General features: G+C 68.9%; 50 protein-coding genes and 1 pseudogene (1 of these 51 running past the window's edge). 16 read left to right on the plus strand and 35 right to left on the minus strand.

Features of this window, described 5'->3' with window-relative positions:
- The 7 genes and pseudogenes from FOZ76_RS27050 to FOZ76_RS27080 form a co-directional block, all read right to left on the minus strand.
- Positions 1-485, minus strand: a pseudogene (locus FOZ76_RS27050) (hypothetical protein); the annotation flags it as partial.
- A gap of 282 nt (positions 486-767) precedes the next feature.
- Positions 768-2,123 (minus strand): LLM class flavin-dependent oxidoreductase, encoded by a 1,356-nt coding sequence (locus FOZ76_RS27055; protein WP_143951415.1) that lies wholly within the window; start codon positions 2,121-2,123, stop codon positions 768-770.
- Between the two features lie 19 nt (positions 2,124-2,142).
- On the minus strand, positions 2,143-2,994 hold the full coding sequence (locus tag FOZ76_RS27060) for an ABC transporter ATP-binding protein (RefSeq protein WP_246129801.1): 852 nt from the start codon (positions 2,992-2,994) through the stop codon (positions 2,143-2,145).
- A 107-nt stretch (positions 2,995-3,101) separates the two neighbouring features.
- Positions 3,102-3,905, minus strand: a complete 804-nt coding sequence (locus FOZ76_RS27065; protein ID WP_143951417.1) for an ABC transporter permease — start codon at positions 3,903-3,905, stop codon at positions 3,102-3,104.
- Between the two features lie 44 nt (positions 3,906-3,949).
- Positions 3,950-4,792, minus strand: a complete 843-nt coding sequence (locus tag FOZ76_RS27070; protein WP_143951418.1) for an ABC transporter permease — start codon at positions 4,790-4,792, stop codon at positions 3,950-3,952.
- Positions 4,793-4,806: 14 nt separating this feature from the next.
- Complete coding sequence (locus FOZ76_RS27075) at positions 4,807-5,910, minus strand: ABC transporter substrate-binding protein (RefSeq protein WP_143951419.1); 1,104 nt, start codon at positions 5,908-5,910, stop codon at positions 4,807-4,809.
- Between the two features lie 13 nt (positions 5,911-5,923).
- Positions 5,924-7,435: an amidohydrolase family protein gene (locus FOZ76_RS27080; protein ID WP_143951420.1), complete on the minus strand. Its 1,512-nt coding sequence runs from the start codon at positions 7,433-7,435 to the stop codon at positions 5,924-5,926.
- A 257-nt stretch (positions 7,436-7,692) separates the two neighbouring features.
- Between FOZ76_RS27080 and ssuE the strand changes: the two genes are divergently transcribed.
- The 5 genes from ssuE (at position 7,693) to FOZ76_RS27105 (ending at position 11,565) form a co-directional block, all read left to right on the plus strand.
- Complete coding sequence (ssuE, locus tag FOZ76_RS27085; RefSeq protein ID WP_143951421.1) at positions 7,693-8,319, plus strand: NADPH-dependent FMN reductase; 627 nt, start codon at positions 7,693-7,695, stop codon at positions 8,317-8,319.
- Between the two features lie 87 nt (positions 8,320-8,406).
- Complete coding sequence (locus FOZ76_RS27090; RefSeq protein WP_143951422.1) at positions 8,407-8,622, plus strand: TOBE domain-containing protein; 216 nt, start codon at positions 8,407-8,409, stop codon at positions 8,620-8,622.
- Between the two features lie 101 nt (positions 8,623-8,723).
- Complete coding sequence (gene ybiB / locus FOZ76_RS27095; protein WP_143951423.1) at positions 8,724-9,674, plus strand: DNA-binding protein YbiB; 951 nt, start codon at positions 8,724-8,726, stop codon at positions 9,672-9,674.
- A gap of 155 nt (positions 9,675-9,829) precedes the next feature.
- Positions 9,830-10,975 carry a zinc-binding dehydrogenase gene (locus tag FOZ76_RS27100; RefSeq protein WP_143951424.1) on the plus strand — a complete coding sequence of 382 codons (1,146 nt, stop codon included), beginning with the start codon at positions 9,830-9,832 and terminating at the stop codon, positions 10,973-10,975.
- 125 nt (positions 10,976-11,100) lie between these two features.
- Positions 11,101-11,565: a DUF3597 domain-containing protein gene (locus tag FOZ76_RS27105; protein ID WP_143951425.1), complete on the plus strand. Its 465-nt coding sequence runs from the start codon at positions 11,101-11,103 to the stop codon at positions 11,563-11,565.
- A gap of 64 nt (positions 11,566-11,629) precedes the next feature.
- On the opposite strand, the gene FOZ76_RS27110 is transcribed toward FOZ76_RS27105, so the two are convergent.
- From FOZ76_RS27110 to FOZ76_RS27175, 14 genes are all read right to left on the minus strand, one after another.
- A complete protein-coding gene (locus tag FOZ76_RS27110) occupies positions 11,630-13,030 on the minus strand; it encodes a YncE family protein (protein ID WP_143951426.1) in 1,401 nt (466 codons plus the stop codon).
- A gap of 118 nt (positions 13,031-13,148) precedes the next feature.
- The gene (locus tag FOZ76_RS27115) at positions 13,149-17,084 is read right to left on the minus strand and encodes a non-ribosomal peptide synthetase (protein ID WP_143951427.1); all 3,936 of its coding nucleotides are present in this window, start codon (positions 17,082-17,084) and stop codon (positions 13,149-13,151) included.
- Between the two features lie 9 nt (positions 17,085-17,093).
- Positions 17,094-17,363, minus strand: a complete 270-nt coding sequence (locus FOZ76_RS27120; RefSeq protein ID WP_143951428.1) for a phosphopantetheine-binding protein — start codon at positions 17,361-17,363, stop codon at positions 17,094-17,096.
- Positions 17,360-19,009: a (2,3-dihydroxybenzoyl)adenylate synthase gene (locus FOZ76_RS27125; RefSeq protein WP_143951429.1), complete on the minus strand. Its 1,650-nt coding sequence runs from the start codon at positions 19,007-19,009 to the stop codon at positions 17,360-17,362. Before FOZ76_RS27125 ends, FOZ76_RS27120 begins: the two co-directional genes overlap by 4 nt.
- 5 nt (positions 19,010-19,014) lie before the next feature.
- Positions 19,015-19,722 carry a 4'-phosphopantetheinyl transferase family protein gene (locus FOZ76_RS27130; protein WP_143951430.1) on the minus strand — a complete coding sequence of 236 codons (708 nt, stop codon included), beginning with the start codon at positions 19,720-19,722 and terminating at the stop codon, positions 19,015-19,017.
- Complete coding sequence (locus FOZ76_RS27135) at positions 19,723-20,475, minus strand: ABC transporter ATP-binding protein (RefSeq protein WP_246129803.1); 753 nt, start codon at positions 20,473-20,475, stop codon at positions 19,723-19,725. It abuts the gene before it with no gap.
- A complete protein-coding gene (locus tag FOZ76_RS27140) occupies positions 20,472-21,278 on the minus strand; it encodes an ABC transporter ATP-binding protein (RefSeq protein ID WP_143951431.1) in 807 nt (268 codons plus the stop codon). The genes FOZ76_RS27135 and FOZ76_RS27140 overlap by 4 nt, the downstream gene beginning before the upstream one ends.
- Positions 21,275-22,264, minus strand: a complete 990-nt coding sequence (locus FOZ76_RS27145) for a branched-chain amino acid ABC transporter permease (protein WP_143951432.1) — start codon at positions 22,262-22,264, stop codon at positions 21,275-21,277. Before FOZ76_RS27145 ends, FOZ76_RS27140 begins: the two co-directional genes overlap by 4 nt.
- Positions 22,261-23,130: a branched-chain amino acid ABC transporter permease gene (locus tag FOZ76_RS27150; RefSeq protein ID WP_143951433.1), complete on the minus strand. Its 870-nt coding sequence runs from the start codon at positions 23,128-23,130 to the stop codon at positions 22,261-22,263. Before FOZ76_RS27150 ends, FOZ76_RS27145 begins: the two co-directional genes overlap by 4 nt.
- 52 nt (positions 23,131-23,182) lie before the next feature.
- Complete coding sequence (locus FOZ76_RS27155; protein WP_143951434.1) at positions 23,183-24,400, minus strand: ABC transporter substrate-binding protein; 1,218 nt, start codon at positions 24,398-24,400, stop codon at positions 23,183-23,185.
- Positions 24,401-24,511: 111 nt separating this feature from the next.
- A complete protein-coding gene (locus FOZ76_RS27160) occupies positions 24,512-25,333 on the minus strand; it encodes an alpha/beta hydrolase (protein ID WP_143951435.1) in 822 nt (273 codons plus the stop codon).
- 16 nt (positions 25,334-25,349) lie between these two features.
- Entirely contained in the window at positions 25,350-26,519 is a 1,170-nt protein-coding gene (locus FOZ76_RS27165; protein ID WP_143951436.1) for an ABC transporter substrate-binding protein, read from the minus strand.
- 76 nt (positions 26,520-26,595) lie between these two features.
- Complete coding sequence (locus FOZ76_RS27170) at positions 26,596-27,381, minus strand: ABC transporter ATP-binding protein (RefSeq protein WP_143951437.1); 786 nt, start codon at positions 27,379-27,381, stop codon at positions 26,596-26,598.
- 21 nt (positions 27,382-27,402) lie between these two features.
- Positions 27,403-28,407, minus strand: coding sequence for a FecCD family ABC transporter permease (locus FOZ76_RS27175; protein WP_246129808.1), 1,005 nt, complete (start codon positions 28,405-28,407; stop codon positions 27,403-27,405).
- Between the two features lie 318 nt (positions 28,408-28,725).
- Between FOZ76_RS27175 and FOZ76_RS27180 the strand changes: the two genes are divergently transcribed.
- On the plus strand, positions 28,726-29,556 hold the full coding sequence (locus FOZ76_RS27180; RefSeq protein WP_170235654.1) for an alpha/beta hydrolase: 831 nt from the start codon (positions 28,726-28,728) through the stop codon (positions 29,554-29,556).
- Positions 29,557-29,620: 64 nt separating this feature from the next.
- On the opposite strand, the gene FOZ76_RS27185 is transcribed toward FOZ76_RS27180, so the two are convergent.
- The 3 genes from FOZ76_RS27185 to FOZ76_RS27195 form a co-directional block, all read right to left on the minus strand.
- Positions 29,621-30,235, minus strand: a complete 615-nt coding sequence (locus tag FOZ76_RS27185) for a flavin reductase family protein (RefSeq protein WP_143951439.1) — start codon at positions 30,233-30,235, stop codon at positions 29,621-29,623.
- Between the two features lie 116 nt (positions 30,236-30,351).
- The gene (locus FOZ76_RS27190) at positions 30,352-31,431 is read right to left on the minus strand and encodes an extracellular catalytic domain type 1 short-chain-length polyhydroxyalkanoate depolymerase (protein ID WP_170235655.1); all 1,080 of its coding nucleotides are present in this window, start codon (positions 31,429-31,431) and stop codon (positions 30,352-30,354) included.
- 246 nt (positions 31,432-31,677) lie between these two features.
- Entirely contained in the window at positions 31,678-32,136 is a 459-nt protein-coding gene (locus FOZ76_RS27195) for a MarR family winged helix-turn-helix transcriptional regulator (RefSeq protein ID WP_143951441.1), read from the minus strand.
- 87 nt (positions 32,137-32,223) lie between these two features.
- On the opposite strand from FOZ76_RS27195, the gene FOZ76_RS27200 reads away from it, so the two are divergent.
- The 3 genes from FOZ76_RS27200 (at position 32,224) to FOZ76_RS27210 (ending at position 33,691) form a co-directional block, all read left to right on the plus strand.
- Entirely contained in the window at positions 32,224-32,577 is a 354-nt protein-coding gene (locus FOZ76_RS27200) for a DUF1428 domain-containing protein (protein WP_143951442.1), read from the plus strand.
- Positions 32,578-32,612: 35 nt separating this feature from the next.
- Positions 32,613-33,089, plus strand: a complete 477-nt coding sequence (locus FOZ76_RS27205; protein ID WP_143951443.1) for a VOC family protein — start codon at positions 32,613-32,615, stop codon at positions 33,087-33,089.
- A 170-nt stretch (positions 33,090-33,259) separates the two neighbouring features.
- Complete coding sequence (locus tag FOZ76_RS27210) at positions 33,260-33,691, plus strand: SEL1-like repeat protein (protein ID WP_143951444.1); 432 nt, start codon at positions 33,260-33,262, stop codon at positions 33,689-33,691.
- A 30-nt stretch (positions 33,692-33,721) separates the two neighbouring features.
- On the opposite strand, the gene FOZ76_RS27215 is transcribed toward FOZ76_RS27210, so the two are convergent.
- A complete protein-coding gene (locus tag FOZ76_RS27215) occupies positions 33,722-34,618 on the minus strand; it encodes a LysR family transcriptional regulator (protein WP_143951445.1) in 897 nt (298 codons plus the stop codon).
- Positions 34,619-34,790: 172 nt separating this feature from the next.
- On the opposite strand from FOZ76_RS27215, the gene mtlD reads away from it, so the two are divergent.
- On the plus strand, positions 34,791-36,995 hold the full coding sequence (gene mtlD, locus FOZ76_RS27220) for a bifunctional mannitol-1-phosphate dehydrogenase/phosphatase (protein ID WP_143951446.1): 2,205 nt from the start codon (positions 34,791-34,793) through the stop codon (positions 36,993-36,995).
- A gap of 54 nt (positions 36,996-37,049) precedes the next feature.
- Here the strand turns inward: mtlD and gyrB are convergent, their stop codons facing one another.
- The 3 genes from gyrB to dnaA form a co-directional block, all read right to left on the minus strand.
- The gene (gene gyrB, locus FOZ76_RS27225) at positions 37,050-39,497 is read right to left on the minus strand and encodes a DNA topoisomerase (ATP-hydrolyzing) subunit B (RefSeq protein ID WP_143951447.1); all 2,448 of its coding nucleotides are present in this window, start codon (positions 39,495-39,497) and stop codon (positions 37,050-37,052) included.
- Positions 39,498-39,613: 116 nt separating this feature from the next.
- Positions 39,614-40,723, minus strand: a complete 1,110-nt coding sequence (dnaN, locus tag FOZ76_RS27230; RefSeq protein ID WP_143951448.1) for a DNA polymerase III subunit beta — start codon at positions 40,721-40,723, stop codon at positions 39,614-39,616.
- Between the two features lie 2 nt (positions 40,724-40,725).
- Positions 40,726-42,147 (minus strand): chromosomal replication initiator protein DnaA, encoded by a 1,422-nt coding sequence (gene dnaA / locus FOZ76_RS27235; RefSeq protein WP_143951449.1) that lies wholly within the window; start codon positions 42,145-42,147, stop codon positions 40,726-40,728.
- Positions 42,148-42,557: 410 nt separating this feature from the next.
- On the opposite strand from dnaA, the gene FOZ76_RS27240 reads away from it, so the two are divergent.
- From FOZ76_RS27240 to FOZ76_RS27255, 4 genes are all read left to right on the plus strand, one after another.
- Complete coding sequence (locus FOZ76_RS27240) at positions 42,558-43,568, plus strand: Bug family tripartite tricarboxylate transporter substrate binding protein (RefSeq protein WP_246129804.1); 1,011 nt, start codon at positions 42,558-42,560, stop codon at positions 43,566-43,568.
- A gap of 26 nt (positions 43,569-43,594) precedes the next feature.
- Positions 43,595-44,188, plus strand: coding sequence for an amino acid synthesis family protein (locus FOZ76_RS27245; RefSeq protein ID WP_143951450.1), 594 nt, complete (start codon positions 43,595-43,597; stop codon positions 44,186-44,188).
- Positions 44,175-45,089 (plus strand): alpha/beta fold hydrolase, encoded by a 915-nt coding sequence (locus tag FOZ76_RS27250; RefSeq protein WP_246129805.1) that lies wholly within the window; start codon positions 44,175-44,177, stop codon positions 45,087-45,089. The genes FOZ76_RS27245 and FOZ76_RS27250 overlap by 14 nt, the downstream gene beginning before the upstream one ends.
- A gap of 148 nt (positions 45,090-45,237) precedes the next feature.
- The gene (locus tag FOZ76_RS27255; RefSeq protein WP_143951451.1) at positions 45,238-45,921 is read left to right on the plus strand and encodes a GntR family transcriptional regulator; all 684 of its coding nucleotides are present in this window, start codon (positions 45,238-45,240) and stop codon (positions 45,919-45,921) included.
- A gap of 127 nt (positions 45,922-46,048) precedes the next feature.
- Here FOZ76_RS27255 and folD read toward each other — a convergent pair whose 3' ends face one another.
- The 6 genes from folD to FOZ76_RS27285 are packed head-to-tail and all read right to left on the minus strand — an operon-like array spanning position 46,049 to position 52,779.
- The gene (gene folD / locus FOZ76_RS27260; protein ID WP_143951452.1) at positions 46,049-46,921 is read right to left on the minus strand and encodes a bifunctional methylenetetrahydrofolate dehydrogenase/methenyltetrahydrofolate cyclohydrolase FolD; all 873 of its coding nucleotides are present in this window, start codon (positions 46,919-46,921) and stop codon (positions 46,049-46,051) included.
- A 4-nt stretch (positions 46,922-46,925) separates the two neighbouring features.
- On the minus strand, positions 46,926-47,786 hold the full coding sequence (gene purU, locus FOZ76_RS27265) for a formyltetrahydrofolate deformylase (RefSeq protein WP_143951453.1): 861 nt from the start codon (positions 47,784-47,786) through the stop codon (positions 46,926-46,928).
- Positions 47,783-48,322: an aminomethyltransferase family protein gene (locus tag FOZ76_RS27270; RefSeq protein WP_143951454.1), complete on the minus strand. Its 540-nt coding sequence runs from the start codon at positions 48,320-48,322 to the stop codon at positions 47,783-47,785. The genes purU and FOZ76_RS27270 overlap by 4 nt, the downstream gene beginning before the upstream one ends.
- Positions 48,312-51,248, minus strand: coding sequence for a 2Fe-2S iron-sulfur cluster-binding protein (locus FOZ76_RS27275; protein ID WP_143951455.1), 2,937 nt, complete (start codon positions 51,246-51,248; stop codon positions 48,312-48,314). Before FOZ76_RS27275 ends, FOZ76_RS27270 begins: the two co-directional genes overlap by 11 nt.
- Entirely contained in the window at positions 51,241-51,516 is a 276-nt protein-coding gene (locus FOZ76_RS27280; protein WP_143951456.1) for a sarcosine oxidase subunit delta, read from the minus strand. Before FOZ76_RS27280 ends, FOZ76_RS27275 begins: the two co-directional genes overlap by 8 nt.
- 6 nt (positions 51,517-51,522) lie before the next feature.
- Positions 51,523-52,779, minus strand: coding sequence for a sarcosine oxidase subunit beta family protein (locus FOZ76_RS27285; protein WP_143951457.1), 1,257 nt, complete (start codon positions 52,777-52,779; stop codon positions 51,523-51,525).
- A 286-nt stretch (positions 52,780-53,065) separates the two neighbouring features.
- Between FOZ76_RS27285 and FOZ76_RS27290 the strand changes: the two genes are divergently transcribed.
- Positions 53,066-54,046 (plus strand): Glu/Leu/Phe/Val family dehydrogenase, encoded by a 981-nt coding sequence (locus FOZ76_RS27290; RefSeq protein WP_246129806.1) that lies wholly within the window; start codon positions 53,066-53,068, stop codon positions 54,044-54,046.
- 17 nt (positions 54,047-54,063) lie between these two features.
- A complete protein-coding gene (locus tag FOZ76_RS27295; RefSeq protein WP_170235656.1) occupies positions 54,064-54,678 on the plus strand; it encodes a TetR/AcrR family transcriptional regulator in 615 nt (204 codons plus the stop codon).
- 44 nt (positions 54,679-54,722) lie between these two features.
- Here the strand turns inward: FOZ76_RS27295 and FOZ76_RS27300 are convergent, their stop codons facing one another.
- Positions 54,723-55,490: the 3' portion of a Bug family tripartite tricarboxylate transporter substrate binding protein gene (locus FOZ76_RS27300; protein WP_143951460.1), read on the minus strand. It continues 210 nt past the right edge of the window; only the last 768 of its 978 coding nucleotides appear in the window; its start codon lies beyond the right edge, outside the window; it ends in the stop codon at positions 54,723-54,725.

Here is a 55,490-nt window from a genome sequence, read left to right on the forward strand (position 1 = left end):
ATGCCGGCGCTGCCGGCCACCGCCTGCAGCGGCGCGTCGCGAAACGCCAGTGTGGGCGCATGCGCGGCCGAGCGGGTGAGCACGGCGACGTGGATCACCTGGCGATCGTGCCGGCCATAGCGGTCCCACAGCCGGCAGTGATAGGTGTACATGCGCTTGAGAAAGGCCGCATCCGGGCGGGCCTGGACTTCGACGTGGATCAGCAGGTGCGCGCTGGCGCCCTCGCGCAGGCGCACCTGGACCAGCGTGTCCACGTGGCGCCGGCCCCGGCGCAGCGCGCCGGCCAGGCGCTGCAGCTCCTTGTCGAGGAACACCACCGGCACCGACCAGTCGATAAGGGCATGCACCGCCGGCCAGAACAGGGCCAGGCAGGGCTGGAGATACGCTTCGAGTGCATCCTTCCAGCGCCCGTCGTGGTCGGCCTCGGGGGCCGCGTGCGGGTAGGGTCCGGGCAGCGGATCGCCTGGCGGCAAGGCAGCGGGCATATCGTCTCCTGGGAAGACGACAGCCTACGGCCGGAAACACTCCCGTGCCGCACAAGTGCGGCGGATGGCACGCAGTGGTTTTTTTTGCCGCCGCCGCCGGGCCGCCCCAAGGCAAAAAGCGCCCCCCTTGGGGGGCAGCGAGCCGAAGGCGCAGCGTGGGGGCCTTTTTCGCGGGCTTGACGGCCGGCCTGTTCGGCTCACCCCGAGAGAACCGCACGCTTGCCGCTGTGCGGGCGGCGCTGCCACCCGGGGGCGTCAGCGCCTAGGGGGGAGCTTCCCCTCTCAGGCGGCCGCGACCAGGCGCCGCCTGCCTGTTGCGGCCGGATGGACGGGGATCTTCAACCCCAGGTTCTCGCGCAGCGTGCGACCTTCGTACTCGGTGCGGAACAGCCCGCGCCGGCGCAGCTCCGGCACCACGCCGGCGATGAACTCGTCCAGCCCGCCGGGCAGCCAGGGCGACATGATGTTGAAACCGTCCGCGCTGCCGTTCTCGAACCATTCGTGCAACTGGTCCGCGATGGATTTGGGCGTGCCGACGACCTGCTGGTGGCCGCGCGCGCCGCAGATGCGCAGATAGAGTTCGCGGATGCTGAGCTCGCCCCGGCCCGCGAGGCCGACGAGCAGTTCGCGCCGGCTCCTGCCGCCGTTCGTCTCGCCCAGCTCCGGCAACGGGCCGTCGACCGGATAGCCGCGCAGATCGTGCCCGATCATGTTGGAGAGCAGGGCCACGCCGACCTGCGGCTGCACGAGTTCCTGCAGCCGGCCGAACTTCTCGTCGGCCTCGTCCTGGCTCGCGCCCACCACCGGAAAGATGCCCGGCATGATCTTGACGTCCTCCGGATGACGGCCGTGCCGGATCGCGCGTTCCTTGATGTCGGTGTAGAAAGCCTGCGCTTCGGCCACGGTCTGGTGCGCGACGAAGATGACTTCGGCCGTGCGACCGGCCAGTTCGCGGCCGGCCTCCGAGGCGCCGGCCTGGACGACCACCGGGCGGCCCTGCGGCGAGCGTCCGACATTGAGCGGGCCTTGTACCGAGAAATGCTTGCCGTGGTGGTACAGCACGTGCAGCTTGTCGATGTCGTAGTACAGGCCGGCCTGCTTATCGCGCAGGTAGGCATCGTCTTCCCAGGAATCCCAGAGGCCGAGCACGACGTCGTGGAACTCGCCCGCCCGCTCGTAGCGCTCGGCGTGCGCCAGGTGCCGCTCCTGGTTGAAGTTGCGCGCCTCGGCGTCGGTGCTGGACGTGACCAGGTTCCAGCCGGCGCGCCCGCCGCTGATCAGGTCGAGCGAGGCGAATTTGCGCGCGAGGTTGTAGGGCTCGTTGAACGAGGTCGAGGCGGTCGCGATGAGGCCGATGCGCTCGGTCAGCGCGGCCAGCCCGGCGAGCGTGGTGATCGGTTCGAGGTGGTCGGCGCGCGCCGTGCGGGCGAGAAAGGTGCGATCGTCGCTGCGCACGCCGGCACTGTCGGCGAAGAACACGGCGTCGAACTTCGCCGCCTCGGCCTTGCGCGCCAGCTCGGCGTAGTGCCGGAAGTTGGTGCCGGCGTCGGCCTGTGCGTCGGGGTGGCGCCACGCGGCAATGTGGTGGCCGGTCTGCATCAGGAAGGCACCGAGCTTGATCTGTCGGCGTTGGCTCATCGAAGGTCTCCAAGGGGTGTCACCAGGCCATGCGCACGTCGGCAAGGCCCAGGGGGATGCGGGCATGTACCGGCGCGCGTGCGGTGTCGGACCCGGCCACGGCCGGGTCCAGGAAGTCGCTCATCACGTCATCGCGCAGGGCGATGAAGCGTGGATCGCTGCGGTTGCGCGGATGAGGCAGGTCGACGTCGACGATGCGCCGGATGCGGCCCGGATGGGGCTGCATGACCACGACCTCGTCGCCCAGGAACACGGCTTCCTCCACATCGTGGGTGACCAGGAGCATGGTGATGCCCTCGCGCTCCCAGATGCGCTGCAGTTCGATCTGCAGGCGCGAGCGGGTGAGCGCGTCCAGTGCGCCGAAGGGCTCATCGAGCAGGAGCACGCGCGGGCGGTTGACCAGGCCGCGCGCAATCGCCACGCGCTGCGCCATGCCGCCGGAGATCTGGTGCGGGTACGAGGCCTCGAAGCCCTGCAGCCCGACCAGCGCGATGTGCTCGGCGACCAGTTCGCGCTTCTCGGCCTTGGTGAGCGGTGCGTTACGCAGGCCGACTTCGACGTTCTGCGCGACCGTGAGCCAGGGAAACAGCCGATGGTCCTGGAACACGATGCCCCGTTCAGGGCCGGTGCCGTGCAGGCGGCGGCCATCGAGCCGGATCTCGCCTTCGTAGGCGTCGTCCAATCCGAGGACCAGACGCAGCAGCGTGGATTTGCCGCAGCCGCTCGCGCCCACGATGCTGACGAAGCGGCCGGCCGGGATGTCGAGGTCGATGCCGGCCAGCACCTGGAGGACCCCGCCTTCGGCCTGTTCGCTGGCGAAGTGCTTGGAGACGTCCGAGATGCGCAGGGCGTTGGATGGCGTGTCTGTCACAGTGACTTCCTTGTCGATGAAAAGCTGGCGGGCGGATGCAGCGCCGGCATCCGCGAGAGCCGGGTCTGCAGGGCCTGCGTGGGCGCGCCAGCGTTGCGCGTTCGCGTTCATAGCCGCCCGCTCCAGCGTGCGATGCGGCGTTCGAAGACGCGGGCGCTGGCGTTCATCAGCCAGCCGACCAGGCCGATCACGAACATGCCGACGATGACCAGGTCCATGCGGAAGTGCTCGCTGCCCTCGATCAGCAGGTTGCCCACGCCCTGGCCCGCGACGAGCAGGTACTCCGCGCCGATCGTGGCCAGCCAGGAATAGATCAGGGCGAGATAGATGCCGGTGAAGATCGACGGCACGGCCGCCGGCAGGACCACGTGCACGATGGTCTGCCACCGCGTGTAGCCGAAGGCCCGCGCCACTTCCAGGAAGGCGGCCGGCACGCGGCGGATGCCGTCGCAGGTATTGACCACCACCGGCACGAGCGCCGCGAGCGACAGGAACACCACCTTTGCCGTGTCGCCCAGCCCGAACCACACCGAGATGAGCGGAATCCAGGCGAACAGCGAGATCTGCTTGAAGGTGTTGAAGCTCGGCCCGACCAGGCGGTTGAAGACGGGCAGAAAGCCGAGCAGGCCGCCCAGCACCAGGCCGGACACCGTGCCGATCGCAAAGCCCGTGAGTTCGCGCGCGAGGCTGGCGCCGAGCGCGCTCCACAGGTGGCCGCTGGCGATCTCGTGCCAGGCGGTCTGCAGCACCTGCCCCGGCGAGACGAGCAGGGCCGAGTCGAGCAGCTTGAAGTGGGCAGCCCAGGCCCATAGGGCGATCGCGACCGCGGGCAGGACCAGGCCGCGCCAGCGGCGCGACCGGGCCGGGCGCGGCACCACCGAGGGCACCGCGGGAGAAGCCAAGGCATTCATGAACATTCCTTCGGGTGGGGCGCCGCGCTGCGGCGCGTGCGCGCTCAGACGGCGCCGACGGCGGCCGCGCGGCCACGGCCGATCAGGCGTGATTCGGCAAGGTCGAGCAGCTTGTCGATGGCGTAGCCGATCGCACCGACCACCACCACCGCCGCCATGACGAGATCGAGCTGGAATAGCTGGCGGCCGTAGACGATCAGATAGCCCAGGCCTTCGCTGGAGGCGACCAGTTCGACGACGACCAGCGAGAGCCACGCCTTGGTGAAACCCAGGCGCAGCCCGGTGAAGATCGTGGGCGCCGCGAGCGGCAGGCGCACCTCGAAGAGTTCCTGGCGCGGGGTGTAGCCGAACGCGCGCGCCGCCTCGCGATAGCTCACGGGCACGTCGCGCAGGCCCTGCAGCGTGTTGAGCGTGACCGGGACCAGCGCCGCCTTGGCGATCAGGATGTACTTGAGCGGCTCGCCGATACCGAAGACGAGCAGCACGAAGGGCATCCAGCCCAGCACCGGGATCTGCACCAGCGCGTTGAAGGTCGGCAGAACGTAGGTCTCCACGGTGCGCGAGCAGGCCATCGCCCAGCCCAGCAGCAGGCCGAGTGCGCTGCCCACGGCGAAGCCGAGCACGACGCGGCGCAGGCTCGCCTCGACGTTGAGCCAGAGTTCGCCGCTGGTGGCGAGCTCGGCCAGCGTCTCGTACACGAACTGCGGGCTGGGCAGCACCTGCGGCGAGATCCAGCCCTGGCTCGCGCCGGTCTGCCAGAGCCAGAGCAGGCCCACGGGCAGCAGCCAGGGCGCGAGCCCATAGGCCAGTCGGCCGAGCGCGGCCCTGGGGAGGACCGCGTCCCGGCGGACGGCCGGCAACGCGGGGGAGGCGGGCGATGAGGACATCCGGGCCTCCGGGCTCAGGAACGGGCCACGCTGGCCGCGCTGGCGCTGCCATCGGCGGCGTAGGCGGACCAGCGCTGCGCCAGGCCGTTCGCCGCCAGGCTCTGCTGCAGAAACCGCGGTTCGAACCAGTCGTCGACCGACACTTCGCGCCGGATCAGCTTGAGCGCCAGCGCATCCTGCACCACACCGTGATAGCGGGCCCGCACGAACTCGTCGATCAGCGGCGAATTGCGCACGTCGAGCTGCTGGTTCTCGAACTCCGCGACGTAGGAGGCATGCGGCACGCCGCTGCGCGCCCAGAGTTCGAACAGGGCCTCGCGGTTGGCCTCGTCCGAGGCCCAGTCGGCGGCGCGCACGAAGACGTCCACCGCCCGCTGCACGGTGTCGGGGTGCTCGTCGATGAAGTCCTGGCGGGCGAGCACGTGGGCCTGGCGCGTGAACCGCGGGTCCTGGCCCTGCGTGGAATAGACGATCTTGGCCAGGCCCTGGTCGCGCAGTTTGAACCACTCCTGGCCGCCGAATGCGGCCTCCACCCCCTTGGACGCGATGGCGGCCTGCGCGCTGCCGGTGTCCAGATTGACGCCCTTGATGTCGCGCTCGGTCAGGCCGTGAGCGGCGAGCACGTTGATTGCCACCAGATGGCCGTTGGTGCCGCGGAATATCGATACCGTGCGGCCCTTCAGGTCCGCCACCGAGCGGATGTCCGAGTCGGGCGGCGTGACCAGGTACAGGTTGTTGCGCGTGCCGCTGGCGAGCAGGATACGGGTCTTCAGGCCGTTGGCGCGGCCCACCACGGCCGGCAGGTCGCCCTGGTAGGCGAGGTCGATCTGCCGGTTGGACAGCGCTTCGTTGACGGCCGGGCCGGCGCCCTTGAAGAACAGCCATTGCACCTTGGTGCCGGTGGGTTCCAGGGCTTCTTCGAGCCAGCGGTTCAGGCGCGCCACGGAACCCGGCGAGCCGCCCCAGGTGATCGGGTTGCCGCCGCCGGCGGTGGCTACGCCAATGCGCACCGCAGGCGGTGTGTCCGCCGTCGCACGGCGGGAGAAGGCGGCCACGGCGATGCCCGCGGCCAGGGAGCCGAGCACGCGGCGGCGAACGGGATTGTGCGGATTGGACATCGTGTTCTCCGGTTCAGCCGCGTTGCGCGGCGATGCGCTCGACGGCGGTGCCCTTGAAGAAGTCGGCGTTGGCTTGTGTATAGAAGCGGTAGGGGTTGTCGAACACCAGGGCCTTGAAGTCCGCCGCGCCGATCACCCCTTGCTCGACCAGATCCCAGCTTTCGGCAAGAGGTTCGGTGAGGTCGGGCACGTCCCAATGGCCGACGTCGGACGACCAGATCGCGTTGATCTTCGTGCCGAGTGGGTTGACCTTGTCGTTGAAGGCCGCCGCCACGGTGCGGTCGTCGGCTTCCGAGCCGAAATAGAAGCTGTCCACCCAGCGCGCCTTGATGTCCTCGACGCGCTCGATGCCGGCAAGGGCGAAGTCGTCGATTTCATCCTCGTTCGGTTCGCGGCTGTGCGGCAGCGCCGAGATTCCCAAGCTGTCCACGAGCAGCGTGTCGCGGTTGACCGGCCGGCCGTCGGTGAGCTCACCGCCGTAGCGGCGGAACAGGTCCTCGAGCAGGTCCAGGTCGGCGTTGGCCGGGTTGTATTGCTGGACGGCCACGCGATTGCGTTTCTCCCAGCGATCGACCAGGTGGGCGTAGACATGCACGCCCCAATCCGCACCGCCTTCGAGCAGCGCCACGCGAAGCTGCGGAAAGCGCCGCGTCACCCCGCCGAAGAAGAGGGCCTTGGCGAAGGCCTGCGAACCGTCGGCGAAGTGGCCGATGTGGTTGTACATGTAGTTGCTGATCGACTGCCGGCCGGTCCAGCCCTGGCTGCCGTAGTGCGTGGTCACCGGCACGCCCAGTTCGACGACCTTCTGCCAAAACGGGTCGTAGTCGTACTCGCTGTCGATGCCGTAGAAGTCGGTGTAGTGCGCATAGCGGGCAACCAGCGGGTGCTCGGCGGGCGGATACTTTTCCGCCACGGCGGGAATCGGTCGCTTGACGCCGCCGGCGATGTTGATGACCTTCAGGCCGAGCGTCTTGACCGCGAACTCGAGTTCCTCGATGCCTTCCTGGGGCGTGTTCAGGGGAATGCCCGCGACCGGCGTCAGACGGTCGGCATACTTGCGGTAGACGTCGGCGTGGTAGTGGTTGATGGCGCGGTGCAGGGGCTGGCGATACTCGTTGCCCGCGCCCAGGGGCGCGAGCACATCGTTGGGAAACAGGACCGAGTAGTCGGCGCCTTGTTCCTCCAGTCGCTCGGCGAGCAGTTCGGGCAGCGTGTAGGTGGCCAGGTCCAGCGTATTGCGTGTCACCCGAGCCCACCAGGGCGAGCGCATGGTGCGATGGTGCCGGCGTTCCGCCGGGGTCTGGGCGTACCAGTCGCGACCCTCGCCGTTGCGCGTCGCGAAGCGCGAGCCCAGCGCCTTGCGCAGCGCATCCACCAGGCGGCTGCCGCCGTAGTGCTGGATGTAGTCTTCCAGCGCCGGCGCGTAGTCGTTGACGTGCACGTCGGTGTCGATCACGGGATGGTTCAGGCCGGCCTTGACGGCGGCGGAACGCGAGGCATGCAGGCGGGAAAGGCGGTCGTTCATGGTGGCTCCTGGTTGCGGAAAGGCCGCGGACAGGCGGCCTGTCGACGCACTCTAAGGAGGCCGATACCTGCCGTGAACGATATCTTGGCTATTTCCAAATCCGTGATATGGATATGTAGGTACAAGTTTTCACGAGACCGGGCGTGCGGCCGGTGCCGACATTGCCGGCGGTGATAAGAACAGCACCAGCCTGTCGTTGGTGGCGGATGGCCGCGGGCATAGGATGAGCGGCATCGAACATCCATGTCATGCGATCCATGCGCTCAGCCCAGCCGTCCCCGCCTCCCCGCCCGTTCGTCCTCGCTCTGGCCGGCAGCGCATCCTCACGCAGCCGATCCACCGTCATGCTGCGATGTGCCGCCAACTTGCTGCGCGAGCGCGGTGTGGCCGTCCAGGAAGTCGGTTTGCACGACTTTCCGCCGAGCGACCTGATCGAGGCGGTCCATGATGAGGGCAGCGCAGCGCGCTGGCTGCGCGATCTGGTCGCGCGGGCCGGTGGGCTGGTCGTCGCCTCGCCGGTCTACCAGGCTTCGTTCTCGGCCGCGCTCAAGGCCATGCTGGACCTGCTGCCGGAGCGCGCGCTGCAGGGCAAGGCCGTTCTGCCGCTGGGGTCGGCCGGCAGCACCGCACATCTGCTCGCGCTCGAATACAGCCTGAACCCCGTGCTGTCCGCGCTCGGCGCGCGTCACATCCTGGCGGGCGTCTACGCCGCCGGCGAGGACGTGACCTGGAACGCCGAGGGCGACGCGGTGCTGGGCGATCGCCTGGGCACCAGGCTGAACGCCTGCGTCGAGCGACTGCTCGAATTCGTCGTCCCGGTGCGCGCGCCGCTGCGCGCGGCCGACATCGGCCATCTGCTCGTGTCCGCCCGCTTCGGCGTGTGACTACCGATCAAAAGCAAAGCGCAAACCTCGTCCACCTCGGCGGCGCAACCCCTGCCCGATCAATCCCCACCTCTGCCTGGAGTCCGCATGTCCATTTCTTCCATCAACGCACGCAACCAGTTCCGCGGGCGCATCAAGGAGATCATCGAAGGCCCGGTCGTCTCGGAGGTCGATATCGAGACCCCCGCCGGCCTGGTGACGTCGGTGATCACTACCCGCTCGGTGCACGACCTGGAACTGCGCGTGGGCTCCGAGGTGATCGCTTTCGTAAAGGCGACCGAGGTGTCGGTCGCCAAGCTCTGAACCGGGGGGGCGTCTGCGGCGCAGGCGAGACTGCGCCGCAGTGTGGCGCGCGTGAGCGGGGTTTACACTGCCAGTACCTCGTTCCTCGCCCGCGATCCGCCATGTCCACGACTTTCGAACCCTTGCGCTGCGCGCCTTTCATCAAGGAGATCGGCCGTGGCGTGAAGGGCGCGCGCAGCCTGTCCATCGACCAGACGCATGCGCTCTACGCGGCCGTGCTCGATGGGCGCGTGTCCGATCTGGAGCTGGGCGCGATCCTGCTCGCCTACCGCATCAAGGGCGAGAGCGCCGACGAGCTCGATGGCATGCTGCGCGCGCTGCACGAACGCCTGCAGCCGGTCGCCATGCCGGCCGGCCGCGCCGGCGTGTGCATCCCGACCTATAACGGCGCGCGCAAGCTGCCCAACTTGGTGCCGTTGCTGGCCTTTCTGCTCGCTGCCGAGGGCGTGTCCGTCCTGCTGCATGGAGTGCGGCAGGACCCGGGCCGAGTCGCGACCGCCGAGGTGCTGGGCGCGATGGGGGTGGCGCCGGCGGAATCGTCCGCTCAGGCCGAAGGCGAGCTGGCCGGGCGCGGCGTGGCCTTTCTTCCCATCGATGTGCTCGCGCCCGTGATGGCGCGCCAGTTGGCGCTGCGCGCGACGCTGGGCGTGCGCAACTCGGCGCACACGCTGGTCAAGCTGATGCAGGCGGCCGACCCGGGCACGCTACGGCTGGTGAACTACACGCACCCACCGTACCGCGATACGCTGACCGACTACTTCGGGCGGGCGCACGCCGCGCCCGGCGCCGGCGTACTGCTTGCGCGCGGCACGGAAGGCGAAGCGGTGGCCGACGCCAACCTGGTGCGCGAGACGGGGTGGCTACGCGACGGCGTGGCCACCCCGCTGATCGTGCCGGACCCGGCCGCACCGCGCGTGCCGGCCGAGCTGCCCGCCTCGCGCGAGGCCGAGCCCACCGCCGCCTGGATCCGGCGCGCGCTGGCGGGCGAAGTCCCCGTTCCGGCGCCCATTCTGCGTCAGCGCGACGCCATTCTGTCTGTGCTGGGCGGGTAGGAAGCGCGGTGCCGTCCCGGTCTTCACTGCACCGGGCAAAGCTCGCAGCCCAAGCGCAAGCCGTTCCATCCTGGCGCGATCGGCAAGCGTGCGCCCGTATACTGCCCGCAGGCCCGGAGATCCGGGATGCCGATAGAACCGAGGAGACCTCCATCATGCCCGCTGCACTGCCCGATACCCAATTGCAACTGCGCTCGCTCGTCACCCCCGAAGGCGAGCTGCAGATTTCGCTCGTCCGCGTACCGGTACCCGCGCCAGCCAGCAACGAAGTGCTGGTGCGCATGCAGGCGACGCCGATCAATCCGTCGGACATGGGGCTGCTGCTCGCCGGCGTAGACCCGGCCACGCTGGTGGCGGCCGGCAGCGACAAGGAGCCGATGGTGAAAGGGCAGGTGCCGGCCGCCGCGATGCCTGGTTTCAAGGCGCGGCTGGGCGCATCCCTGGCCGTCGGCAACGAGGGCGCCGGCGTGGTGGTGGCTGCGGGCGAATCGCCCGAGGCCCAGGCGCTGCTCGGCAAGACGGTTGCGATCCTGGGCGGTGCCATGTACCAGCAATATCGCAGCATGCGGGCGCAGGCCTGCCTGGTGCTCGAGGACGGCACCCGGCCGTCCGAGGCCGCGTCGTGCTTCGTCAATCCGCTCACCGCCTTGTCCATGGTCGAGACCATGCGCCTGGAAGGGCATACGGCGCTGGTGCACACGGCGGCGGCGTCCAACCTCGGCCAGATGCTCAACCGGATCTGCCTGGCCGATGGCATCGGCCTGGTGTGCATCGTGCGCAAGCCGGAGCAGGCGGCGCTGCTGCGCGAGCAGGGTGCGAAGTGGGTGGTCGATTCGAGCGCGCCGGACTTCGCCGAGAAGCTGGTCGACGCCATCGCCGGGACCGGCGCAACGCTGGCCTTCGATGCGATCGGCGGCGGACGCCTGCCGGGCCAGATCCTCGCGGCGATGGAGACGGTGCTGAATCGCAGCGCCACGGAATACAGCCGCTACGGTTCGCCGGTGCACAAGCAGGTGTACCTGTACGGCAACCTGGACCGCGGCCCCACCGTGATCGAGCGCGGCTTCGGCATGGCCTGGGGCGTGGGCGGCTGGCTGCTCACGCCGTTCCTGCAGCGTATCGGCCTGGAGGCCACGCAGCGCCTGCGCGCGCGGGTGGCGGCCGAACTGCGCACGACCTTCGCCAGCCGCTACACCGATGAGATTTCGCTGGCCGACGCCCTGAAGCCCGAGGTCATCGCGCGCTACGGCAAGGCCGCGACCGGCAGCAAGTTCCTCATCAATCCCACCTTGGACGCCTGAGCACCGGCCCGCCTGGACAGGCGGCCGGCGGTTCGAGCGCAGGGGCCCATCCTGCCCATGGAGCGACATTTGCTAGTGGACTCGTTCACGGGGTGTCCGACCCCGATAAACAGGAAGGAGCCCATATGAGTCTGTTCTCCAACATCGTCAACAAGATCTTCGGCCGTGCCAAGGCGTCGCCCGCCCCCGATGCGCAGGCCGGCGGCGCACCGGCGAGCGGCGGCGCGCCCGGCGCCGCACCTGCCAGCCCGGCGCCGGGTGCCGGGCCGGCAGCGCCGCAGGCCGGGACGGCGCCGGCTGCCGCACCCGCGGCTGCGCCTGCGCCTGCGCAGCCGGTGGATGTCGAGGCCGTGCTCAATGAAGCGGCTGCCCAGAACCCGCAGAAGCTGAACTGGCGCACATCCATCGTGGACCTGCTCAAGCTGCTCGATCTGGACAGCAGCCTGACGGCACGCAAGGACCTTGCCAAGGAGCTGAACTACACCGGAGACCCCAACGATTCGGCGGCCATGAACATCTGGCTGCACAAGCAGGTGATGCGCAAGCTCGCCGAGAACGGCGGCAAGGTGCCCGCCGATCTGAAGGACTAGAGGAACCGGGCCAGTCGACACGTGCTGGCCCGCACGGCCCCGCCAGCCGGCGGGGCCGTGTGCATCACTTGGCGGTGATGCGGCTGATGCGGTCGCCCTTCGGGTCGTCCGAGCCGCGGCTCTTGTTGAGCAGGTAGGCATTGCCCTTGCCGTCCACGCTGACGTGGTTGGGGAAGGTGCCGCCGTCCAGATTGGCCACGATCTTGCCGTCGGTGTCGAGCACTGTCACCGTGCCCGCGCCGCGGTTGGCCGCGTAGACCAGGTTCTTGACGGGGTCGAACGTCACGTTGAGCGCACCGGCGCCCACCGGCGTGTCGGCCAGCACCCGGCCGTCGGACAGATCCACGACCACGACGTTGTCGGTGCCCTGCGCGGCGACGAAGGCGCGCTGGCTCTTGGGGTCGACGGCGATGCCGGCGCCGGAAACCGCGCCCGGCACGGGGATGACCTTTTCGAGCGTGTCGGTCTTCACGTCGATGACCGCGATCTCGGCGGTGTTCATGGCCACCGTGTAGAGCTTGCCGTTCTGCGCATCCAGCGCCAGGCTCATCGGGCCGAACTTCTCGCCGCGCTTGCCGGACTTGACCTCGATGCCGGGCAGGGCGGCGAGCTTGGCGGTGTCGAACACGCTGATCTCGTCCTGCATGGGCGAGGACACATAAGCCTTGTGCACGCCCGGCACGACGACCACGTCGCGCGAATGCGGCACTGCGTCCGCATCGAACTGCTTGACCAGCGAGAGATCGGCCTGGCTGTACACCGCCACCGTGCTGTCGCGGGTGTTGGTGACCCACACGTTGCCGTTCTCGTCGTCCACGCCGACGCCATAGACGGCGTACACCCGGTTGTCGTCGCGGCCGGGCACCTGGGCGGGCGTGATGGCCGCCTCGACCTTCAGAGTCTGCGGATCGATCTTGACGAGCTGGGACTGGGTCACCGGCGGGCGGCCGACAGCCGAGGTCGCAAACAGCTTGCCCGTCTTGGCGCTGTAGTCGCTCTGGTAGACGCCCGGCACCAGCTTCTCGCTCTGCACGGTGTAGCGGTCCGCGCCGCTGAGCGGTACGACCGGCGAGACCTTCAGATCGAAGGTGGTGGCCGCGGGCGGGTTGGCGACCTCGACGGCGATGCCGTAGCGTGCCGCCGCCGCGCTCTTGGGCACGGCGACCTTAGCTTCGAAGCCGCCCTTGTCGTCGACCACGTACGGGCTGTCGTTCAGCTTTTCACCACCGTAGCTGAGCGTGACGCGCTGGCCGGGCTGGAAGCCGCGGCCGGTGATCGTGGCTTCCTCGCCGGGCACGACCAGGCCGCTGGCCATGACGCGACCGCCGAAGTCCTTGGCCGGCGCCTGGTCGAACGCGGCGGCGTACGCCGAGCCGACGGAGAGCGTCAGGGCCGCCAGAGCGAACGCTGCCCGGCGGCAAGCGCCGAAGCGGACAGTAGGGCGTGACGACTGGATGGGGTTCATGTTCGATTCCTGTCGAGAAAGTGTGATGGGTGTGGCCGCGCAGCCGGATGGTTGCACGGCGTCGGACAGCAGAACGGCCGGGGCCATGTCGGCCCCGGCTCGTGCAGAAAAACCGGTCTCATCGTCCGCCCTCGGCATCCGCTGCGAGCAGCGCGGCATTGAGGATCGGGGAGATGGCTGCGGTGGCCTGCGCGCCCGTGAGCTGGGCGTGCAGCGCCTGTACGTCGTGTGCGTCGAGCATGCCCACGTAGGGACTCCATTGCGCCGGCGTCAGGTTCTCGCCCACGTGATCGAGCGCGGCGCGAAAGTACAGCACGCGCCCGTCGTAGCGCTGGTGGCTGTGCGTGCGCACCAGCCGGTTGGTGCCGGCCACCGTGCGGATCACCCCGTCCAGGCGCTCGGGCGGCAGTTCGCCCAGCGGATGGCCACTGCGCCGCAGAAAGCCGATCACGCCGTCATGGTTCAGCGCGACGTCGGGCAGCAGGGCCGGATCGTGGCCGGCGATGTGCAGCAGCGCCTTGTAGAAGGCCTCGGGCGGCGGCTCGGGCTGGCCGCGCCAGACGTCGGCCGGATAGGCGTCGAGCAGGGCCAGCACGCCGACACGGGCGCCGCGACGGCGCAGTTCCACCGCCATGGCCTGGGCGATGATGCCGCCGACCGACCAGCCGAGCAGATGATAGGGCCCTTGCGGCTGGGTCTGCAGGAGCAGGTCGACGTATTCGGCGGCCATGCTGGCCAGGCTGGCGGGCAGGGCCGCCTGGCGCGCCGGTTCCAGCGCGGGCGCCTGCAGGCCGTATACGTTGCGCGCCGGCGCCACGGCCCGCGCGAGGTTGCCGTAGCACCAGGACAGGCCGCCGGCCGGGTGCACGCAGAACAGCGCCGGCAGTGCGTTGTCGGTCCGGCGCAGCGCAATCCGGGGGCCGAAGCCCGCGTTGTCCTGCGCCGCCGGGCCGTCGTCCCGTTCGCCTGGCTGGGCGTCCAGGTAGGCCGCCAGGGCGGCCACGGTGGCGTGTTCGAAGACGGCGCCCAGCGTGCACTGGCGGCCGAGTTCCTGGCGGATCGCGAGGGCGAGCTGGGCGGCGAGCAGCGAATGGCCGCCCAGGGCGAAGAAGTCGTCGTCGGCGCCGACCGGGGCCGGCGTTTGCAGGATGCGCGCGAACAGGGCGGCGACTTCCATCTCGCGGTCGGTCTCGGGGACGCGTCCCGCGGCGTGCAGATGGGCGGGCGTGGGCAGCGCCTTGCGGTCGAGCTTGCCGTTGGCGGTTACCGGCAGCGCCGCGAGCCACACGTAGGCGCCCGGCTGCATGACGGCGGGCAGGTGGGCGGCGGCATGCGCGCGGACCGCGGTTTCGTCAGCCGGCGCGTCCGGGCGCGCCACCAGATACGCCACCAGGCGCGCCTGCGTCGCCTCGCCGTGGACCAGCACCGCTGCCGAATCGACGCCGGGCGCGTGCGCGAGCACGCTCTCGATCTCGCCCAGTTCGATCCGCTGGCCGCGAATCTTCACTTGATGATCGGAGCGGCCGAGAAAGACCAGCGCGCCGTCCTCGCGGCGGCGCGCGAGGTCGCCGGTGGCGTACATGCGCGCGCCGGGCGCGCCGAAGGGGTCGGTGATGAAGCGCTGCGCGGTCAGTTCCGGCTGGCCCAGGTAGCCGATGGCAAGCTGGCGGCCCGCAATGTAGAGGTGGCCCGCCACGCCCGGCGGCACCGGCCGCAGGCGTTCGTCGAGCACGTACATGGCGGTGTTCCAGACCGGCATGCCGATCGGCACGGGGTCCGAGGCGTCGTCGCGGCCGGCCGGCCACCAGGTCACGTCCACCGCGGCCTCGGTCGGGCCGTAAAGATTGTGCAGCTCGGCCGACAGCGTCGTATGGAAGCGCTCGCGCAGGGCCGCGGGCAGGGCTTCGCCGCTGCAGAACACGCGGCGCAGGGCCAGGCCGCGCGCCGCCGGCTCGGCCAGGAAGGCGGCCAGCATCGACGGCACGAAGTGCAGGGTGCTGACGCGCTCCTCGACCAGGAGGCGCGCCAGCCACGCCGGATCGCGGTGCGCTTCGGGCGGCGCGACCACCAGGGTGGCGCCGCACAGCAGCGGCAGGAAGAACTCCCAGACCGAGACATCGAAGGTGCTCGGCGTCTTCTGCAGGATGCGTTCGCTGGCGTCGATGCCGTAGTGCTCGCGCATCCAGAGCAGCCGGTTGACGATGGCGTCGTGGGCGATGACGACGCCCTTGGGCGTGCCGGTCGATCCCGAGGTGAACAGGACGTAGGCCGGGTCGTCCGGCGTGGGCGCCTGGCCCAGGTCCCAGGCCGGCGCGGGGCCGTCGGTGGCGAGCGTCGCGACGTCCTGGGGCAGGGCGGCGCGCCCCGCGGCGTCGGCGATCACGGCGCGCGGCGTGGCCTGGCCGACCAGGCTGCCCAGGCGCGCCGGCGGATGCTGGATGTCCAGCGGCAGGTAGGCCGCACCCGCGCGCAGCACGGCGACGAGGGCGATCACCATCTCGGGCGAACGCTGCATGGCGATGGCCACGCGCTCGCCCCGGCGCACGCTGGCTGCCTGCAGCCGCGCGGCGAGTTCGCGGCTGCAGCGTTCCAGCTCGGCGTAGGTGATGTCGCGCCCGCCCTGCGTCAGCGCCACCGCCTCGGGGCAGCGGTGCATGGTCTCTTCGATCAGGGCCGCCAGGGTGGTGCGCGGTACGGCATGGGCCGTGTCGTTGACATCGACGAGCCAGCGCTGCCGCTCGCTGGGCGTGAGTGTGGGCACGCCAGCCAGGTCGTCCGCGTGCAGGGCGCCGGCGAGAAAGTGCGCCAGGCGCGACAGATGGGCGCCGACCACGCCCTCGGGATAGAGCGCTGGGTTGGCCTCGACCGAGAGCAGGATGCCGCTGGCCGGCGTGCCGCGGAAGGTGAGCGTGAGGTCCTCGACCGGGCCCGCGCACAGCACGTGCAGCTCGGTGCGCAGGCCGGGCAGCGTCGCCACGGCCTCGAAGGGCAGCACGTTGACCAGCGGCCCGTACAGGCGCCGGGTGCCGCCGAGCAGGCCGAGATCGCGGCGCAGTTGCTCGCTGCGGTATCGCCCATGGCGCCGCGCCTGGCGCAGGGTGCGCGCGGCTTCGCCGAGCAGCGCATCGGCCGGCGTGTCCTCGTCGATGCGCAGGCGCAGCGGCACGACGTTCATCACCATGGCCGGCACGCGCGCCGTGCGATTGCCGAGGCGGCCCATGTAGGGCACGCCGAGCACGGCTTCGGGCTGGCCCGTGTGCCGGCACAGGTAGGCGCCGCACAGCGTGGTGAGAATGTCGGGCCAGGCGACATCGGTACGGGCCTGGACCGCGTCCAGCGCCTGCCCGATCTCGGCCGGCAGGCGCACGCTGGCGTACAGCGCGCGGTGCTCGCTCAGCGGCACGCCCTCGGCCAGGCTGGTCACGGTCGGCAGGTCGGCGAAGGCCTTCTGCCAGTACGCCTGGTCGCGCACGCGCTGCTCGCTCTGCCGGTACGCCGCGTCCTCGCCGAGCGCGTCGGCATACGGCGCGAGCGCGTCGCCCGCGTCCACCGCCTCGCCGGTGGCATAGGCATAGAGACGTGCCGCGCGTGCGTCGACCAGGGCGATGCCGTAGCCGTCGATGAAGACGTGATGGACGCGCTGATACCAGAAGTAGCGCTGTTCGCCCACGCGGTACAGCACGTGCCGGGCGCAGGCGTCCAGCACCGGGTCGCGAGCTATGCCCAGATCCTGCCGCATGTCGGCGAGCGCCGCGCTCTCGGGCTGCGCCAGATGGCGCAGATCGACCAGGGCGAGCCGTGGCCGCAGGCCCTCGTCGAGCACCTGGCGCGGCCCGTCCGCCGTCTCCACCACCCGGCAGGCCAGCGCGTCGGCCTCGGCAAGGGCGGCGTCGACCGCGTCGCGGAACAAGTCCGCGCGCAGCGGCCCGTCGATCACGGTGTAGTGGCCGATGTTGAAGATCGGGTTGGCGGGGTCCAGCCGCTGGGCATACCAGAGGCCGAGCTGGGCCTCGGTGAGCGGCGCGCCGATGGGCGTAGAGAGCGGGTGCTGCATGGCGTGCGATCAGTCCTGGGCGTTGCCTGCCTGGCCGACGCTGCGGGCGATCACCTGCCACCAGTGGGCCAGGGTGGGCTCGCTCGCCAGCTCGGAGAATTCGATGCTGGCGCCGGCCTCGCGCCAGCGCGTGACCAGCGCCATGGCGCGGATGGAATCCAGCCCCAGGTCGATGAGATTGTCGGTATCGCCGATCTCGGCGGGGTCTTCGTGCAGCAGGCGGGCGACGTCCGCGCGCAGGCGGGCGAGGCTCCAGGTGTTCTCGATGGGGCCGTTCATGCTTGTGTGTCCTTGTTGTTCTGCTCGTCGAGCTGGGCGCGCAACTGGGCGCGCAGTTCCTTGCGGCTGATCTTCAGCGCGGCGGTCGAAGAAAAGGCGTCGACGAAGACGATCTGGTCCGGCACCTTGAACTCGGCCAGCCCGCGCGAGCGTATCCACTGCTTGAGCGCGACGGCCCTGGGCTTCTCGCCCTTGGGCACGATGAAGGCGCAGCTACGTTCGCCCAGGTATTCGTCGGGCACCGACACCACCGCCGCGTCGAAGACCTGCGGGTGGGCGACCAGGTGATCCTCGATCTCCTCGGCCGAGATCTTCTCGCCGGCGCGATTGATGTGATCGTTGGCGCGGCCCTGCACCACGAGGTAGCCGCCCGGCAGGCGCTTGACGATGTCGCCGGTGCGGTAATAGCCGTCCTCGGTGAACGAGCGGGCGTTGGCCGAGGGGTTGTTGTAGTAGCCGAGGATAGTGTAGGGGCCCCGGGTGAGCAGGTTGCCGGGCTCGCCTTCGGGGACTGGATTGCCCTGGTCGTCGACGATCAGCACCTCGTCGTCCGGGCTGATCGGGCGGCCCTGGGTGTTGACGATGATGTCCTCCGGATCGTCCAGGCGCGTGTAGTTGACCAGGCCCTCGGCCATGCCGAACACCTGCTGCAGCGTCACGCCCAGCGTCGGCCTAACGCGCCGGGCGATCTCCGGCGTGAGCTTGGCGCCGCCCACCTGGATGGTACGCAGCGTGTGCAGCTTGTGCGGGGTGGACTTGCTCGCCTCCAGCCAGACCAGCAGCAGCGGCGGTACCAGGCTGACCATGTTCACGCCCTCGCGCTCGATGAGCGGGAAGGCCGCTTCCGGACTGGGCGAGGCGCTCAGCACCACGCGCGCGCCCACGTAGAGCGCGCCCAGAAAGCCGGGCGAACTCATCGGGAAGTTGTGCGCCATCGGCAGCGCGGCCATGAACACCGTGTCCTCGGTCAGGCCGCAGATACGGTCGCTCTCGCGCAGGGTGTAGATGTAGGCATCGTGTGTGCGCGGGATCAGCTTGGACAGGCCGGTGCTGCCGCCCGAGATCTGCAGGAACGCCACATCGGAAGAGGCGGGTTCCACCGGCTGCGTGGCGCTGTCGCGGCCGGCGGCCTCGAGCGCGGCGAGTGTGCCAAAGCCGGTTTCGCCCGCGTCGCCCACGACGACCACGTGCTCGACGCCCGGCTCGCGCTCGCGCAGTTCGGCCGCCAGGCCTCGGTAGTCGAAGTTGTCGTAGCGATCGACCGTGACGTAGGCGCGCGCGCCGCCGGTGCCGGCGAAGTGCGCAATCTCGGTAATGCGGTGGGCGGGCAGGGCGTAGAGCGGCAGCAGCCCGGCGCGGAACAGGCCGAAGATCACCGAGACGAACTCGGGGATGTTGGGCAGATGCACGATCACCCGGTCGCCGGGGACGAGGCCCAGGTCGAGCAGGCCGCGCGCAATGGCGTCGGCGCGCGCGTCCAGCTCGCCATAGCTCCAGCGTTGCCCGCCGCCTACGACGGCAATGCGCTCGGGGTGCAGACGGGCGCGCTCGCGCAGCACGGCGCCGAAGGTCTCACCGCGCCAGTAGCCCTTGGCGCGATAGCGTTCGGCGAGTTCGGCGGGCCAGGTCTGTACAGGTTTTTCCATGGCGTTCATCCAATACAGGAATCTGAAGAGAGGCCGGCGGCCGCGATACTGCGCACGTCCAGCCGGCGGGGTTCGAGCATCTCGGCCTGGCCGCGCACGGCGGCGGCGATCCAGCAGTCGTCGTCCAGCGCCTGGCTGGCCACGCGATAGCTCGCATGATCGGTGTTCGCGTCGAGGGCCTCGACGGGCTGCAAGCGCGGGCTGGCGCATGGCACGGCGAACGCCTGCCAGTCGCCGCCCAGGCCTTCGCCGCTGGCCTTGAGCACGGCTTCCTTGGCGGTCCAGACCGACAGGAAGCCAGCGGGCGTGCCGGCGCGATGCGCTTCCTCGGGGCGGAACCAGCGCGCGGCGATGTCGCGGTGGTCCGGCGGGCAGCCGCACTCCACGTCCACCCCGACCGCGTGGCCGGCCACGGCGACGGCCACCCAGGCGCCGCTGTGCGAGACGTTGAAGTGCACGCCGGCGTCATGCCAGGCGCCCGCCAGGTGGGGCTTGCCCAGGCGGGTGCGCTCGAACCGCGGTTCGAGCGGGGCGCAGCCCAGCCGGGCGGCCAGCAGGTGGCGCAAGGCCGCATAGGCCACGATGCCGTGGCGCTGGTCGTCGGGCCGGCGCCGACGCAACACCCGTGCGCGCTCGTGCGGCAGCAGAGCGGCCGTCAGACCCTGCAGGACGTCGGCGTCCAGATCCGTGCGCAGGAGATGGACAATAAGCATCTAGATTCCCAGCAGCCGGTGCACGGCGTCGTGGTCACGCCGCAGGCGCTCGGGCGCGCCGGCGTAGGCCACGCGGCCCTGGGCGAGCACCACCGTGTGTGTAGCCACGTCGAGCGCCAGGCCGAGATTCTGCTCGACCAGCAGCAGCGTGGTGCCGCGTTCGGCCAGGGTGCGCAGCGCCGGCGCCAGCACGGATTGCACCAGCATGGGCGCGAGCCCTTCGCTGGGCTCGTCCAGTGCGATCACCTCGGCCTGGGTGAGCAGCGCGCGCCCGACGGCGAGCATCTGGCGCTCGCCGCCGCTCAGCATGCCGCTCGCGGCGTTGCGTCGTTCGTGCAGGCGCGGAAAGAGCGCATACACATCGTCGAGCGACCACAGGCGGCGGCTGCGCGGTGTGAGCGTGGCCAGCCGCAGGTTCTCCTGCACGGCGAGCGAGGCGAACACGCCGCGCCCCTGCGGCACCAGGGCCAGCCCGGCGCGCGCGATGCGATGCGTCGGCCAGCCGTTGACGCGCCGGCCGTGCACCAGGATGTCGCCGTGCACGTCGGGGCCGAGATTGAAGAGGGCGTTGAGCAGGGTCGTCTTGCCGGCGCCGTTGCGGCCCAGCACGGCGAGCACATCGCCCGCCTTCAGTTCGAGGTCGACGCCGCGCAGCACGGCGCCGCCGCCGTAGCCCGCATGGACATTGCGCAGGCTGACGACAGCGTTCGCGGTGCCGGGCTGGGCGGCGAGGGCGGCAGCGTTCGGCATCATGCGGCCTGCGCCTGCAGTAGGTCCAGATCCCCGGCTTGCGCGCCGAGATAGGCCGCGCGCACGGCGTCGTGCCGGCGCACCCGCGCCGGCGTATCGAGGGCGATGAGCTGTCCGAGGTCGAGCACGGCGATACGCTCGCACAGGCGGAACACGATGTCCACATCGTGCGAGATCAGCACCATGGCGAAACGTCCGCGCTGCTCGGCAAGCAGCGCTGCGAGCTGTTCCGATTCACCGGCCGACAGGCCCGCGGTGGGCTCGTCGAGCAGCAGCACGCGGGGCTCCTGGGCCAGACCCACGAGCACGTCGACCAGGCGCTGCTGGCCGTAGGACAACGCCGCCAGCGGTTGCTCGCCCAGGCCGGCCAGCGGCGAGCGCGCGAGCCAGTCGTCCGCGCGGGCCTCGGCCTCGTGCAGGGCGGCGCGGCCGCGCCACCAGCGGTAGCCGGTGCCCGCTCGAGCCAGCACGGCCAGGGCGAGATTGCGCCGCACGTTCATGCTGCCGAAGAGCAGGCTCTTCTGGAAGGTGCGTACCAGGCCGAGGCGGGCACGCTGGGCGACGTCCAGCCCGCTGGCGTCGCGGCCCAGATAGCGCACCGCGCCGCCGCTGGGCGCGAGAAAGCCGGAGATGAGATTGAAGAGCGTGGTCTTGCCCGCGCCGTTCGGCCCGATCAGGCCCAGGCATTCACCCGCGCGCACGTCGAGCGACACACCGCGGATCACGTCCACTTCGCCGAAGCGCTTGTCGACTGCGTCGAGCTGCAGCACGGGCTGCGCCTCGGCGCCTGGCAGAGGCCGGTTCATTGCGGTGCCCTCCCGTTCTCGGCAGGGTGTGCGTCGCCGTTGGACCGCCGGCGCTCGCGCCAGAGATGGGCGATGCCGTGCGGCATGAACACCACGGTGGCCACGAAGATGACGCCGATCACCAGTTGCCAGCGGTCGGTGTGCGAGCTGACGTAGGTCTGCACGAAGAGGTAGACGGCAGCCCCGACGAAACCGCCCGTCCGGGAGCCGATGCCGCCGATCACCGCCATGATGATGAATGCCGCCGACATGCTCCAGTGCACGGTGTTGGGGCCGACATATTGATTCAGGAAGGGGTAGACCGCGCCTGCCAGCCCGGCCACGCCGCCGGCCAGGATGAAGGCCGAGACGCGCAGGCGGCCGGCGCTCCAGCCCAGGGCGTCCACGCGCAGCGGCTGGTCGCGCCAGGCCGCGAGCGCGAGGCCGATCGGCGCGCGCGCATACGAGCGCAGCAGCCACCAGCCCACCATTGCCGTGCCCGCGGCCACCAGGTACAGCGCGGTCGCGCTGGCCAGCGGCTGGCCGGCAACGCTCAGGCGGGGAAAGCCGCGCAGGCCGTCCGCGCCGCCGGTCACGTCGTGCCAGCGGAACGCGACCTCCCAGACCATCTGGCCCAGCACCAGGGTGAGCACGAGGAAGAACAGGCCGCTGGTGCGCAGCGTGGCCGCGCCCATGAGCGCGCCGAGCAGCATGCCGCTGGCGGCGCCCAGCGGCAGCACCCAGACCAGTTCCGCATGGCCGAGCCGGCCGGCGACCACCGCCACGACGTATGCCGCCGCGCCGAAGATCGCGCCATGGCCGAGCGAGGCCATGCCCCCCGTGCCCATCAGCAGGTTCAGGCTGCACACGGCGGTGCCGATCAAGAGGATCTCGGCGGCGAAGCGGACCAGGAAGGCGCCGCCCAGCCACGGCAGCGCCACGGCCAGCGCGAGCAGGGCGGCCAGTGCCAGACGGTGGGCGGGCGAGGGCGCGCGAAGAACCGTCATACGGTTCTCTCCCGGGAGGCCAGCAGGCCGGTCGGGCGGGCGATGAGCAGGCCCGCCATGACGGCCAGGGTGAGCAGATTGGAAAGCTCGGGCAGCCAGACCCGCGCGAAGGTGCTCACGAAGCCCAGCAGCAGGGCGCCGGCCACGACGCCGCGGAAGTTGCCCAGGCCGCCGATCACCACGACCAGCAGGGCGAGCAGCAGCACTTCTTCGTCGAGCCCGGGATAGGCCGACAGCATGCCGGCCCCGAGCGCGCCGCCCAGGCCGCCGAGCGCGGCAGCCAGCGCCATGCCCACCGTCAGCATCCTGCGGGTGTCGATGCCCAGCGTCTCGACGATGCCGCGGTCGGCGACGCAGGCGCGCAGGGCCGCGCCCCAGAGCGTGCGGTCCAGGGACCACCAGAGCACGGCGGCGAGCGCCAGGCCGCAGGCGATGATGACCAGCCGGTAGAGCGGAAAGGGCAGGCCGGCGACGAAGACCACGCCGCGCAGGAATTCCGGCAGCGCCGGCGACAGGGTTTCGGCGCCGAAGCCCCAGCGCATCAGGTCGGCGAACACCACCGAGATGCCGTAGGTGAGGAGCACCTGCATCAGGTGCGCCCGCGCATAGAAGCGCGCGAACACCAGCCGGTCCAGGATCAGCCCGACCGCGCCCGTGAGCACGAAGGCCGCCGGCAGGGCGAGCCACCACGGCGCGCCGCCAGCCAGCCAGGTGATGGCGATGTAGCCGCCCAGCAGGAAGAACGAGCCGTGGGCCAGGTTGACGAAGCTCATCAGGCTCAGCACCAGCGAGAGCCCGAGCCCGGTGAGCAGCAGCAGGACGGAGAACGACAGCGCGTTGAGGGTTTGGATCAGGTAGTAGGACACAATCAATGCAAGGACCGCGGGGCGAGGGCGGGGACGCCGGCTGGCATGCCCGTCATTTCCCCGGGCCCGGGTCCTGGATCGCAGGGTAGGTGTGGATCACGGTGTTCAGCGGGTTGCCCTGGGCATCGGCGCGCACCTCGTTGACGTAGATGTCGAGGATCGCCTGATTGTTGCGCGGATCGAAGCGCATCGGCCCGAACGCCGTCGCCACGGGCGCGTCCAGCAGCCGCTTGCGCATGTCTTCCTTGCGGGCCACGTCGCCGTCCACGGCCTCCAGTGCGGCGCGGATCACCTGCCCGGTGGCGTAGCCCGAGGTGCTGGCCTCGCCCGGCAGGCGGTTGCGCGCCTGGCGATAGGCCGCGACGAAGTCGGCCGAGGCCGGCGCCAGCGGCGACTGGTGGAAGGTGTTGATCCCGCCGATGCCGGCCGCGCCGACGGCGGGCAGCACGTCCTCCTGGTCGAACAGCGCGCCCGGGCCGATCAGCCGGATCTTGTCCTGCAGGCGGAACTCGCGCATCTGCTGCAGAAAGCGCACGGCGTCGGCCCCGGGCAGGAAGGAATAGATGAAGGCCGGGCTTTCGGCGGCGATGTTCATGAGCAGCGGCGCGAAGTCGGCCGTGCCCAGCGGCGTCCAGAGCTGGCGGCCGAGCTTGCCGCCCTGCGCCCGGTAGGCGTCGGCGAAGTCGGCGACGTACTCGCGGCCGGCCGCGTAGTCCGAAGCCAGGGTGATGCCGCCCTGCTTGTCGATGTGTTCGCAGGCCCAGAGGCCGGCCGGATGGCCCAGCATCCAGCTCGTCTTGGTCGGCCGGAAGATGACCGGGCTGGCTGCCTCGCGGGCGAGCGCGTTGGCTGCCGCATTGGACACGAAAGTGGGCGTGCCCGCATCGGTCACGATGTCGCGGATCGCCAGGGCGACCGCGGCGCTGATGATGCCGCAAATGATGTCCACGCGGTCCTGGCCGATCAGCTTGCGCACCTTGCGCACGGCCTCGTCCGGCTTGCCCTGGTCGTCCTCGACCAGGAGTTCGACCGGCCGACCGCCCATCTGCCCGCCCGCCTCGGCGACCAGCATCTGCAGCCCGGCGCGCATGCTCTCGCCGAGCGAGGCGAAGGGGCCGGTCAGCGAGGTGACGAGGGCGATGCGCACGGGCGCCGCGGCACGGGCGCGCCAGGGCAGGAGCGCACCCGCGGCGCTGGCGGCGCCGGCCAGCAGCAGGCTGCGGCGTGCGGACGAGGGAGAAGCGATCTCGGACTGTGTGAGGAGGGTCATGGCGGCAGGCGACTCAGCAGTGCGCCCAGGGTGTTGTCGGGCGGGCATCGGTATGGCCGCCGGTAAAAAGCTAAATGATACACATGCGCATTTGCGTACCGGGTTATACCACTAATGACGACAGTGGTATCGGCCCTCGGCGGCGAAGGCGAGCGCGCGGCGCGCACAGGCGTCGAGCAGGCTCGCATGCGTGCCCCCCGGCACCGCCTCGAAGCTGGCGCAGAGCCCGGGGATAGTCTGCAGCCGCGCCGCCAGAGCCTGGGCCTGTCCGAGCGTGGGTACGCCGCCGGTGCGGCTGTGGGGTGTGCCGTCCGCGCCCACCGCGCGCGCATGGCGGGCTTCGTGCTCGCCGGCCATCACCAGCACGCGGGCCGGCCGGGCAGGGGCGGCGCGGGTGCCGGCCGCGCGGGCGAGCTGCGTCACCTCGTCCAGGATCGCACCGTCGTACCACCACACCGAAGGGCTCGCCGCGAGGTAGCCGGCATAGGCCTGCGGCGCCCGGCACAGCGCATGGAGCACGCACAGCCCGCCGTACGAATGGCCCGCCAGCGTTTCGCGGGTGCGATCGACGCCGGCGGCCGCGTGCACGGCCGGCCGCACGACGGCGTCGATCCAGTCCAGCAGGGCGTCGGCGCCGCCCGCGCGCCATGCCGGGACGCGGGGGTCGCGCAGCGCCGGGCGCCCCGGGATGGCGGGCGTGTAGTCGTAGGCTCGCGCCGCCTTCAGGGATTCGGGGTCCAGGTCGTAGCCGATCGCCGCCACCACCACGTCTGCCGCGGTGCCGGCCAGCGCGTCGCGCGCCGCATCGCCATCGAGGATGTAGAGCACGGGATGGCCCGCCGCAGGCGGCGCGCCGGACGGCACCCGCAAATGGACGCGTCGCGCGCCCTGCGGGCCGCGGTCGGCCAGGGCGAGTTCGCTAAAGCCGGTCATGGCGCGGGCCGCGGGCTCAGCCTGGCGCGCTGCCTGCGCGCTGGCCGGGCTCGTCCAGGTCGATCATGAACGTGCCGCGCATGGGCACGGCGAGAAAGCGCTGGTTGATTTCGTCCAGCGTGCGCGCGGGGTCGATGTCGGCGTTGCCGGCGGGGTCGATCCAGCGCGCGAGCGCCTCGATGAAGACGACGTGCAGCGGCGAATCGTTGAACGCGTGCCAGATCGCGTGGGCGTTGCCCTCGCGCACCGCGGGCAGGGCGCCGAGCCCCTGGGTGGCGATGACCCGGCGCAGGCTGGCACGCGCCTCGTCCGGCGCGACGCCGGTGCCGATCGCCAGGCCCGAGCCGGTACGCCGCTGCGCGCCGGTGCCGGTGGCCACGTAGACCACCGGGTTGCGGCTGTTGATGTATTCCAGGCTCAACTGGCCGGTCGAGGCCCGGATCGTGTCCGCGCCGATGTTGTGCCCGCCGGCGAAGGTGATCATGTCGTTGAAGGTGCCCGAGCCCGGCGAGTTGCAGCAGTCGGTGCTGCCCGCGTGCGCGTGCACGAGCACGGGCGGGCGTTCCTTGCGCTGGCCCGCCGCTCGCGCCACGCGCGCCATGTGTTCCTCGTAGAAGGCGATGAACTGCTCGGCCTGCTCTTCGCGTCCCAGCGCGCGGCCGAGCAGGCGCATGCTCGGCACCGTGTTCTTCAGCGGATCGACGAAGAAGTCGATGATGACCACCGGCACGCCCGCCGCGGCGAAGCGCTGCAGCATGGCCGACTCCTGCGGTGCGGCGCCGGGCCGCAGGCCGGCGAAGGCGGCGGTCAGCACCACCAGGTCGGGGCGCTGTGCGAGCGTGTTCTCGACCGAGAACGTGTCCGGCGTGTGACGCCCGACCACCGGCACCCGGGCGAGAGCGGGAAATGCCTCGAGATATTCCGCGTATTCGCTGGAGAAGGACGACTTCAGCTCGTCGGACCAGCCGGCCAGCACGCTGACCGGGTCCGGATGGATCAGGGCGAGCACGGGCAGGTGCCGCGCCTGCGCCAGCACGACCCGCTGGGCCGGTGCGGCAAGCGTGACCTCGCGGCCGAGCACGTCCTTCAGAACGATGGGAGACTGGGCGGCCAGGGTGGCCGCCGGCGCCACGAACCCTGCGATGAGCAGGCAGGTCGCGGCGAACAGAGCGCGTAGGCGGGACATGGGAGGCTATGACTGATAATCGTTTTTATTCTAGACGCGCATTCTGTCCCGGGCAAACCGCGCGCCGCCGCGCCGTTCAGGCGACATCGCGGTGCAGGCCGTCGATCACCACCTGCAGATAGCCCCGCGAGCACGCTTCGACGCGGCCGTCCACGCCGTACACGGCGGCCAGGGTCTGCGAGGTGACCACCTGCGCCGGGCTGCCTTCGGCCAGCAGTGCGCCGCTGCGGATCATCAGCGCGTGGTCGGTATGGCGCAGCGCGATGTTCAGATCGTGCAGCACGATCACCGTGATGAGATCGTTCTCGCGGGTTTCCTGCGCAAGCAGATCCATGACGTGGAACTGGTAGTTCAGGTCCAGCGCCGAGAGCGGCTCGTCGAGCAGGAGCAGCCGGGGCCGGCGGATCAGCGCCTGGGCCAGGCCGACGAGCTGCTTCTGCCCGCCCGACAGCTCGTCGATGAAACGCATGGCGAGATGGCCCACGCCCAGCCGATCGAGCAGCGCCTGCACCTCGGCGATGCCGACTTCGCCGCGGCCGGCGCCGGCCACGGAGGCGTTGGCGGCCACCAGCACGGATTCGAACACGCGCAGGTGCACCGCGGCAGGCAGCGATTGCGGCAGGTAGACGACCTTGCGCGCGCGCAGCTCGAAGCTCGCCCGCGTGAGGTCTTCACCGTCCAGCACCACGCGGCCCTCGGCGATCCGGGTCAGCCCGGCCAGCGCCTTGAGCAGGGTGGACTTGCCGCTGCCGTTGGGACCGAGCAGGCTCGTCACCGTACCTTCGCGCAGCCCGGCCACGGACAGATCGGGAATGACACGCCGGCTGCCATAGGCCACGGCCAGGTGCTGGATCTCAAGCATGCTCAGCTCCGTGGGGGCGCCTCAAGGCATTCTGCGGCGCAGCACCACCGCGAGAAAGAACGGGATACCGACCAGCGACGTCACGATGCCCACCGGCACGATGATGCCCGGCACGATGTTCTTCGAGGCGATCGAGGCGAGCGACAGAATCACCCCGCCGACCAGGGCGCTGCCCGGCAGGTAGAAGCGGTGGTCTTCGCCGAACAGGCGGCGCGCGATGTGCGGCGCGACCAGCCCGATGAAGCCGATGGTGCCCACGAAGGAAACGGCCAGCGCCGAGAGCAGGCTGATGCGCAGCAGGGAGGTCAGGCGCACGCGGCGCACGTCGATGCCGAAGCTGGCGGCGCGGTCCTCGCCCAGGCGCATCGCCGTGAGGCGCCAGGCGTCGCGCATCGCCAGCGGCAGGATCACCGCGAAGAGCAGCAGCAGCATGCCGACCTTGGGCCAGGTCGCGCGCGACAGGCTGCCCATGGTCCAGAACACCAGGCCCTGCAGCGCGTCGGCGGTGGCGACGAACTGCACCAGCGAGACCAGCGCATTGAAGGAGAACACCAGGGCGATGCCGAAGAGCACCACGCCCGAGGTATTCATGCCGCCCCAGCGCGCCACTACGTCCAGCAGCAGCGCGGCCATGACCGACCAGACGAAGGCGCTGGCGGCGATGGTCCAGGCGGCCGGCACGCCCGGGATCGTGAAATCGAGCACGATCACCAGCGAAGCGCCGAACGCGGCGGCCGACGACAAGCCCAGCGTGAACGGGCTGGCGAGCGGATTGTTCAGAATCGTTTGCATCTCGGCGCCGGCCAGCCCCAGGGCCAGGCCGACCGCCATCGCCATCAGCGCGTAGGGCAGGCGAATGTCCCAGACGATGACCTTGGTGGTCGGGTCGGCATCGGCCGGCGCCACCAGGGTCTGCCAGAGTTCGCCCAGCGTCAGCCCCGCCGGCCCCAGCGTGAAATCCACCAGCATGGCGCCCACGATGACTGCGGCGAGCGCGGCGACCAGCGCCCAGCGGCGGCGCAGGATGGCTGCGTAGGCCTGCGCGGTGTCGGCCGGCCCGGCAGGCCCCGGCGCAGCGCCCGCCGGCCCAGTGCTTTGCGTGCGCTCGCCGGCTTGAGCGTGCGGCGCCGGTCGGCCTGGCTGTGCGTCTGCGCCGAGCCGGTCAGGCTTGGCATCTGCGCCGTGCCGGCCAGGCTTGGCATCTGAATAGGACGTATTACTATCCACGGAGAAACTTCAGGGCGAGAAGGGCGGCTGGGCCTGCCACGGCAGGCGGGGCGCCGAATCGGGAAGTATCGCATGCTTTGCCGGCTCGTCCGTATTCCCCGCGTGCAGGAATCCACCATGTCCACATTCCCGACAGCCGCGCCGCACACCGGCCCGTCCTGGCAGGCCCAGCCGGGCCTAGCGGTGCAGACCGTGCTCACCGACGACGCCGGCGGCGCGTATCGCATCAGCGTGTACGCCCCGCCCGGCCCGGCGCCGGCCCGGGGTTGGCCGGTCCTGCTGTGGCTGGACGACGAGTTCGCCGATCTCGCCTGGGCGCTCTGGCGCCATCATGCGCAGGGGCGCAAAGGGCCGGTGATCGCGCCGGGCGTGCTGGTGAGCGTCGGCTACCCCGGGGCCAGCCGGCGCGAGCAGGACTACGTCCCGGCCCTGGCCGGGGCGGGCGGCGGACGGGCGGACGCGTTTCGCCGCTTCCTGTTCGACGATGTCCTGCCGCAGGTCGCGGCGGGCTGGCCGCTCGATCCGGATACGCTGGCGCTGGGCGGGCATTCCCTGGGCGGGCTGTTCGTGCTCGACACCCTGCTGCGGGCGCCCGAGCGCGCGCATGCGTGGCTCGCGATCAGCCCGTCCGTCTGGTGGGGCGACGGCCATCTGGCCCGCCTGGCCGACAGCGTACCGGCCCAGGCGCACGGCCCGGTCCTGGTCTACGTCGGCGAGCACGAACAGGGGCTGAGCCCCGCCGAGGCCACGCTCGCCGCCGACGCGCGCGAACGCCTGGCCGCACACCGCGGCGCGCGCCGGATGGTCGACGGCGCGCGCGAGTTCGTGCAGGCCCTGGCGCGTGGCGAGGCCCTGCAGCCGAGGTTCACCTGCATTGCCGGCGAGGGGCATCGCTCCCTCGTGCCGCGCGCGCTCGACCTTGCCTTGCGCGGCCTGTACGGTCGCTGAGGACGAGTCAGACGGGGCTGGGAGCCCTCTTCCTGCGCGTACGAGGCGCGTCCAGGCGCCGCCCTCAGCCGCCGCCGAGTTCTCCCGGCGCGAGCGGGCGCGCGTCCTGGGCATCGCCGATGATCAGGAAATGGCCACCCGCCACATGGTGCAGCGTGCGCAGCTCGTCGTGTCCGTCGAAGTGCCAGCGGCCTTCGCTGAAGACGCGCGGATCGGCGTGCGCGGCCAGCACTTCGCCGAGAAAGAGGTCGTAGCGTTGCTCGTTGGCGGGTTCGCGCAGCAGCCGGCATTCGAGCCAGGCCACGCAGCCGTCCACCAGCGGCCCGGCGTTGGCGCGTCCTTCGAGCGCTTCGATGCCGAAGGCGGTGAACTTGTCGCGTCCTTCCTGCTCCTGGAAGGTCTTGCCGGAAGTCGTACCCAGGGCCTGGACGAGGTCGATCTGCGCTCGCGTCGGCACGCTCAGCACGAAGTGGCCGGATGCTTCGACCAGTTCGCGCGTCCAGGTCGCCTTGTCGAGCACCACGGCCACCTTGGGCGGCTCGAAGTCGAGCGGCATGGCCCAGGCGGCCGCCATGACGTTGCGCATGCCGCCATGGGCCGCGCTCACCAGCACGGTGGGGCCAGGGTTGAGCAGGCGGTAGGCACGCTCCAGGGGCACGCTGTGCAAGGGTTCGTTCATGCGGTTCTCCGGCTGAAACGGCTGAGCCGTGGGCATGCCGGCATTGTAGAGGGCGGGCGCAACCGCGGTGGCCTTGGCCGTGCCGCGCGAGACAATGGGCGGCTTGCCTGCCGCCATCAGCCCGGAAGCTCGCGCCGTTGTTGCCGAAAGAAGCGCCAGATCAGGGCGGACGCCTGCGGCCCGTGGCCGCCGTGATAGGGCACCGCTGCGTCGCCTCCGCTCCACGCGTGCTCCAGGCCGGGCATCTCGATCACCGTCACGATCGGCCGGCCCCCTCTGCGCAGCTCGGCAATGCGGTGCTCGCGCCGCGTACCGGCTGCGACAGTGCGCTGGGCCAGTGCGCTCTCGTCGACCTCGTTCAGATGGCAGAACTGCGCGGTGAGCTGGCGCAGGTTGCGCGCGCCGACCGCGGTGTCGCGTTCGCCGTGCAGCAGCAACGCGGGCAGGCCGAGCTCCCGGAGTGCAGGCGCGGACACGGCGTCGATCAGCCCGATGGGCTCGCGCAGGGCGCCGCGCCGCATCGTGTGCAGCCCGCCCATCGCACCCTGTGCGGCGCCGACCACGGGGCTCGAGTGCAGCGCCACCGCAGCGACCAGGTCCGGATGGCGCAGGCCGACCAATGCGCTCATGCCCGCGCCGGCGGACAGGCCGGCGACATAAACGCGCGACGGATCGTAGCTGCCGCTCGCCAGCAGTAGGCGGATCAGGTTCGCGATGGCGTCGGCTTCCCGCAAGCCCGCAGCCTCGGTGGGCTGGAACCAGCGCCAGCAGCGCGTGGCGTTGCGGGTGGTGGATTGCTGCGGGTAGAGCACGGCAAAGCCTTGCTTGTCGGCCAACTGGTTCATCCGCGTGCCTTGCGCGAAATCCTCCGCCGTCTGCTTGCAGCCATGCAGCATGACCAGCAGGGGCATCCCGTCAGGAGCCCCCTGCTCGGGTTTGTATAGACAATAAGACAGGATGAACCCCGGGCCCGCCAGGTGGCGTCGCTGCGCCTGCCAGGCGGGCACGAGACGGGGCAGTGCGGCCTGGGCGCCGGCTCGGGGATTCGCCGGCTTGCGCTGGCTCTTCTTCGGGGTCGCGCCTGTGGTCGACCATGCATCCTTGGCCCGGCGCAGTGCGCTCTTCCAGACCTTTTTCTGCAGGCGGGTAAGTCGTCGGGTGGATTGCATCCACAGCTTGTCGAGGCGCTTCGGCATGAAGGTGGCAGCTTGCGTAGGCAGGGAAAGAGGCAGCCCGATGCGCAGGCTTCGTGCCATCGCCATGCGCTGGGCTTTGCATCCTCGGAACGAGATTTTCGCGTGCTGATCGGCGCGCCCTTTGCTAAGACCGTGCGCGTGGGGCGGCCCGGCGCCCGGATGCCAGACGGCGAGAAGTGCTTAGCCTGTCAAGTTACCACGGCAAGGGCCTGTCAACGCGCAGGGAATCCATCGCGTTGGCCGACCCTAGAAACCCTCGCTGGCCGCCGACGTGACGGCCGACAGCGCCTCGCGCGCGGCGTCGGCGCCCATGGGCAGGGCAGCTTCCAGCGCACCGTGGTGACGCCGCCAGAGCGGCAGGGCGCGGGCCAGCGTGGCCACGCCCTCGGCCGTGAGCTTGAGCCTGCGGGCCCGGCGGTCCTCCTCGGGCACCACGATCTCGATGAGGCCCCGGCGCTGCAGCGGCTTGAGCAGCGCGGTGAGGCTGGTGCGGTCCATGGCGAGCAGCGCGGCCACGGGGCCCGGCGGCGGCGGCTCGGGTCGGTTCAGGGCCATCAGCAGGGAGAACTGCCCGTTGGTCAGCCCGACCGGGCGCAAGACCTCGTCGAAGCGGCGCGCAAGCGCGCGCGCCGCGCGTTGCACGTGCAGGCACAGGCATGCATCCCGGACTTCTGTCGTGGTTGCATACGAAATTTCGTTTGACATGTCGCTCATGAGGCCATTATGTTGATATCAACGTTTTTGTCAAACGCCCGCGGCGGTTGCTGCCGGGCATTACCCAAGGAGGTGCGTATGAAGTACGTCGAAGGCTTCGTTCTCGCAGTCCCGGAGGCCAGCAAGGAAGAGTACGTCAAGCACGCGCGCATGGCGCTGCCCCTGTTCAAGGAGTTCGGCGCCACGCGCATGGTGGAGTGCTGGGGCGACGACGTCCCCGAAGGCAAGCTCACCGACTTTCGCACGGCAGTCAAAGCCGAGCCGGGCGAGGCGGTGGTGTTCAGTTGGATCGAATATCCGTCCAAGGAAGTCCGCGACCAGGCCAACGAGAAGATCATGAACGATCCGCGCATGAAGAGCATGGGCGATGCCATGCCGTTCGACGGCAAGCGCATGATCTTCGGCGGCTTCGTGCCGGTGCTGGACGAGTAAGGCGCCGCGCGCGGGGCGCGTCTGGAGGATATCCCATGGCACAAGTCATCCAACATCTCTGGTTCGCCCGGGACATGCGCGCCGCGCTGGATTTCTACACGCGCGTCGTCCCCCGATCACGCATCGATTGGACGTCCACGCTGCCGATCGAGACCCCGAGCGGGCCGCCCGGCAGCGTGCATCTGGCCGGTTTCCGGCTGGGCGACCAGCGCTACCAGGCCATCGAGGCGGGGCCGCTCGATCCCTTCAACCACAGCTTTTCGGTGATGCTCGAGTGCGACGACCAGGCCGAGCTGGATCGCATCTGGGCGGCCTTCATGGCCGAAGGCGCCCAGCCCGAGCAGTGCGGCTGGCTGCGCGACCGCTGGGGTCTGGCCTGGCAGATCGCGCCCAGGCGGCTGGGCGAGCTGATGTCCGACCCCGACGTCGAGGTGCAAAAGCGCGTCGGGCTCGCCTTCATGGGCATGGTGAAGTTCGACATCGCAGCGCTGGAGGCGGCGGCGCGGGGCTGAGCACGGAGCCGCTTGCGTACGCCGCTCCCTCGGCCGCGGTGCGCATGCGTCCCTGATGGCCCAAGCCGGGCCTCAGGCGCTGCCTTAGGGCTGCTGTGGAACTTCCCGCTTTTCCCAGGGCCGGCAAGGTCCGAACATCGTGCGCATCGTTCACCGACACGGAGACTGCGATGCGCAAGACACCTGGACCGGCCCTTTTCCCCCGCCTGCGTCGCGCTCGTGCGCTGCACAGGGCCGCCGCTGGCGCGGCACTGCTGGGCGCCATGACGGCCGGCCTGGGCCAGGCCGCCGCGCTGGCGTGCGCACCGGGCTCGCCCGCCCAGCAATATCAGCTCGGCGTCGAGGCGCAAAGCGCCGCCGATCACGCCGCCGTGCTCGCACATTGGCGTGCGGCGGCGCAGGGCGGCGACGTGCGTGCCCAGGAAAGCCTGGGCCTCGTGCTGATGGCCGGCCCGGCCTTGCCGGGCCTGTCGCCGGACGATCGCTGCGAAGCCTGGCGCTGGAGCCGCGCTGCGGCCGATCAGGGCAGCGCCGTCGGACGGCATCAATGGGAGCTCCTGGGGCGGCTGCAACGTTCCGCGGGGCTGCCGCCTTGTCCGTAGGGCGGCCATGATGCCCGGGCATTGCGAGCCTCAGCGAGCGTGCGCGTCCCCGCGCAGATGAGCGATGAGCTGCCGCGCATGCGCCGGCAAAGCATCCGGGTCGCGCATTGCCAGCACCAGCCGCCGGGTGGCCCAGTCCTCGTCCAGTCTCACGCGGCGTATGCCCGCCACGCGTGCCTGGCGGATCGCCACGGCCTTGGGTACGATGCCCACGCCGATGCCGGTACCCACCACCCGGCACACCGACTCCAGGCTATGGACGCGGATGCGGTAGGCGAGGGGCCGGCCCAGCAGGCGCACGTGATGCGCCACGTGCGTCTGCAGGGCGCTGTTCTCGCCGAGCCCGACGAAGGGAAGGTCCACCAGTTCGGCCAGCCGCACCGCCGTGCGGGCCGCGAACCCATGCGCCCTGGGCACGATCAGCACCAGCGGATCGTCGCGAAAGAACAGCGTGTGCAGGCCGGCGAGCGGCACCGAGTCCGACACGATGCCCAGTTCGCAGGTACCGTGGCGCAGCGCGTCCACGATGTCGAAGCTCGTGCGTTCTTCCAGGTCCACCGAGATGCCCGGATGCGCGGCAAGAAAGGCGCTGATCGCTTCGGGCAAGTGCTCGCTCAGCGCCGAGGTATTGCACAGTAGCCGCACGTGGCCCTTCAACCCGGAGCCGTATTCACCCAGCTCGCCGTAGAGCTGGTCCATCTGGCGCAGCACCATCCGCGCGTGGTGCACCAGCGTGCTGCCCGCGGGCGTCACGCGCACCCCGCGCGAATCGCGTGTGAGCAGCGGCACACCCAGAGCATCCTCCATGCCGCGGATGCGCTCGCTGGCCGAGGCCAGCGTCATGTGCGTGGCCTGCGCTCCGCCGGTGATCGTGCCGGCTTCGTGCACATTCAGGAAAAGGCGCAGGTCGGTGAGGTCAAAGCGCATGGTGCCGGCAAGATAGCACGTGGCGACGGCTTTTCCCCCTTGCGAATCGCCGCGGCAGCAGCCGGGCGGTGACTCACGGCCGGGCATGTGTGCTAAGGTAAAAAGGATACAAATAATAACCACGGAGGAGGCCATCACCATTCGAACTGCATGAGAAGGGGGATAGCTTCCAATGATCGAATTCCAGGGCAAGCAGATCCAGGCCGCCATCTTCGACATGGACGGCACAATGTTCGACACCGAACGGCTGCGCTTCAAGACCTTGAACCAGGCCTCGCGCGAACTGACCGGCAAGCCCATCACCGAGACTGTGCTGATGGGCTCGCTGGGTCTCAGCGCCAAGCGGGCCGAGGCGCTCGCCAAGTCCTATCATAGCGAGGACTACCCATACGCCGAGATCCGCAAGCGCGGTGACGAGCTCGAACTGAGCTATGTGCGTACCTATGGCGTGCCGGTCAAGACCGGCTTGATCGAGGTGCTCGAGCGGCTGCGCAAGAGCGGTCTGGTGATGGCCGTGGCCACCTCCAGCCGCCGCGCGATCGCAGAGGAATACCTGATCAACGCCAACGTCCTCAAGTATTTCGACATCACCGTCTGCGGCGACGAGGTCAAGCAGGGCAAACCCCATCCCGAGATCTTCCTGCGTGCGGCGGCGGCCCTCAATACGCCGCCCGATCAATGCCTGATGTTCGAAGACTCGGAAAACGGCCTGCGCTCGGCGGCAGGCGCCGGTGGGCAGGCGATTCTCATCGAGGACATCAAGGTGCCCACGGCCGAGATGCATGCGCAGGCGCTGCGCAGCTATGGCCACATGCTGGATTTTCTCGACGAACTGGTGGCCTGCACACCCGCCATGGGCGTCCCGGCGCTCACCGAACCCTTTCCCCAGGCCATGAACCAGATGCGCGCGGGCATCCATGGCTTCGGCGCGATGGGCGGCGGCTATCTCGCGCAGATCTTTTCCCATTGGGACGGCTATACCCGGCCTTGCGAGATCGTGGCCACCACCGGCGACGCCACGCTGCGCGAGCTCGTCAACGCCTTCGGCAAGTACAGTGTGCGCTATGGTGCCTATGCGTTCGATCAGACGATCGACAACGTGCGCCTGGTCGACATGGCCGACGAAGCCGCGGTCATCGACATGTACCGTGCCTGCGAAGTGGTCGGTCTGAGCCTGCCCGAAGTGGCGATCCGCGGGCAGGCCGAGCTGATCGCCCGCGGTCTGGTGCACCGTTTCGAGCAGAACGGCCGGGATCTCACCATCCTGGTCGTGCTCAACAAGGTGTCGGGCGCGAGCTTCGTGCGCAAGCAGGTGCAGGCTGCGCTCGCACGCGTGGCGCACGAGTCCATCGCGGCGCAGATCATGGCGAAAACCCACTTTGCCGAGACGGTCGTCAACCGCATCGCGTCCAAGCTGACGCGCGACGCCCTGCTGCGCCAGGCGCGCATCAAGTTCGAGCTGTTCGAGAAGAACCTGCTCGAGAGCACCAGCGACGACGCCCGCAAGCCTGCGCCCGCCGCCCGCAGGGGATCGGACATTTCGCGGATCGCGCACAAGTTGCGGCATGCGTCGCGCTATTCGCAGGCGTTGGGTGACCTGCACCTGATCCTCTTCAACAGCGAACCGGACATGGCGTTGTATGCGCAACACGGCAGCCCCATGCTTGCCCGCCTGCGCCAGGTGCGCAAGGTGGACGACATCGGACAGATCCAGCTCATCAAGAATCGCCTCTGGAACGGTACGCACGCCATCGTCGCCTGGTATGCGAGCCTGCTGGGCTACGAGACCATCGGCCAGGGAATGGGCGACGACCGTATCGCCGCGCTGGCGATCGGCTTGATCAAGCGCGAGATCGAGCCGGCCATGCTGCGCGAGCAACCCGCCATGCAACCCATCCTGGCCTCGCTCACCAAGACCTTCATCGCGCGCTGCCGGGCATCGTTCAAGGACCCGTGCGCCCGCGTCGGCCGCGACCCGCTGCGCAAGCTCCAGCGCAGCGAGCGCGTTCTCGGCAGCATTGCGCTGGCCGCGCGCCACGGCATCGAGACGCCGGCGCTGGAGTACGGTGTCGCGCTGGGCATCCTGCGCGCACTGCGTACCGGGGCACCCCTGGCGGAGTGCCGTCGGGTGCGCGAACTGTACGGGCAGGGCCATTCATTGGCGGACGTGCTGGCCTACGACGGCCCATACAACGGCAAGCCCTATCCCGGCCTGGATCGACAGCGCGACGCAGCCCTGATCGCACGGATCTCCCGGCATTTCGCTCTGTTGCAGGACCCGGACAGCGATCACTGGAACTGGCCGCTGGCCTGGCTGGAGTCGGGTGGGCTGGGCGAGCTCGCGCCCGCTACGAATCTCGCGGACATTGCTGCATGACGAGTGCGGCCGCGACTGGCGCGGTGTGCCGCGCCAGTCGGCAGCGACGTCACATCAAACGTCGATATTCCCCGCCGACAGCGCGAAGGTCTCGATGAACGCCCGCCGCGGCTCCACCTGGTCGCCCATCAGCGTGGTGAAGATCTCGTCGGCCGCGATGGCGTCCTCGATCTGCACGCGCAGCAGGCGGCGCACGCTCGGGTCCATGGTGGTTTCCCAGAGCTGGCTGGCGTTCATCTCGCCCAGGCCCTTGTAGCGCTGCTTGCTGATGCCGCGTTCGGCCTCGCTGCGCAGCCACTGCACGGCTTCGCCGAAGGTGGTGACGGGGCTGCTGCGCTGCTTGTCGCCCTCGCCGCGCATCACCTGGGCGCCGGCCTGGATCAGGCCGTTGAAGGTGACGGCGGCGGTGCGCAGAGCGGTATAGTCCGCACCCTGGATGAAGTCGGTATCGAGCACGCTGGTGCGCAGGTTGCCATGCAGCCGGCGCCGCACGATCACGCGCCAGCGCTCGGCGATCTCGTCGTACTCCGCGCTGGTCTGGATGGCGGTCGGGTCCATCGGGTCGTGCATGGCGCGCGCCAGGCGTTCGGCGGTGTCCGTGGCCTCGGCTTCGGTGTCCAGGCGGACTTCGTCGCCCTGCAGGATGGCGCGCAGGGCCTGGCCGTCGATGCGCCGCGACAGGCGGTTGATGATGGCGTCGGCGACGTTGTACTGGCGCACGAGATCGGACAGCGCCTCGCCCTGGATCGGTTCGGCGCCTTCCTTGGCGACGAGCTGGGCGTGCCGCAATGCGAGCTGCATCATGTAGGCGGTCTCTTCCTGGTCGTCCTTCAGGTAGATCTCCTCGCGGCCGGCCTTGATGCGGTAGAGCGGGGGCTGGGCGATGTACACGTGGCCGCGCGCGATCAGCTCGGGCATCTGGCGATAGAGCAGGGTGAGCAGCAGGGTGCGGATGTGCGCGCCGTCCACGTCCGCATCGGTCATGATGATGATGCGGTGATAGCGCAGCTTGTCGATGTTGAAGTCGGCCGGGCCGATGTTGGTGCCCAGCGCGGTGATGAGGGTGGCGATCTGCTCGCTGGAGATCAGGCGGTCGAAGCGCGCGCGCTCGACGTTCAGCACCTTGCCGCGCAGCGGCAGGATCGCCTGGAACTTGCGGTCGCGGCCCTGCTTGGCCGAGCCGCCGGCCGAGTCGCCCTCGACGATGTAGAGCTCGGAGAGCGCCGGGTCCTTCTCCTGGCAGTCGGCGAGCTTGCCGGGCAGGCCGGCGCCTTCGAGCACGCTCTTGCGGCGCGTCATCTCGCGCGCCTTGCGCGCGGCCTCGCGCGCGCGCGCGGCCTCGACGATCTTGCCGCACAGCGACTTGGCGTCGGTCGGGTGCTCGAGCAGCCAGGTCTCCAGGCCCTTGGCCACGGCTTCCTCGACGGCGGGCCGCACTTCGCTCGAGACCAGCTTGTCCTTGGTCTGGCTGCTGAACTTGGGTTCGGGCACCTTGACCGACAGCACGCAGGCCAGGCCCTCGCGCATGTCGTCGCCGGTGGTGTCGACCTTGGCCTTCTTGGCGATCTCGTTGTCGACGATGTACTTGTTGATGACGCGGGTCATCGCCGCGCGCAGGCCGGTGAGGTGGCTGCCGCCGTCGCGCTGCGGGATGTTGTTGGTGAAGCACAGTACCGTTTCGGAGTAGCTGTCGTTCCACTGCAGGGCCACGTCCACGTCCACCGGCACGCCGCCGGCCGAGGACTGGCTGGTGACGTGAAAGATGCTCGGATGCAGGACGGTCTTGGCGCGGTTGATGTACTGCACGAAGCCGGCGGTGCCGCCGATGAAGGCGAAATCCTCGGTCTTGTCAGTGCGCTGGTCGATCAGGCGGATTTTCACGCCGTCGTTCAGGAACGACAGTTCGCGCAGGCGCTTGGCGAGAATGTCGTAGTGGAACTCGATGTCGGTGAAGATGGTCGGGTCGGCAAGAAACTGCACCTCGGTGCCGCGCTTGTCGGTCTCGCCCACCACCTTGAGGGGCTCGACCCGCTCGCCCTGGCGGAACTCGATCTGGTGCACCTTGCCGTTGCGGCGGACGGTTAGCTTGAGCCATTCCGACAACGCGTTCACGCAGGACACACCCACGCCGTGCAGGCCGCCCGATACCTTGTACGAGTTCTGGTCGAACTTGCCGCCGGCGTGCAGCTCGGTCATGACGATCTCCGCGGCGCTGCGCTGGAACTCGTCGTCCTTGTGGATGTCCGTCGGAATGCCGCGGCCGTTGTCGGTCACGGAGATCGAATTGTCGCCGTGGATGGTGACGACGATTTCGTCGCAGTAGCCGGCCAGGGCTTCGTCGATGGCGTTGTCCACCACCTCGAACACCATGTGGTGCAGGCCCGTGCCGTCCGAAGTGTCCCCGATGTACATCCCGGGGCGCTTGCGCACGGCCTCCAGGCCTTTCAACATCTTGATGGAGTCGGCGCCGTAGTCGGCTTGCGGGTTCTGCGTATCGGTCATGGTCTACCTTGTGTCTGATTCGGCGCCAGCGCGGGAAAGCGTGCGCGCAAAGGCGCACGGCGCTGGCGCATGCACCGGCACCGCGCAGGATGCGCGGGCGCCGGCGACGATGCGCGTCAGATGCGCATCGGCATCACCACGTACTTGAAGTTCTGGTCCTCGGGCACGGTGATGAGAGCCGAGGAATTGGCGTCGCCCATTGCCCAGGTCACGCGGTCGGTCTTGAGGTTGCCGAGCACGTCGAGCAGGTAGCTGACGTTGAAGCCCACGTCGAGCGCATCGAAGTTGTAGAGGATCTCGAGCTCTTCCTGGGCTTCTTCCTGCTCGGCGTTGTTCGCCGAGATGCGCAGCACATTGTCGGCAAGCTGCAGGCGCACGCCCTTGAACTTGTCGGTGGTCATGATCGCGATGCGCTGCAGGGTGCGCAGCAGGTGCTCGCGCTCGACGTCGAACTCCTTGGCGTAGCCGCTGGGGATGACGCGCTTGTAGTCAGGGAACTTGCCCTCGACCAGCTTGGAGATGAATTCGATGTCGCCGAAGCGAAAGCGGATCTGGTTGCCCGCCACGTCGACGTGCACCGGTTCGTCGGTGTCTTCGAGTAGGCGCAGCAGTTCGAGCACGGTCTTGCGCGGGATGATGACTTCCTGGCGCTCGGCAAGCACGGTGCCGGTGCTGACGGCGTGAAAGGCGAGCCGGTGGCCGTCGGTCGCGACGGCGCTCGCCATGTTGCTCTCGAACACCAGCAGCATGCCGTTCAGGTAGTAGCGGATGTCCTGCACGGCCATGGCGAAGTGCACCATGTTGAGTAGCTGGCGCAGCGCCTTTTGCGGCAGCGACAGGCTGGCGCTCCAAGTCTCGGGCTGGGCCACGGTCGGGAATTCGGCCGCCGACAGCGTCTGCAGCGCGAAGCGGCTGCGCCCGGCCGTCACGGTGAGCTTGTTGCTCGCGTGCGAGAGCGAGACGTCGTCCGTGTCCGGCAGGGCACGCAGGATGTCGAGCAGCTTGCGGGCGGCCACCGTGGTGGACTCGTTGCCCGGGTCCGCGCCGAAATCGGCGTGGGTCGTGATCTGGACTTCGATATCGGTCGCGATGAACGAAACCCGATCGCCTTCTTTCTTGAGCAGCACGTTGGCCAGGATCGGCAGCGTGTGCCGCCGTTCCACGATGCCCGCCACGGTGGTGAGCGGCTTCAACAGCGCATCGCGCGAGGCTTTGACCAGTTGCATGTTCATCCTTTCAGGGTTTGTTCCAGCACGTGCAGGTTGTGATTGAGTTCCGCCTGCTTCAGTCGCGCTTCTGAAATTTTGCGCACCGCGTGCAGCACGGTGGTGTGATCACGGCCGCCGAAGAGATCGCCGATCTCGGGCAGGCTTTTCTGCGTCAGCTCCTTGGCGAGATACATGGCGATCTGGCGCGGCAGGGCGATGTTCGCCGGCCGGCGTTTCGAGTACATGTCGGCCACCTTCATCTTGTAGAAGTCGGCCACGGTTTTCTGGATGTTCTCCACGGTGAGTTGACCGTTGGACACCGACAGCAGGTCCTTCAGGGCTTCCTTGCAGACGTCCACGGTGATGGAGCGGCCGTGAAAGCGCGCATAGGCCAGAACCTTGCGCAGGGCGCCTTCGAGTTCGCGCACGTTGCTGCGCAGGTGCTTGGCGATGAAGAACGCGACTTCCTCGGGCAGCGGCACGCCTTCGGTCTCGGCCTTGCGGATCAGGATCGCCACGCGCATCTCGAGCTCCGGCGGCTCGATCGCCAGCGTCAGGCCCGAGTCGAAGCGCGAGATCAGGCGCTCGTCGATGCCGGTGAGCTCCTTGGGATAGGTGTCGCTCGTGATGATGATCTGCCGGCGCTGCTGGACGATGGCCTCGAAGGCGTAGAAGAACAGCTCCTGGGTGCCGTCCTTGCCCGAGAAGAACTGGATGTCGTCGATGAGCAGCAGGTCGAGCGAGTGGTAGTAGCGCTTGAATTCGTCGAAGGACTTGCGGTGGTAGGTCTTGACCACGTCCGAGACGAACTGCTCGGCGTGGATGTAGCGCACGCGCGAGTTGATGTTCTCGGCCACCAGCGAGTTGCCGATGGCATGGATGAGGTGGGTCTTGCCCAGGCCCACGCCGCCATACAGAAAGAGCGGGTTGTACGAGGTGCCGGGGTTTTCCGCGACCTGCAGCGCGGCGGCGCGCGCGAGCTGGTTGGCCTTGCCGGTGACGAAGTTGTCGAAGGTGAGGTCGGCGTTCAGGCGCGAGCGCTCGTAGACGATGTTCGCGTCGGTGTGCGTGGTGTTCGGCGGCGCAGGCGGGGCGGGCATGGCCGGCGGTTCGGCCGGCGCCATGGCGGTGGACGCCTGCACCGGCTCGCTGCGGCGCACCGGGGGCGGGGCCACGCTGGGCGCGGGGCGGGCGACGCTGCCGTCCAGCTCGAAGCGCACGCTCACGGGCCGCTGGTACCACTCGGCCGCAATGCTCTCGATGCGATTGGAGAAGTTGCTGCGGGCCCAGTCGAGCTTGAAACGATTCGGCGCACCGATCCGCAGCATCCCCTCGTCCTCGTTGAAGCCGAGCGGAGTCAGCGGCCGGATCCAGGCGCTGATCTGTTGCGGGGGAATTTCCTGCTCCAGACGCTGAACGCAGGCTTGCCAGAATTGTTCCATCGAATGCTAGGCCCTTAAACCTCGATTTTACCTCGTCCGGGGGCAGTTATCCACAGGGCGCGCGTGACGCCACCCCAGCAGAACCGATTTATAGACCGGGTAAAAAAAGACCCCGCCGAACGCCGGCGGCTGAGGGTGCCGAAAGTGGTGAATCAGGAGATACGTGCGACGAACGGAGCACACGCCGCGGCGCCCGGATGCGGTGCCGGCAGGGCGAGATGATAGCGCGTTCTGAGGCCGACGTGCGCCCGGGCCCAGGCTGGCCAGCCTCCGCTTGACGCCGCGTGAAGGGGGAGGCAAGCGCTGGGCTCGGGGGCCGGGGCGGCCTGGGCAAGTCCTGCCGGCAACGTTGGCGCTGCGCCGGTGTTTTCGGTATTATGGTATACCAACATACAATCTTGGAGACAGTGATGTCCTTGCCAACCCGGTGGGTCCGTCGCACCGTGGCCTTCGCCATGTTCGCCGTGGCGGGCGCTGCCGCATCGACCGGCGCCGCCCATGCTGCCTATCCCGAAAAACCCATCACCCTGCTCATCCCTTTCGCACCGGGCGGCAGTTCCGACATCATCGGCCGGCTGGTGGCTCCGGCGCTGGCGGACAAACTCGGCCAGTCCGTCGTGATCGAGAACATCTCGGGTGCGGGCGGCGTGGTCGGCACGCAGCGCGCGGTGCGCGCGCCGGCCGACGGCTACACCGTCCTCGTGGGTTCGGGTTCCGAAATCCTCATCAATGGCCTGATCAATCCCAGCATCAGCTACGACGGCCAGAAGGACCTGGCGCCCGTGGCCTTCATCGGCGTCGGCCCGATGGTCCTGGTGGGCAAGCCGGAATTGGCCGCCGGCGACTTCTCGGAACTGCGCGCGTTGGCCGCCCGCGAACCTGGTGCGCTGAGCTACGCCTCGGCCGGCAACGGTACGCCCATGCACGTGGCCGGCGAACTGCTCAACATGCACGCCGGGCTGGACCTCACGCACGTGCCGTATCGCGGTGCGGCGCCCGCGCTGGTGGATGTCATGGGCGGCCAGATCGACCTCGCCGTCTCGACCCTGAGCGCCGCTCAGCCGCACATCCGCGCCGGCCGCGTCAAGGCCCTGGGCACCACCGGCGCCGAGACATCCGCGCTCGCCCCCGATCTGCCCGCGCTCGGCAAGCAGCCCGGGCTCGAAGGCTTCGACCTGGGCGTGTGGTTCGGACTGTTCGTGCCGACCGGCACGCCGCCCGACGTCGTCAAGGCACTGGAGGACGCCGCCCGCAGCGTCCTGGCCGCCCCGGAACTGCGCGCCAAACTGGCCGAGCAGGGCATCGAAGCGTCCGGCGAGTCAGGCGAAGCGCTGCGCGCCTTCATGCAGGGCGAAGTCGAGAAGTACCAGGACGTCGTCAAGGCCGCCAACCTCACGCTAGACCCCGCCGCCGCGAAATAAGCCCCACTACCCGGAGATCCGCACACATGACCACCGCCGCCATCCGCAAGATCGTTACCTACACTGAAACCACGCTGATCGAGGGCGGCAAGTCCGCGCCGCGTCCGCTCGTGCTGCATGCTGTTGCCGCCGTCCTGGCCAACCCGTGGGCCGGCCGGGGCTTCGTCGAGGATCTGCAGCCGCAGATCCAGTCCGTTGCGCCCGTGCTGGGCGAATTGCTCACCGAGCGCATCCTCGCGCTGACGGGCTCTGGCGAAGCAGTCGAAGGCTACGGCAAGGCCGCCGTGGTCGGCACCAGCGGCGAGATCGAGCATGCGTCGGCGCTCATCCACACGCTGCGCTTCGGCAACTTCTACCGCAAGGCGGTGGGCGCCCGGAGCTATCTCAGCTTCACCAATGTGCGCGGTGGCCCGAACTGCGCGATCTCCATCCCGCTGATGCACAAGAACGACGAGGGCATGCGCTCGCACTACCTGACGGTGCAGTTCGCCATCAACGACGCTCCTGCGCCCGACGAGATCGTGGTCGCCCTCGGCGCCTCCGTGGGCGGGCGGCCGCATCACCGCATCGGCGACCGCTACCAGGATCTCGAGGCGCTGGGAAGCAATGACGTCGCCTGAGCCGATGAAGACAGGGGTCGATCCGCGCGGCCCGGCCGGCGGGGAGGACGACGGGCCGTGCCGTCGGGAGGTGCACACCGTCGTGCCGGCGGCGGCCAGGCCGGCCGCCATCGAGGGCATCACGCCGGCCGGAACGGGCTATACCGTCGTCGGCGAGGGCGAGCCGCTGGTGCTGATACACGGCGTGGGCATGCAGCGCGGCATATGGGCGCCGCAGATCGACGATCTCGCCCGCACGCATCGGGTCATCGCCTACGACATGTTGGGTCACGGCGATAGCCGTCTGCCGCCCGCCGAGCCGACGCTGACCGACTATGCCGGACAGCTCGTCGAGCTGCTCGAGCATCTGGGCATACGCCGCGCCAACGTGTCGGGCCACTCGATGGGGGCGTTGGTGGCGCTGGCCTTTGCCCTGGAGCATCCCGAGCGCACCCTGCGCATGGCCACGGTGAACGCGGTCCACCAGCGCACGCCGGCGCAGCGCGCGGCGGTTCGGGCGCGTGCCCTTGCCCTGCAGCAAGCCGGCGCGCCGGCCGGTATCCCGGCGACCCTGGCGCGCTGGTTCGGCGATCCCGTTCCCGAGGCGCTGGCGCCGCTGGCGCGGCAGGCCGGCGAATACCTGGCCTCGGTCGATCTGCAGGGCTACGCGCGTACCTATCGGCTCTTTGCCAACGCAGACGGCGAGCACGGCCACCGCCTGCAGGAGCTGGCCATGCCCGCGCTCTTCCTGACCGGCTCCGACGATACGAACTCGCTGCCGTCGATGTCCGCCGCCATGGCGGAGCAGGCGCCGCAGGGCGTGCTCGTGGTCGTTCCCGAGGCTCGCCACATGATGACGATGACCCATGCGCAGGCCGTGAACCGGGCGCTGCGGGAATGGCTCGCCCGGCCAGCCGCCTGAGCCATCGTCCGCGGCCCGCGGCATGGGCGGGCGGCCGCCTCGGCCGCCCGCGCGCTTCGTCCCCGCCATCCGCCCGGACGGCGGGCGCCCCGGCACGGGCCGCGGTACGCATGGAATACTAGCGGCCGTGATTCCAGCGAGGCCAGGCATGGCAGAGATTCCCCGGACTACCCTGAAAGTCGATCGCAGCGGCAAGACGCTGCGCGAGCTCACTCTGGACAAGATGCGCGAGGCCATCTGGGCCGGCCATTTCCGGCCCGGTGACCGGCTCGTCGAGCGCAGCCTGTGCGAACAACTGGGTGTCAGCCGATCGATCGTGCGGGAAGTCCTGCGCCACCTGGAGGCCGAAGGGCTGGTCGAGTCCGTTGCGCACCATGGGCCCGCCGTGGCCCGGCTGAGCGCCGAGCAGGCCGCGCAGATTTACGAGATACGCGCCCTGCTGGAAGGCCAGGCGGCCAGGCGGTGCGCCGAGACGGCCGACAATGCGGCCATCGACGCCCTGGCCGGGCTCAATGCCCGGATCCAGGAAGCCTTCGCCGCGGGCGATCACCTGGCCGTGATGAATCGCACGGCCGCCTTCTATGAGCGGCTTTTCCTCGAAGCCGGCATGACCGTAGCCTGGGATGTCGTCCAGTCGCTCAATGCCCGCATCACGCACCTGCGAGCGCTGACCATCGGCTCGAGCGGCCGCCGCGGCGATGCGGCCGCCGAAATGGGCCGTTTGATCGATGCGCTGCGCCAGCACGATGCCCAGGCCGCGCAGCAGGCTTCGCAAGAGCATGTGCAGCGGGTCGCGCAGATCGCGGCAAGGCAGTTGGCGGCGCTGGCCTGAATCCACCAGGTAAAGAAACACCCCCCAAGCGAAACACCCCCCAAGCGGCGGGGCGCTGCATCGCAAGCCGCAAGCATTCGGCGCTGGCGGCGGCCACGCCGCCTGTGAGCGTCGCCGCCGTGCGGTGTCAACCCCGGTGCGCGCCCCGGGCCTGCCGGTGCCATGCATCGACGGTATTACGCAGCAGCATTGCAATCGTCATCGGCCCGACGCCGCCCGGCACAGGGGTCAGGCGGGCGGCCACGCGGCGGACGCTTTCGAAATCCACGTCCCCGCACAGGCTTCCCGCCAGCGCGCCTTGCTGCACCCTGTTGATGCCCACGTCGATGACGGTGGCGCCGGGTTTGACCATGTCTGCGGTGATCATCCTTGCGCGTCCCACCGCGACCACCAGGATGTCGGCCAAGCGTGTCAACGCCCCGATATCGGCGCTGCGGCTATGGCAGACCGTCACGCTGGCGTCGGCGGCGAGAAGCAGTGTCGCCAGAGGCTTGCCCACGATGAGGGATCGCCCGAGCACCACGGCATGGGCGCCGGCGAGCGGAACGTTCCCGGCTTGCAGCATGTGCATCACGCCCGCGGGCGTGCAGGGACGAAAGCCGGGCAACCCGCTCACCAGCCTGCCCTGGTTCAGCGCGCCAAAACCGTCGACGTCTTTGACCGGGTCGATCTCGGCTAGGGCTGCGAGCGTGTCCATGCCGCTCGGCAACGGCAGTTGCACGAGGATGCCATGGACGTCGCGCGCCGCGTTCAGGCGCCGGATCTCGGCGGCGATCTGCTCCTGGGTTGCGGTTGCAGGCAGGCTGACGTGGATGGACCGTATGCCGACCTCCTCGCAGGCCCGGATCTTGTGCTTCACGTAAACGGCGGAGGCCGGATCCGCACCGACGAGCACGACGGCCAATCCGGGCGGCGACGCCTGGAACGGTGCCAGCTCGGTTCGAAGGTCCTCGCGCAGCTTTGCCGCGAGCCCGGACCCATTCATGATCTCGGCAGTCATCGGCTCATGCGCTCTGTTGGAATACGACGGTTCGGTCGCCATTGAGCAGGACTCGGTGCTCCGCGTGCCACTGCACTGCACGGGCGAGCACGACGTTCTCGACGTCTTTGCCGATTTTCACGAACGCTTCCGGTGACAGCCCGTGGCCCACACGCACCACGTCCTGCTCGATGATCGGCCCTTCGTCGAGGTCCGGTGTGACGTAGTGCGCCGTCGCACCGACCACCTTGACGCCGCGGGCATGCGCCTGGTGATACGGGCGCGCTCCCTTGAAACTGGGCAGAAACGAGTGATGAATGTTGATGCACCTGCCTTCCAGACGCTGGCACATGCGGTCGGAGAGCACTTGCATATAGCGCGCGAGCACGGTGAGCTCGGCTCCCGTCGTGCGTACCACGTCGAGAAAGCGGTCTTCCTGATCGTGTTTGTCCGCGGTCATCGGCAAATGGTGGAAGGGGATGCCGAACCAGTCGACCATGCGGCGCATGTCTTCGTGGTTGGAAACCACGCCCACGATGTCCACGTCGAGTTCATTGGCATGCCACTTGTGCAACAGATGGTTCAGGCAATGGCCCAGCCGCGACACCGCGATCACTACCTTCATCCGGTGGTCGGATTCGTACAACTGGATGTCCATGCCGAACTGCTGCACGACCGGCGCCAGCGCCTGCAGGAAATCGGCTCTCGATGTCGCATGAACGTCGGAGGGCCGGAACACCGTTCGCATGAAGAACATCTCGCTCGCGGTGTCGCCATGATGGGATGATTCGACGATGAATGCGTCCGCAGCCGCCAGAGCCGAAGCGACGGCCGCAACGATCCCGACCGAGTCACGGCAGCGGATTGTCAGAATGAAGGACCTCATTGCACGGCCTCCTGTCCGTGGGCAGTGTTGCGAGCGTGAACGAGCCACGACTCGAGATAGGCAAGCAGCGTTCTGTCGACGAGAATCCAGACTCGATCACACGCCGCGTTGAAAATGAGTACTCCGATATCGGCCAGGCGAGCGCCGGCGATGCGCCCAGGCCGTGGCAAGGAGTGGGTATCGACGAGCTGCGCCAGCCAGTGCGTCAATCGGTGCCCTTCGATTTCGAGCACGGCCGTCTGCTCGGACACTTCCAGCGCGACACTGCTCGGGCTCTTTCCGGCCTGGAGTCGCTCCAGCAGGCTCGCAGCGACCGCGGCTTGAGTGGAGACGACCAGCGCTTCCGATGGCGATCGCCACAACACTGCGGGGTCGCCTGCCTGTACCTCTCCCGCGTCTTGCGGCCAACGCAGGCCAAGTCGTTCGAAGACGGCTGGTACGTCGCGATCGCCAGCCATGCGGCGCACCGAAACGACCGAGATATCCGCCAGCGTGCGCCACTCGACCCGAGGGACGGCAATACAGTCATTGACCATGGATACGCTCGTTGTTGGCATCGAAAAACGGTGTTTGAACCACTTCCACGTCCACGCACTTGCCGAAAGACCACGCGCGCAGCCGTTCGCCCATCCGGCTGGCGCCGCCCGCCAGTTGCGCAAGGGCAATCGGCTCGCCCAGGGTCGGGCTGAAATAGCTGCTGGTCACATGGCCTTGGGGCGCGTCGCCGCGTCCGCTGGCCCCCAGATGGGCTCCCACCGGGATCGGCGTTGCGCGGTCGACGGGCTTTATCCCCACCAACCCGGGTCTGAACGAGTCCAATGCCGCCGGCCGGAGCAAAGAGCGTCGGCCAACGAAGTTCGCCGGCTTCTTGCCGGGGCTGCGCCAAAGCCCGACATCCTGTGGCAGCGAAGTGCCGTCGGTGTCGGCGCCCACATGGATGAAGCCTTTCTCGGTGCGCAGGATCATGAGCGCTTCGATGCCGTACATGCCTACGTTCAGCGCCCGTCCTGCATGCCATAACCGGTTCAGCAGATGTTCGGTGCGGGAAGCCTGCAGATTGATCTCGTAGCCCAGCTCGCCGCTGAAGCTTGCGCGCAGCACGCGCAGTTGCTGCCCGTCCAGAGCGCCCTGTGCCATGGTCATGTGCGCCATGCGCTCCGGCGCGAAGGCGTCGTCCAGTCCGATGCTGTGCAACAGCCTCCACGCCAACGGTCCGGAGACCGTCACGTTGCCCCACTGGGCTGTGACCGGGCAGATGAGTACCTTCAAATGGGGATACTCGCATTGCAACCATTCTTCGAAGGCGAGCGCGGCCTGCTCCGCGCCGCCCGACGTGGTATTCACCCAGAAGTGATCGGGCCCCAGTCTGGACACGATGCCATCGTCAACGATCACGCCGTGCTCGCTCAATCGCACCCCGTACCGGGCACCGCCGATCCTGAGCGTCGAGATCTGGCCCACGAACATCAGGTCCAGGAACTCCGCGGCGTCAGGGCCGTACACTGCGATCTTTCCCAGGGGGGTGCCGTCGAACAGGGCGACACTGTTGCGCACGTGGGCCGCCTCCCGTTGTGCCGCCGCATGCAGATCCTCTGCGGGCCGCGGATACGCCGCAGGCCGTTCCCATGAGCCGAATTCCTCGAACAATGCACCGCGTTCCGCATGGAAGCGGCGCGCCTGGAGGTGTCTGACCGGGTGCAGGCGCGCGCCTGTGCGACCCGCCGCAATGGCATTCAGCGTGACCGGCCGGTAGGGCGAGCGGAACTTCGTGGTGCCCACTTGTTGAGGCGCGCGATCCGTGGCCCGGCCCATCAGGACGATCGCGTTGACGTTGCTCGTCTTGCCCTGATCCGTGGCCATTCCTGTTGTCGTGTACCGCTTGAAATGCTCGATGGACCGGTAGTTCTCCGAAGCGGCGATCCGGATGTCGCGCACCGTGACGTCGTTCTGAAGGTCGACGAACTGCTTTGCCGGGTGTCGTTTGTACAGCGCGAGCGCGGCTGGCGGCGGCTGATTGTCCGCCGGGACAGCGCCAAAGCCGACGCCTGGCGTCGGCGTCTTGGGCGCATGGCTCGTTCCTAGCCGGCCCACCGCGTCGGCGTGTTCCAGCGTTTGCTCGACGTCGAAAATGCCCGCGCAAGCCCCGACACTCGCCACACCGGCGAGTGGCTTGTCGGGCACGAACATCGAGCTTTCCTCGACCCACTTCAACGAGCCGCCCGATTGCGCATACAAGCTTACGTTCGGGGTGGCGCCTCCAGCGCTTGCGATGTTGTCGCAAGCCAGCCGCCGCAGCCGGCCGCCCGCCAGGTCGGCTATCGTGACTCCGCTCATCCCGGCGGCGCTGCCATGCACGGCGGTGATCGTGCTATCCGGATACCAGGCGATGTGAGCGGGGACGTCGACCACGCCGATGTCGATTGCCTGCCGGCAGTCCACGATCGCGGCCACTTCGATGCCGGCAAGGGACAGGGTCGCCGCGATGGCGTAGGCGGCATCGCAGGCCGTTGCGATCACGACGCGCTTGCCGCATGCCACGCCGTAAAGCGCTGCATAGCGTTCGAGCGCGCCGGCGAGCATCACGCCCGGGCGGTCGTTGTCCGGGAACAGCATTGGCCGGTCGAACGCACCGGTTGCAAGGACCACGTCGTGGGCTCGGATTCTTACCAGCCGCTCGCGCACCGGCGCTCCGGGCGCGCCGGTCTGCACTGCCGTGATCAGGCCATGGTCGTACGAGCCCAAGGCCGTTGTGCGCGTCAACAGGCGGCCGCCGGCGCGCTGAAAGTCCGCGAGCAGGGACTCGACGAGTGCCATGCCGTTCGGGGCGCGCGCTACCTGCGCTGCCAGACGCCCGCCCGGCTCGAGGTCCGACTCGATCAGAACGACGCTTCGTCCCGCCTGCACCGCCGAGAGTGCGGTGCGTGCGCCGGCAAGGCCGGCGCCGATGACGAGAAGATCGGCGGCGAGCGAGATCTCGCCGTAGCGCTCGGGGTCTGCGTGTTCGCTCGGACGGCCGCTGGCGGCCAGTCGTCGGATGGCGGGCTCGAACCACTTCCAGTCGGGGCGGATGAAGGTCTTGTAGTAAAAGCCCGCCGGCAGGTAGGGCGAGACGATGCCCAGGCCTGCGAGCAGGTCGTGCTTGAGGCTGGGCCAGCAGTTGCCGCTGCGCACGACGAGGCCGTCGGCGGCCGGTACTTCGGTCAGGCGGCTGTTGGGCGTGCGTGTGGATCCCGTGCCGATATCGGCTATGCCGGTCGGCTCTTCGGGCCCGCACGAGTAGATGCCGCGCGGGCGGTGCAGTTTATAGCTGCGGCCAACGAGCCGTATACCGTTGGCCAGCAGCGCGGACGCGACGGTGTCGCCCGCGAACGCATGGACGGACTGACCGTTGAACGAGAAGCGAAGGGCGGTTTCGCGGTCGATCCTCCCGCCCCAGGGGGGCGGCAAGCGCATGCTACTCATCGACGTCTCCAGCGGCTGTGCCCATGCGATAGGTCTGCGTCACTTCGTGGGTGAGGGTGTCGCGCAGTACGTTGAACCATTGGCCGCAGCCGTAGGTGTGGCGCCAGCGTTCGCGATGCGGGCCAGCCGGGTTATCGCGCATGAGCAGATAGTCGGCCCATTCGTCGTCCGAGCAGGTCAGCGGGGGGCGCGTCAGATGTGCGGGACCCCCGCAGTGGAATTCGCTTTCCATGCGTGGTCCGCACCAGGGGCAGGTTAGAAGCATCATTTGGCGTCAGTGTGCAATGCCGGCCGCAGCGGCTTCATCGATGAAGCGACCGCTGGAGAAGCGGCCTAGTTGGAACGGCTGCGCAAGCTCGTGCGTGCGGTCGGTCGCGAGTTGGTGCGCCAAGGTCCATCCGCCAACCGGTATGCCTTTGAAGCCGCCCGTGCCCCAGCCGCAGTTCAAATAGAGGCCGGTAACGGGCGTCGGCCCAATGATGGGGCTGGAGTCCTGGACCACGTCGACGATGCCCGCCCATTGCCGCATCAGGCGCAGGCGGCCAAGAGAGGGAAACATCTCGACCGTGGCCGCAACCACTTGCTGGGTAATGGCGAAGCTGCCGCGCTGGGCATAGGAGGGAAAGTGATCGAGTGCGCCGCCCATGACGATTTCGCCCTTGTCGCTCTGGCTCCAGTACGCGCCGAGCGAGGGCGAAAGCGTCACCCGCTCCAGCACGGGTTTGACGGGTTCCGTCACCATCGCCTGCAAGGCGTAGCTCGTTACGGGCAGGCGAAGGCCTGCCCACTGCGCAATCCGGCTGCTGTGACCGGCCACGCATATCGCGACTTTGTCCGCGTGTATCGTGCCGAGCTCAGTGTGGACCGCCTTGACGACCCCATCTTGTATATCGAACCCAGTGGCCGCGCAGCCCTGGACGATGTCGACGCCCAATGCGCTTGCCCCCCGTGCGTACCCCCAGGCCACGGCATCGTGTCGGGCCGAGCCGGCGCGCTTCTGGATCAGCCCGCCGAGAATCGGAAACCTCGCGCTCGCCGAAAAATTCAGCCGGGGCTCGAGTTCCCGCACCTCTTTGGCGCTCAGCATCTCTGCATCCACCCGGTTGCTTTGCATCGCGTTTGCCCAACGCGCCTGCAGGTCCAGGTCATGGCGCGAATGCGCGAGCGTGATCATGCCGCGTTGGCTGAACATGATGTTGTAGTTCAGCTCGCGTGAAAGACCTTCATAAAGGCGCACGGAGAAGTCGTAGAGGCGCGCGCTTTCCGGGTAGAGGTAGTTCGACCGGATGATCGTGGTGTTGCGCCCGGTGTTGCCTCCCCCGATCCAGCCTTTCTCTATCACCGCCACGTTCGTGATGCCGTGGTTCTTGGCCAGGTAATAGGCGGTCGCCAAGCCTTGGCCGCCGCCGCCGATGATGATCACGTCATAGCGCTTCTTGGGCCTTGCATCTCGCCAGGCCGGGGCCCAATCGTCTTGATCGGCTCCAGCCGCGAACAGATTCCAGGCGGAGTAATGGGTTCGAGTGTGCATGGCGGAACTATATTTTAAAAGATACAGTACTGTAAACCCTATGTTGCCGGCCCGGTATGCCGAATTGGGTTGCCGCCACTCGAAATTTGCGTCGCTGAACGCCTCAATATGTTGGCTATTCTTAAAAGATACAGTAGTGTATCATTTGGCCGAGGCGGTCGTCGTTCCGACGGCGCGACGTCGCGTCGGCGCGCTTTTGTCGTCCTTCCCATGAGGTCATGCAATGCATCGAAGTCCCGACACTCTCTTTGCCCTGCCGGGTGAACCGCCGCACGAGCAGGTTTCCATGTTCTGCGACGCCGGCTCCGGGCTGCGCACGATCATTGCCATTCACAGTACCGCGAGAGGGCCGGCATTCGGCGGGTGCCGGGTGTGGAGCTACGCGTCGGACGCTGATGCGCTGCGCGATGCGCTGCGGCTCTCGCATGGCATGAGCCTGAAGAATGCCCTGGCCGGCCTGCCGTTCGGCGGCGGCAAGGCCGTCATTCTCAAGCCGGTCGAGACGCCGGAGCGCGCGTCGTTGTTCCAGGCGTTCGGCAAGCGGGTCGATATGCTGGGGGGGCGCTACATCACGGCGGAGGACGTCGGCAGCACCACCGACGACATGAGGGCGGTGCAGCGCAATACGGCGTTCGTCAGCGGCATCCCGCGCGATGGCTCTTTTGGCGGAGACCCCTCGCCCAAGACCGCATGGGGGGTGTTTCTCGCCATCGACGAAGCGGTGCGGCACGTCATGAAGCGCCCGCTCGACGGTGTGACCGTGGCCGTGCAGGGACTGGGCTCCGTCGGGATGGCGCTGTGCCGGCATCTGCATGCCGCGGGTGCCCGGCTCAAGGTGTCGGATCTCGATCAGGATCGCGTGCGCTACGCGCAGTCGACCTTCGCGGCCATGCCGGTGGACTCGGATCAGATCCTGGCGACGCCTTGCGACGTGCTGGCGCCCTGCGCGCTGGGCGGGGTGCTGAACGCTTCGAGCGTGCCGCGCGTTGCCGCGGCCATCGTCGTGGGGGCATCCAACAATCAGTTGCTGACGCCGGCCGACGGCGACGCGCTGCACGCGCGAGGCGTGCTGTACCTGCCGGACTTTCTGGTCAATGCGGGCGGTATCATCAGCGCCGCCCGGGAGTATCTGGGTACCGGCGATGAGGCTGAGGTGATGCGCGAGATCGGGATGATTCGCCAGCGCGTGGCCGAATTGCTGGAACGCTCCGGGGGGCAGGCCCCGTTTCGTGTCGCTCAGCAATGGGCCGAGGCGTTGGTGGGCTAGATGATAAGATTTCACGCATGGCAAATCTCGTCCCGAAAACCTCGCCGGCCACCTGGGTGGAGACCGCCCGCAAGGCGCTGATAGAAGAGGGCGTGCACGGTGTCAAGGTCGACCGCCTGGCACAGCGTCTGGGCGTGACCCGTGGGGGCTTCTACAAGCACTTCCAGGACCGCGGCGAGCTGCTCGAGCAGCTCTTGGCGCGATGGGAAAGCGAGAATCTTTTCTTGTTGGAAGGCCCCATCCCGAAGTCTGCCGCCGAGGCGGCGGTGATGCTCGAGCGCGTGAGCGAGAGGCTGATCACGGAGGACGGGTTCGACCCCAAGTATGACCTGGCCGTGCGGGACTGGGCGCGCAACGACAAGCGCGCGGCCTGGGCGGTCGAACGGGTCGATGGCAAGCGGTTGGAAGGGCTCGAGCGGCTTTTCGTCGCGATGGGGTGCACCGCGGAAGAGGCCGCAGTCAGGGCCCGGGTGTACTACTACCATCAGATCGGCTACTACTCGATGGGGGTCAAGCAATCCGTATCCGAGCGAAAACGGCTCATGCCGGTGTATATGCAGATATTCCTCGGGCCTGAGCTCCTGCCGGCCAAAGCGAAAGCCGTCCTGTCCGGCAAGACGAAGACGACCTGAGCACGCCCGGGAGCGCCTGAACGTGCTCGGATCGCTCGCGCGGATCAATCCATTTTGATGTTGGCGGCGGTGACCACCTGGCCGACCTTCGCCAGGTCGGCGCGCATCATGTCTTCCATTTCCTGGGCCGAGTTGGCGAGCACTTCGGCGCTCAATGTGCGCATTTGCTCGAGCATGGCCGGCACGCGCAGTTGTTCCCGCACCGCGGACCCGATGAGTTCGACGATATCGGCGGGTATTCCCTTGGGGCCCAGCAATCCCCACCAGGCAAGTCCCTCGATCGGCGTGCCGATCTGTTCTTCGATAGTGGGGATGTCCGGAAAGAGCCTCATGCGCTGTGTGCCGGTCACCGCTATCGCACGTAGCCGGCCGCTGCGTAGCAGTGGCTCGACCGCCGCGAGAGCGGGCACCGCCACATCCACCTGCCCGCCCGCGAGGTCGGTGAGCGCCTGGTTCTGTCCGCGATAGGGTATGTGCACGATGGACGTGTTGCTCGCCTGTTTGATTTGCTCCATCACCAGTTGGCCAACGCTGCCGTTGCCGGCCGAGCCATAGTTCAGGCGTCCCGGGTTGCTGCGAGCAGCGGCGATCAGGCCTTTCAGGTCGACGATGTCCGATTGGGCGTTGACGACGATCGCGAGCTGCGTCTGCGCCACCATGCAGATCGGAGTGAAGTCCCGCAGCGGGTCGAAAGGCAGGTCGCGGTAGAGATGCGGATTGATCACGTGATTGGCCGCCACCATCACCAGCGAATAGCCGTCTCCAGGCAATTTCGCGACGGTCGATGTGCCGACGATGCCGCTGGCCGCCGC

Origin of the sequence: Verticiella sediminum, from assembly GCF_007558815.1 — a bacterium.
GTDB classification, from domain to species: domain Bacteria; phylum Pseudomonadota; class Gammaproteobacteria; order Burkholderiales; family Burkholderiaceae_B; genus Verticiella; species Verticiella sediminum.

Bases quoted from the DNA above. Each gene is read 5' to 3' on its own strand.
- FOZ76_RS27055 (WP_143951415.1), bottom strand. From the start codon at position 2,123: ATGAGCCAACGCCGACAGATCAAGCTCGGTGCCTTCCTGATGCAGACC.
- FOZ76_RS27065 (WP_143951417.1), bottom strand. From the start codon at position 3,905: ATGAATGCCTTGGCTTCTCCCGCGGTGCCCTCGGTGGTGCCGCGCCCG.
- FOZ76_RS27070 (WP_143951418.1), bottom strand. From the start codon at position 4,792: ATGTCCTCATCGCCCGCCTCCCCCGCGTTGCCGGCCGTCCGCCGGGAC.
- FOZ76_RS27075 (WP_143951419.1), bottom strand. From the start codon at position 5,910: ATGTCCAATCCGCACAATCCCGTTCGCCGCCGCGTGCTCGGCTCCCTG.
- FOZ76_RS27080 (WP_143951420.1), bottom strand. From the start codon at position 7,435: ATGAACGACCGCCTTTCCCGCCTGCATGCCTCGCGTTCCGCCGCCGTC.
- ssuE (WP_143951421.1), top strand. From the start codon at position 7,693: ATGCGCTCAGCCCAGCCGTCCCCGCCTCCCCGCCCGTTCGTCCTCGCT.
- FOZ76_RS27090 (WP_143951422.1), top strand. From the start codon at position 8,407: ATGTCCATTTCTTCCATCAACGCACGCAACCAGTTCCGCGGGCGCATC.
- ybiB (WP_143951423.1), top strand. From the start codon at position 8,724: ATGTCCACGACTTTCGAACCCTTGCGCTGCGCGCCTTTCATCAAGGAG.
- FOZ76_RS27100 (WP_143951424.1), top strand. From the start codon at position 9,830: ATGCCCGCTGCACTGCCCGATACCCAATTGCAACTGCGCTCGCTCGTC.
- FOZ76_RS27105 (WP_143951425.1), top strand. From the start codon at position 11,101: ATGAGTCTGTTCTCCAACATCGTCAACAAGATCTTCGGCCGTGCCAAG.
- FOZ76_RS27110 (WP_143951426.1), bottom strand. From the start codon at position 13,030: ATGAACCCCATCCAGTCGTCACGCCCTACTGTCCGCTTCGGCGCTTGC.
- FOZ76_RS27115 (WP_143951427.1), bottom strand. From the start codon at position 17,084: ATGCAGCACCCGCTCTCTACGCCCATCGGCGCGCCGCTCACCGAGGCC.
- FOZ76_RS27120 (WP_143951428.1), bottom strand. From the start codon at position 17,363: ATGAACGGCCCCATCGAGAACACCTGGAGCCTCGCCCGCCTGCGCGCG.
- FOZ76_RS27125 (WP_143951429.1), bottom strand. From the start codon at position 19,009: ATGGAAAAACCTGTACAGACCTGGCCCGCCGAACTCGCCGAACGCTAT.
- FOZ76_RS27130 (WP_143951430.1), bottom strand. From the start codon at position 19,722: ATGCTTATTGTCCATCTCCTGCGCACGGATCTGGACGCCGACGTCCTG.
- FOZ76_RS27135 (WP_246129803.1), bottom strand. From the start codon at position 20,475: ATGATGCCGAACGCTGCCGCCCTCGCCGCCCAGCCCGGCACCGCGAAC.
- FOZ76_RS27140 (WP_143951431.1), bottom strand. From the start codon at position 21,278: ATGAACCGGCCTCTGCCAGGCGCCGAGGCGCAGCCCGTGCTGCAGCTC.
- FOZ76_RS27145 (WP_143951432.1), bottom strand. From the start codon at position 22,264: ATGACGGTTCTTCGCGCGCCCTCGCCCGCCCACCGTCTGGCACTGGCC.
- FOZ76_RS27155 (WP_143951434.1), bottom strand. From the start codon at position 24,400: ATGACCCTCCTCACACAGTCCGAGATCGCTTCTCCCTCGTCCGCACGC.
- FOZ76_RS27160 (WP_143951435.1), bottom strand. From the start codon at position 25,333: ATGACCGGCTTTAGCGAACTCGCCCTGGCCGACCGCGGCCCGCAGGGC.
- FOZ76_RS27165 (WP_143951436.1), bottom strand. From the start codon at position 26,519: ATGTCCCGCCTACGCGCTCTGTTCGCCGCGACCTGCCTGCTCATCGCA.
- FOZ76_RS27170 (WP_143951437.1), bottom strand. From the start codon at position 27,381: ATGCTTGAGATCCAGCACCTGGCCGTGGCCTATGGCAGCCGGCGTGTC.
- FOZ76_RS27180 (WP_170235654.1), top strand. From the start codon at position 28,726: ATGTCCACATTCCCGACAGCCGCGCCGCACACCGGCCCGTCCTGGCAG.
- FOZ76_RS27185 (WP_143951439.1), bottom strand. From the start codon at position 30,235: ATGAACGAACCCTTGCACAGCGTGCCCCTGGAGCGTGCCTACCGCCTG.
- FOZ76_RS27190 (WP_170235655.1), bottom strand. From the start codon at position 31,431: ATGCCGAAGCGCCTCGACAAGCTGTGGATGCAATCCACCCGACGACTT.
- FOZ76_RS27195 (WP_143951441.1), bottom strand. From the start codon at position 32,136: ATGTCAAACGAAATTTCGTATGCAACCACGACAGAAGTCCGGGATGCA.
- FOZ76_RS27200 (WP_143951442.1), top strand. From the start codon at position 32,224: ATGAAGTACGTCGAAGGCTTCGTTCTCGCAGTCCCGGAGGCCAGCAAG.
- FOZ76_RS27205 (WP_143951443.1), top strand. From the start codon at position 32,613: ATGGCACAAGTCATCCAACATCTCTGGTTCGCCCGGGACATGCGCGCC.
- FOZ76_RS27210 (WP_143951444.1), top strand. From the start codon at position 33,260: ATGCGCAAGACACCTGGACCGGCCCTTTTCCCCCGCCTGCGTCGCGCT.
- FOZ76_RS27215 (WP_143951445.1), bottom strand. From the start codon at position 34,618: ATGCGCTTTGACCTCACCGACCTGCGCCTTTTCCTGAATGTGCACGAA.
- mtlD (WP_143951446.1), top strand. From the start codon at position 34,791: ATGATCGAATTCCAGGGCAAGCAGATCCAGGCCGCCATCTTCGACATG.
- gyrB (WP_143951447.1), bottom strand. From the start codon at position 39,497: ATGACCGATACGCAGAACCCGCAAGCCGACTACGGCGCCGACTCCATC.
- dnaN (WP_143951448.1), bottom strand. From the start codon at position 40,723: ATGCAACTGGTCAAAGCCTCGCGCGATGCGCTGTTGAAGCCGCTCACC.
- dnaA (WP_143951449.1), bottom strand. From the start codon at position 42,147: ATGGAACAATTCTGGCAAGCCTGCGTTCAGCGTCTGGAGCAGGAAATT.
- FOZ76_RS27240 (WP_246129804.1), top strand. From the start codon at position 42,558: ATGTCCTTGCCAACCCGGTGGGTCCGTCGCACCGTGGCCTTCGCCATG.
- FOZ76_RS27245 (WP_143951450.1), top strand. From the start codon at position 43,595: ATGACCACCGCCGCCATCCGCAAGATCGTTACCTACACTGAAACCACG.
- FOZ76_RS27250 (WP_246129805.1), top strand. From the start codon at position 44,175: ATGACGTCGCCTGAGCCGATGAAGACAGGGGTCGATCCGCGCGGCCCG.
- FOZ76_RS27255 (WP_143951451.1), top strand. From the start codon at position 45,238: ATGGCAGAGATTCCCCGGACTACCCTGAAAGTCGATCGCAGCGGCAAG.
- folD (WP_143951452.1), bottom strand. From the start codon at position 46,921: ATGACTGCCGAGATCATGAATGGGTCCGGGCTCGCGGCAAAGCTGCGC.
- purU (WP_143951453.1), bottom strand. From the start codon at position 47,786: ATGAGGTCCTTCATTCTGACAATCCGCTGCCGTGACTCGGTCGGGATC.
- FOZ76_RS27270 (WP_143951454.1), bottom strand. From the start codon at position 48,322: ATGGTCAATGACTGTATTGCCGTCCCTCGGGTCGAGTGGCGCACGCTG.
- FOZ76_RS27275 (WP_143951455.1), bottom strand. From the start codon at position 51,248: ATGAGTAGCATGCGCTTGCCGCCCCCCTGGGGCGGGAGGATCGACCGC.
- FOZ76_RS27280 (WP_143951456.1), bottom strand. From the start codon at position 51,516: ATGATGCTTCTAACCTGCCCCTGGTGCGGACCACGCATGGAAAGCGAA.
- FOZ76_RS27285 (WP_143951457.1), bottom strand. From the start codon at position 52,779: ATGCACACTCGAACCCATTACTCCGCCTGGAATCTGTTCGCGGCTGGA.
- FOZ76_RS27290 (WP_246129806.1), top strand. From the start codon at position 53,066: ATGTTCTGCGACGCCGGCTCCGGGCTGCGCACGATCATTGCCATTCAC.
- FOZ76_RS27295 (WP_170235656.1), top strand. From the start codon at position 54,064: ATGGCAAATCTCGTCCCGAAAACCTCGCCGGCCACCTGGGTGGAGACC.